Consider the following 42,949-nt stretch of genomic DNA (forward strand, 5'->3'; position numbering starts at 1 on the left):
CCCCGCGGGGGCTCACCCCGGTGATCATGAGGTTGGCGAGGGCTGTGGAGATCAAATCGCCCGCCAACCTCATGATCGACAGGGGCTGGCGGGCGGTTGTCCACAGGGGGGCGCGGTTATCCACAGGGGTGGTAGACGGGGCGACTGAGCCGCCAGTTTGGGTGTGTGGACCGCGCCGAACTGCTCCGCTCCGTTACCGCCGTCCAGGACGGCTTGACCACTCGGGCCCAGGCGCTGCGTGCCGGGTTCAGTCGGCACGACATCGATCACCTGGTGGCGGTCGGCCGGTGGCGGCCGCTCGCCCGCGCGGTCTATCTGACCGACGGTCGACCCGGCGAGCCGGCGGCACGCCGGTGCAGGATCCGTGCCGCCGTGCTCTCGCTGGGCCCGCAGGCGCACGCGGTCTTCGGCACGGCAGCCGAACTGCACGGCATCGCCGGTCTGCCCCGCCATGACGAGGTCCACGTGGCGTTGCCGGGCCGGGCGGCGAAGTTGACCCGTGTGTCAGACCCGGCCGTCGTGCTGCATCAGCTCGAGCACGCGTCGTCAGCGGTGCGGCTGGTGAACGGGATCGCCGCGACGACGCCTCAGTGGACGGTCGCCGAGATCATCCTGCGCGAGCAGCGGTACCCAGCGGTCGCGGTGCTCGACTCGGCACTTAATCGGGGGTTGCTCACGGCCGAGTGCCTGTCAATGATTCGGACCCTGATCAGAGGGCGGCGCGGTGCGGTGGCGGCGCGGGGCTATCTCACCGAAGCGGACGGGCGGGCCCAGTCGCCGCTGGAAACACGCACCAGGCTGCGGTGTGTCGACGGCCGGGTGCCGCCGGACGTCCTCCAGTTGGAGGTACGGGACGGGGACGGTTACCTGCTCGGCATCGGCGACCTCGGCTGGCGCGCCCCGAGGCTGATCGCGGAAGCGGACGGCCGCGACGCACACGGCACCCCGGCTGCCGCATTCGCCGACCGCCACCGACAGAACCGCCTGGTGAACGCCGGCTGGACGGTCCTCCGCTTCACCTGGGCCGACACCCTCCAGCCCGACTACATCCCGTGGACCGTCCGCCAGGCCCTAGCTGCGGCCCGTTCGCGTTGATCATGAGGTTGACGGGGTTCCAGATGATCGAATGCACCGCCAACCTCATGATCAACGGGGTGGGCGTGGGGGGAAGTAGGATCCTGGGTCGTGCGGGTTCTTCTGGTGGGTGGTGGGGGGCGGGAGCATGCGCTCGCGCTCGGACTGGCCGGCGATCCGGCCGTTACGCAACTGATCGCGGCTCCGGGCAATCCGGGGATCGCCGGCGTGGCCGAGTTGCGGGCGGTGACTCCGACCGATCCGGCCGCGGTGGCCGCGCTGGCCGTGGAGACCGCGGCCGACCTGGTGGTGATCGGGCCGGAGGCGCCGCTGGTCGCCGGTGTCGCCGACGCGGTACGCGCCAAGGGCATCGCCGTGTTCGGCCCCTCGGCCGAGGCCGCCCGACTTGAGGGCTCCAAGGCGTTCGCCAAGGATGTGATGACCGCTGCCGGCGTGCCCACCGCCCGGGCGTACGTCTGCACGGACGAGGAGAGCACCGCGCGGGCGCTCGACGAGTTCGGGGCGCCGTACGTGGTGAAGGACGACGGACTCGCCGCCGGTAAGGGCGTGGTGGTCACCGACGACCGGTCCGTCGCGCTGGCGCACGCCCGCGAGTGTGGCCGGGTCGTGGTCGAGGAGTTCCTCGACGGCCCGGAGGTCAGCCTGTTCGTGGTGACCGACGGCGAGGCGGCGCTGCCGCTGCTGCCCGCGCAGGATTTCAAGCGGATCGGGGACGGCGACACCGGCCCGAACACCGGCGGCATGGGCGCGTACGCGCCGCTGCCCTGGGCCCCGCCCGGCCTGGTCGACGAGGTCATGCGCGACGTGGTCCACCCCACCCTGGCCGAGTTGCGCCGCCGCGGCACCCCGTTCGGTGGCCTGCTCTACGTCGGGCTCGCGATGACCGCCGCCGGCCCCCGGGTGATCGAGTTCAACGCCCGCTTCGGTGATCCGGAGACCCAGGTGGTGCTCGCGTTGCTGGAGACGCCGCTGGGCGGGCTGCTGCAGGCGGCGGCCACCGGCACGCTGGCCGGGCATCCGCCGCTGCGTTGGCGGCCCGGCGCCGCGGTCACCGTGGTGCTGGCCGCGCAGGGCTATCCGGCCGCGCCCCGGACCGGCGACGTGATCACCGGCGCGGACCGGCCGGGCATCATCCACGCCGGCACCGCCCGCCGGGCCGGTGACGGCGCGTTGCTCTCCGCCGGTGGCCGGGTGCTCTGCGGTACGGCCACCGGCCCCGACCTGGCCGCCGCGCGGGCTGCCGCGTACGCGCTGGTGAACGGGGTCGAGCTGGCGGGCTCGCAGCACCGCACCGACATCGCCGCCGCCGCGGTCGACGGCCGGATCACGATTCCTGGCTGAACCCGGGCAACCTCCACCCGCCTCGCCGCCGTTTGACCGGTGAGATGAGGGGGTGGCGGGTTTGCCGGTCGACGTCGAGGGCTACCGCGACTACGTCGGTGCGCGGCTGGAGCCGCTGCGCCGCACGGCGTACCTGCTCTGCGGTGACTGGCACACGGCCGACGACCTGGTGTCGACGGCGCTGGTCAAGCTGCTCCGGCACTGGCCGCGGGTGTCCGTCATGCACGACCCGGACGCGTACGTCCGGCGGACCCTGCTGCGGGTCTGGCTGGACGAGCGGCGCAGGCCGTGGCGGCGGGAGGCCGCGTGGGCCGAGGTGCCGGAGCGCCCGGCGACGGGCGGCGGCACCGAGGGCACGGCGGACCGGCTGACCATCCTCGCCCTGCTGGCCGAGCTGCCACCGCGCCGGCGCGCGGTGCTCGTGTTGCGCTACTTCTGCGACCTGTCTGTCGAGGAGACCGCGCGCGAGCTCGGCTGCACCCCGGGCACCGTCAAGAGCCAGTCGGCGCGGGCGATCGAGACGCTGCGGGGTCGCCTCGTCGACCTGCCGCCGCCCACCGAGGAGGTACGGACCAATGGATGAGATCGCGCGGCACCTGCACGAGGTGACGGCTGTGGCGCCACCGAGCCGGATCGACCTGGACCGGTTGATCGCCGCTGACCGGCAACGTCGCCAGCACCGGACGTGGACGTTGGCTGGCGCCGGGGTGGCCGCCGTCGTCGCGGCCGTCGCGGTGAGCACGGCGCTGATCGCCGGCCCGGAGCCGGGCGAAGGTGGAATGGCCCTGCCGACGATCACTTCCGGGACGGGTTCGACCGGCGGCATGTGCCGGACGTTGGCGCCCACCGCCAGCGGACCGCTGCCTCCGTTGCCGACGTACGACACGGTGCGTGCCCGCCCGACGGAGCCTCCGCAGGACGGGGAGGTTCGACTGACCGGGGCGCTGCGCGCGGCGACGGACGCCGTCGTGCCCTCCGACGTGACGGTCGTCAGCCCGGTGCCGCAGTGCGACCGGCCGCAGTTCGCGTATCGGCCGCGTCAGCGGGAGTACCGGGCGGTCGCGCTACTCAGCCGGGACGCTCGGCGCGGCCATCTCACGGTTACCGTGCGCCCAACGCCGGCCGGGGCGCAGGCGGACTGTGCGGAGTTGCCCTACCGGGGCGAGTGCGAGGTGTGGGGGCTCGGTGACGACGGGGTGGCGATGTTCAGCAGCAGTACCGACCCGGGCGGGGGCCGGCACCGCTGGGCGCAGCTCCAACGGGTCGACGGAACGCTGGTCACGGTCATGGCGGACAACATCGTGGTCGCCGCCGACGGCACGCCGGAGCTGACCGCCCCGGAGCCGCTGCTGACCGCGCAGGAGCTGGTGGAGCTGGCGCGGGCGCCGGGCCTGACCCTCTACCCCTGAGTGTTCGGTCAGGCGTAGTAGCGGCGCAGTTCGCGGGTGAGCACCTTGCCGGTGGCGTTGCGCGGCAGGTACTTGACGAACACGACGTCGCGGGGCACCGAGAAGCGGGCCAGGTAGTGCCGGACGTATTCGCGGACCGCGTCGGGGTCGAGCGTCTCGTCGGGGTGCAGGGCGAGGAACGCGGCCAGCCGCTGGCCGTACTCGGGGTCGGGCACGCCGATCACGGCCGCCTCGCGCACCTGCGGGAGCCGGGCGAGCAGGTCCTCCACCTCGGACGGGAAGACGTTCTCGCCGCCGGAGACGATCATGTCGTCGGCGCGGCCGTCGACGAAGAGCAGCCCGTCGGCGTTGAGCCGTCCCAGGTCACCGGTGTCGAGCAGGCCGTCGTGGGTCTCCCGGGTCGCCCCCGAGGTGTAGCCCTCGAACAACATCTCGTTGCCGACGAAGATCCGGCCGACCCGGCCGCCGGGCACCGGCTCGCCGCTGTCGTCGAGGATCTCCAGCCGGGTGCCGTGCGGCGGCCGGCCGGCGGTGGTGGGTGCCTCCCGCAGGTCGGCCGGCCCGGCGATGGAGGCCCAGGACACCTCGGTCGAGCCGTACAGGTTGTAGAGCACGTCGCCGTAGGCGTCCATGAACGCGGGGGCGAGCCCGCCGGGCAGCGCCGAGCCGCTGACCGCGACCACCTTCAGCGCGGGACGCGGGTCCGGCGGCGGCACCTCCAGCAGCCGCTGGAGCATCACCGGTACGGCGAAGAGCGCGTCACACCCGTGCGCGGCGAGCGCAGCCAGCGTGGCGGTCGGGTCGAAGCGGCGGTGCAGCACGATGGTGGCGCGCAGCGCGAAGGACACCTGCAGGGCCGCGAAGCCCCAGGTGTGGAAGATCGGTGCGGCGATCATCACCGTGTCCCGGGTGTGCAGCGGGATCCGGTCGATGATGGACACCAGTGGGCCGAAGCCGTTCGGGGTGGGTCGGCGGGCGCCCTTGGGGGAGCCGGTGGTGCCGGAGGTCAGCACGATGATCCGGCCGTCGCGCTCCGGTGGGCGCAGCTCGCCCGGCAGCGCTCCGGCGATCAGCTCGGCATGGGCGCGCTCGTCGACCCGGTGCAGCTCGGCCGGGAGCCCGAGGACCAGCTCGGCGAACTCGTCGTCGTGCACCAGTACCCGCAGTCGTTGCTCCTCGGCGACGGTGGCCAGTTGCGCGGCGGACAGGCCGGTGTTGACCAGGACCGCGTCGTTGCCGAGCAGGGTGGCGGCCACGATCGTCTCGATCAGGCCGTGGTGGTTGCGGCAGAGCACGCCGATCCGGTCGCCGGGCTGTACGCCGAGCGCGGCGCGTAGTGCCCGGGCCAGCCGCTCGGACCGGTCGAGCAGTTCCTGGTAGGTCAGCTCGGTGCCGTGCTCGTCGAGCACCGCCGGGCGGCCGGGGTCCCGGGCGGCGGCTTGGCGCAGCTCACCGGCGAGGCTCCAGCCCCAGGTGCGCAGGGCGTTGAGCTGGGAGGCGACGCGGATGGGCCGGCCGGGGGTGAGCAGGCCGCGCCGGGTCAGCGTGGCGACGACGAACGGCAGGTCCATGCTCTCGGGCCTCCTTCAGGGGGTGCGCGGAAGGGCCCCCGTAGGGACCCTTCCGCGGGCTCTCTTGTCGATCATGCACCGGATCCGCCCTGCTGCCCAACCGGTGTGATCAGCGAATCTGCATGCCGGAGATCGCTCGGGAGATCACCAACCGCTGGATCTCGGAGGTGCCCTCGAAGATGGTGTAGATCTTCGCGTCGCGGTACCAGCGCTCCACCGGGTGGTCCCGCAGGAAGCCGGCTCCGCCGAGCAACTGCACCGCCTTCTCGGTCACCGACACCGCCACCTCGCCGGCCTTGAGCTTGGACATCGACCCCTCGCCGGCGGTGAACGGGCGGTTGTTACGGCCCATCCAGGACGCCCGCCAGACCAGCAGACGCGCCGCGTCGATCTCCATCCGCATGTCGGCCAGCGCGAACGCGACCGCCTGGTTCTCGATGATCGGTCGTCCGAACTGGACCCGGTCCTTGGCGTACTCCAGGGCGTACTCGTAGGCGGCCCGGGCCACGCCGAGCGCCTGCGCGCCGACGGTGGGTCGGGACAGCTCGAAGGTGCGCATCGCGGCCTGCCCGGTGACGCGCTGCCCGGAGCGGGCGCGGTCCAGGCGTTCCAGGAGGGCGTCCCGGCCGCCGAGCAGGCAGCGCCCGGGCACGCGTACCCCGTCGAGGAAGACGTCGGCGGTGTGCGACGCGCGCAGGCCCAGTTTGCGAAGCTTGCGGGTGGCGGCCAGGCCGGGGGTGCCCGGCGGTACGACGAACGCCGCCTGACCCCGGGAGCCGAGCGTGGGGTCGACCGAGGCGGTGACCACGTGCACTCCGGCGATCCCGCCGTTGGTGGCGTACGCCTTCTGCCCGGTCAGCACCCACTCGTCGGTGGCCTCGTCGTAGACCGCCCGGGTGCGCATCGCGCCGACGTCGGAGCCGGCCTCCGGCTCGCTGGTGCAGAACGCGGCCACGGCCGGCGAGTCGACGTCGCCGAAGCACTGCGGCACCCACTCGACCATCTGGTCGGGGGTGCCCGCGCCGTAGATGGCGGCGACGGCGAGCGAGGTGCCGAAGATGCTCAGACCGATGCCGGCGTCACCCCAGAAGAGTTCCTCGCTGGCGATCGGCAGGGAGAGCCCGGTCGGGTCGGCCCAGCAGGTGGCGAGGAACTCGAAGCCGTAGAGGCCGACCTTGGCGGCCTCCTGGATCACCGGCCACGGGGTGTCCTCGCGCTCGTCCCACTCGGCGGCGGCCGGGCGCACGACCTCGGCGGCGAAGCCGTGCACCCAGTCGCGCAGATCCCGCTGTTCCTCGTTCAGGTCGAGCGAGAACTCGGTCATCTCAGGCCTTGGGGATGTCGAACAGGTTGGCGATGTTGGCGGCGAGGCCGAGGTCGCCCTTCGCCTTCAGCTTGCCGGTCATGAACATCATCACCGGGTTGGCGCCACCGGAGACGATCTTCAAGAACTCCACCGGGCCCATGGTCAGGCTCAGCTTCGGGTCGTGCTGCGGGGTCTCGTTCACGTCGCACTTACCGTCGGCGATGACCACCTCGTAGGTGTCGTTGCCGCCGTCCGGGCGACCGGTGATGACCCAGTGGATGACCGCGTTGGTGGAGCCGGCCCGGTCCGCACGGAACAGCGACGGCATCCGGCCGAACACCTCGCCGAGGATCTTGCCGCGCAGATCACCGGACATCACCTGGGCGATCTTGTCGTCCGGGGTGGACTTGACCAGCTGGGCGAACTCCTTGGGGCCGACGTTCGCGAAGGTGGCCGGGTCGAAGTCAGTCATGGGGGAAAACACCTCTCGGGCCGTCCGACTTGGTTACTCCGGCGTAACCCTACGCACGAGTAGGTATGCTCGCAAGGTGTCCACCGCTCCCGCCTTCAAGCGCCTGCCGCGGGCCGTCCGTGAGCAGCAGATGCTCGACGCGGCCGTCAAGGTCTTCTCCCGGCGCGGCTTCCACGCCGCCAGCATGGACGAGATCGCGGAGGACGCCGGCATCTCCAAGCCGATGGTCTACGCGTACCTCGGCACGAAGGAGGAGGTGTTCGTCGCCTGCCTGCACCGGGAGGGCACCCGGATGATGCAGGCCATCGCCGGCGCGGCCGCCCCCGACCTGCCGGCCGACGAGCGGCTCTGGCGAGGGTTGCGGGCGTTCTTCGGCTTCGTCGGCGCGTACCGCGACGGCTGGGCCGTGCTCTACCGGCAGGCCCGGGGCGAGCAGCCGTTCGCCGGCGAGCTGGCCACCATGCGGGCCCGGCTGGTCGAGGTCGTCGCCGGGATGCTGGACCACGCGTTGCGCGCGGAGGGTCGCGAGGTGGCCGGCACCGACCTGGAGGTGGTCGCGTACGCCCTGGTCGGCGCGACCGAGTCGCTGGCCGACTGGCTCGCGGACCACCCGGAGGCCGACCCGGAGAAGACCGCCACGCGGATGATGAACGTGGCCTGGCTCGGCGCCGGCCAACTCCTGCACGGCGTCACCTGGCGCCCGGCCACCGACTGACGCCCCGCATCACCGCGCCGGTGTCGGGCTCGCCGGCTCGGCCGGAGTCGGTCGCCCGGATCGGCGACGGTTGCGGAGCCAACGGACCACCTCGACGACCACGGTCACCGTCAGCGCGAGGCCCAGGCCGAGCAACAGGCCGCGCAGCGGGTCCTGTTCGAAGGCCAGACCGCCGAGGTAGCCGACCAGCGCCGAGTAGAGCCCCCACGAGCCGGCGGCGAGCGCGTCGAAAGCCAGGAAGCGTCGACGGGGATAGTGGACGGCTCCCATGGTGAGGGTGACCGCGGTCCGGCCCCCCGGCACGTAGCGGGCCACGGTGAGGATCAGGCCGCCCCGGTCGGCGATTCCCCGGCGGGCCCGTTCGACGGCGGTCCGGCGCCGGCCGTGCGGCGGGAGCCGGTCGAGCAGCCGGGTGCCACCGCTCCGCCCGATGGCGTACGAGACGTGGTCGCCGACGAGAGCCCCGGCGGCGGCCACCAGGATCACCGCGGGCAGGTACGGCGCCCCGGAGGCCGCGAACACCCCGGCGGTGATCACCGCGGTCTCGCTCGGCACCACCGGGAAGAAGCCGTCGAGCACCGCGATCGCGAAGATCGCCAGGTACACCCACGGCGAGGACATGGTGTGGTGCAGCAGGTCGAGCAGATCCATGATCCCGATGCTGGTGCGAACGGCGGCCGTCGCCATCGGCCAGTGGTCAGCCGGGCGACACGACTTAAGTAGGTCCGGCCCGGACTGCTGGTAGGGGTCTTCCCCCACCGCACCCGGGTCTGTCCGGCGCGGACGGCACGATCCGGCGACGAGGACCTACGCTCGCTGCGTGGTGTCCCGAGCGGTCGTCCTGCGGTGGGTCGTCGACCGGTACGCCCCGCTGCTGCTCGCCGCAGTGGTCACCGCCGCCGTCTGGGCCAGCGCGACCGGGGCGATCGGCGTCCGCTCGCCGATGCCGGGGGCCGTCACACTGCTCGTGGCGCTGGCCTCGGGTTGGGCGGCCGGCGTGGTTCGGGCCCGCCGTTGGCCGCTGTTCCTCACGGCCGCGGTCAGTTGGTTGCTGCTCGCCGCCGCGGCACCCGGGGTGGTCGCCTCGTACCAGGCGGGTCTGCGGCTGCGTGGCCGCCGGCTCACCGATTATCTCGTCGGGGTCGCCCTGGTGCTGACCGGTGGCGTGCTGGTCGGGCTGGCAGTGGGCGGCGTACGTCGACTCACCACCGCCACCTTCGGCAATGTGCTGCTGCTGACCGCCTGCCTGGTCGGGCTTCCCCTGGTCGTCGGCCTCTGGGTGCGGGCCCGTCGGGACACGCTCGCTGCCCTGCGGGATCGGGCCGAGCGGCTGGAACGCGAGCAGGAGGCCCGCGCCGACCGGGTCCGTGCCGAGGAGCGGACCCGCATCGCCCGGGAGATGCACGACGTGGTGGCGCACCGGGTGTCGCTGATCGTGGTGCACGCCGGGGCGCTGGAGGTGACCGCCACCGACCCGGAGACCGTCGAGTCCGCCGCGCTGATCCGCGAGACGGGTCGGCAGGCACTCACCGACCTGCGCGAGGTGCTGGGCGTGCTGCGACAGGCCGCCCCGCCCGCAGTGCCGGAGCCGGCGCTCGACGCCCTGGACGAACTGATCGGGGAGTCTCGCGCCGCCGGACTGCGGGTGTCCCGGCGGGACGAGGGTGTGGCGACGGCGCTGCCGGCGACCGTGGAACGCACCGCGTACCGGGTGGTGCGGGAGGCGCTGACCAACGTGCGCAAGCACGCCGCCGACGCCGAGACGACGGTCTGCCTGCGCTACCTTCCCGGCGGGCTGGAGGTGGTGGTCCGCAACGGTCCGTCCGCGGGCGGTTTGGCCCTGCCCGGCGCCGGCCACGGGCTGCTCGGCCTGCGCGAGAGGGTGGAGCTGCTCGGCGGCCGACTGGAGGCGGTGCCCATGCACGGCGGGTTTTTGGTCCGTGCCCTGCTCCCGGTGGCGGGTGCGGCGTGATTCGCGTGGTGGTGGTCGACGACGAGCAGCTGGTCCGCGCCGGGCTGCGGCTCATCCTGGAGGCGGCACCGGACATCGTGGTGGTGGGCGAGGCGGCGGACGGCGCCGGCGCGTTGGAGCAGGCTCACCGGTTACACCCCGAGGTGGTGCTGCTCGACGTCCGGATGCCGGGCATCGACGGGCTCACCGCCGCGCCCGAGGTGGTCGCCGCCGGCCCAAAGGTGATCATGTTGACCACCTTCGACCTCGACGAGTACGTGCACCGGGCGCTGCGTGCCGGAGCGGTGGGCTTCCTCCTCAAGGACACCCCGCCCCGGGAACTGGCCGCGGCCGTCCGAACGGTGGCCGCCGGGAACGCGATGCTCGCACCGACGGTGACCCGGCGGCTGATCAGCTCGTTCGCCGAGCGTGGACCGGCCCGTCGGGACGCGGCCCGCCAGCGGCTCGCCCGGCTCACCGCGCGCGAGCTGGAGATCGTCCGGGAGGTGGGGCGCGGGCACGGCAACGCGGAGATCGCGCGGCGGCTGACGATGAGCGAGGCCACCGTGAAGGCGCACGTCAGCCGGGCGCTGGCGAAGCTTCAGGCGGGCAACCGGGTGCAACTGGCGATCCTGGTGTACGACGCCGACCTGCTGTGACCGGGCTGCGCGGCCCGTCGCGCGGCAGACGGTGCGGGGTGGCCGGTCAGTGGCGGGCGGCGGCACGGCGGCGTGCCCGGCTGCGCAGCCGACGGACGCCCTCGATGCCGAACGTGACGATCACCGAGAGCCCCACGCCGACGAGGACTCCCCGCACCGGGTCGCGTTCGAAGGCCAGCCCGCCGAAGTAGCCGAGCAGCCCGCAGTACAGCGCCCAGGTGACCGTCGCGATGCCGTCGTAGAGCAGGAACGATCGGCGCGGGTAGCGCACCGCGCCCATGGTGAGAGTGACCGCGGTCCGGCCCCCCGGCACGTACCGGGAGGTGGTCAGGATCAGCCCGCCGCGCCGGTCCACCGCACGCCGGGCCCAGTCGGAGCTGGCCCGCCGACGGCTGCCGACGGGCAGTTGGGCCAGCCGGTTCGCGCCCCCGCCCCGCCCGATGGCGTACGAGATGTGGTCGCCGATCAGCGCGCCGAGCGCGGCGCTGGCGATCACCGCGCCCAGGTTGGGGTGCGCTCCGTCGGCGGCGAGCACCCCCGCGGTGATCACCGCCGCCTCGCCCGGCACCGCGGGGAAGAACGCGTCGACCGCGGTGAGCCCGAAGATCACCAGGTACACCCACGGTGAGGTGACCGTCTCCCGGAGCAGGTCGAGCAGGGCGTCCATGCCCCAATGCTCGGCGGCCGGTCGACACGCGGTGGCGCTTCGCCGACATCCGCCGCCCGCCCCGCCGGGTCAGCGCACCGTGCCGGCGAGGTGCGGTCGACCGGTGCGCGGGTCGTGCAGGGCGAAGTCCCAGCCGTCGTCGGCGCGGGCGGCGGAGAAGCCGATCGTGCCGGGCAGCGCCACCGGCAGCTTGAACGCCACCTCGACGGTGCCGGCGTCCGGCAGCCGGTTGTCCAGCGCGGCCAGGCAGCGGGCCTTGGTCCACATGCCGTGCGCGATCGGCCGGGGAAAGCCGAAGAGCCGGGCACCCAGCCGGGAGGTGTGGATCGGGTTGTGGTCGCCGGAGGCGCGGGCGTAGTCGGTGCCGACGCGAGTGCCGACCCGCCAGTGGGCGGTGGCGGCCGGCGTCGCGGGCCGCTCACTCCGGTCGCGCCGGGTACCGCCGCCGTCACCCCGCTCCCGGCTGAGGTACGTGGCGACGCCGCGCCAGACCTCCGTCCCGCCGGCCGAGGCGACCAGCACCACGTCGAGCTGCCGGCCCCGCTCGTGCGGGCGCAGGTGCTCGGCGTACGCGGTGAAGTCGAGCAGCTCACCGGCGAGCACCGGGCGGTGCGTCGTGATCCGGTTGGCCACGTGCACGAGACCGGTCACCGGGAACGGGAACTCCGGCGCGGTCATCAGCCGCAGCGCCAGCGGGAAGCCCAGCACGTGCGGGTACGTCACCGGCAGCCGCTCGGCCAGCGGAAAGCCGCAGACCCGGTCGTAGTCGGCGAGGTGTGCCCGGTCGACCTGGACGCCGGCGACGGTCAACGCTACCGCCGGCACGGTCCGGTCGCGCCGACCGCCGGGCAGCGCGCCCCGCAGCGCCCGCCGGTACAGCGGGCCGGTGGCCGGCAGCCGGGGCAGCTCGACGACTGCCCGCATCGGCCGGGCGTTCGCGTCACCCATCACGCCCCCAGCAGGCTCTGGCCGCAGACCCGGACCACGTTGCCGCTGACCGCGCCGCTGGCCGGCCACGCGAGCCAGCCGATCGTCTCGGCCACGTCGACCGGCAGCCCGCCCTGGGCCACGCTGTTCATCCGCCGGCCCGCCTCGCGGACCACCAGCGGGATGCGCGCGGTCAGGCGGGTCTCGATGAAGCCGGGTGCCACCGCGTTGACGCTGATCCCGCGGTCGCGCAGGGCCGGGGCGAGCGAGCCGACCAGCCCGATCACGCCGGCCTTGCTCGTGGCGTAGTTGGTCTGCCCCCGGTTGCCGGCGATCCCGGCGATCGAGGAGACCGACACGATCCGACCGCCGGCCGGGATCAGCTCCCGCTCCAGCAGCACGTCGTTGATCCGCTCCTGGCTGGAGAGGTTGACGTCGATGACCTGGTCCCACCGGTCGGCGTCCATCCGGCCGAGCGTCTTGTCGCGGGTGATGCCGGCGTTGTGCACCACCGCGTCGACCCGGCCGTGTCGGCTGGCCAGGTGGTCGGCGAGCCGGGTCGGCGCGTCCGACGCGGTCAGGTCGAGCTGCACGGCGGTGCCGCCGATGTCGTTCGCCACGGCGGCCAACGCGTCCCCGGCGGCCGGGATGTCGAGCGCCACCACCTGCGCGCCGTCGCGGGCGAGCACCCGGGCCAGCGCCGCGCCGATGCCCCGTGCGGCGCCGGTGACCAGCACGACCTGCCCGTCCAGTGGGCGCTCCCAGTCGGTCGGGGCGGTCGCGTCCCCGGCGCCGACCAGGATCACCTGCCCCGAGACGTACGCGGACCGGCCGGAGAGAAGGAATCGGAGGGTCGATTCGAGGCTCGTGAACGTGCCGGCAGGATGGCTCGAACCGCCCGTGACGGTGACGGCGTTGCCGGTCACGTACACGAGTTGTGCGGTGACGCCCCGGCCGAACTCCTTGCCGATGCTGCGGACCAACCCCTCCAGGGCACGCTGGGCGGTGGCCTCCCGCGGCGTCGGGCACTCCTGTGGCGGGCTGCCCAGCACGATCACCCGACCGCTGGGCAGCACGGCCCGGGCCTGCGGGTGGAAGAAGTCGTAGAGCTGGCGCAGGCCGGTCGAGTCGGTGATCCCGGTGGCGTCGAAGAGCAGTGCGCCGTACCGCTGCGGGGTGTCGGTGGAGGCGGCCGCCGTCGGGTCGGCGAGCTCGACCCCCGCGGTGGTCAGGATCGCGGCGACCGGCTCGGCGAGCCGGCCGCCGGTGGCCGCGCCGAGCAGCGCGGGCCCTGGCAGCAGCGGGTCGCCGGGGTGGTGTCGGCGCAGTCGCGGCGGGTCGGGCAGCCCCAGGCGCTTGACCAGCGTGCGGCCGGCGGCCGATTGGACGAAGCTCGCGTACCTGTCGGTCATGGGCGTAGCCTACTGGCGAGTAGGGTTCGAGCAACACATGTCGAGGAGGCGGATCGTGCAGAGCATCCGGCGGGTCGCGGTCATCGGGGGCAACCGAATCCCCTTCGCCCGTTCCAACTCCCGCTACGCGGACGCGTCCAACGCGGACCTGCTCGGCGCGGCGCTGGACGGTCTGATCGCCCGGTACGGGCTGGCCGGGCAGCGGGTCGGCGAGGTGGTGGCCGGGGCGGTGCTCAAGCACTCCCGGGACTTCAACCTGACCCGCGAGGTCGTGCTCGGCTCCCGGCTCGACCCGCACACACCGGCGTACGACATCCAGCAGGCCTGCGGCACCGGCCTGGAGGCGGCGATCCTGGTCGCCAACAAGATCGCCCTCGGGCAGCTGGACGTGGGCATCGCCGGTGGCGTCGACACCACCTCCGACGCGCCGCTGGCGGTCAACGAGGAGATGCGCCGCACGCTGCTCAAGCTCAACTCCGCCCGCTCGCTCGGCGAGCGGCTCAAGGTCGCCGCCAAGCTGCGCCCGCTCCAGCCGTTCAAGCCGGAGATCCCGCGCAACGCCGAGCCGCGTACCGGCCTGTCCATGGGGGACCACGCCGCCCGCACCGCCCTGCGCTGGCAGATCGACCGGCGCGCCCAGGACGAGGTGGCGCTCCGCTCGCACCAGCGACTGGCCGCCGCGTACGACCGCGGTTTCTTCGACGACCTCATGACGCCGTACCTGGGCCTCACCCGCGACCAGAACCTGCGCGCGGACACCAGCCTGGAGAAGCTCGGCTCACTCAGGCCGGTGTTCGGCACCCGTGGCCCGGACGCCGAGCAGGCCACCATGACCGCCGGGAACAGCTCACCACTCACCGACGGCGCGTCCACGGTGCTGCTGGCCAGCGAGGAGTGGGCGCGCGCGCACAATCTTCCGGTGCTGGCCTGGTTCAGCTGGTCGGAGACGGCCGCGGTGGACTTCGTGCACGGCGACGAGGGGCTGTTGATGGCGCCCGCGTACGCGGTGCCCCGGATGCTGGCCCGGGCCGGGCTGACGCTCCAGGACTTCGACTACTACGAGATCCACGAGGCGTTCGCCTCGCAGGTGCTGGCCACCCTCGCCGCCTGGGAGTCACCGGAGTTCTGCAAGGACCGGCTCGGTCTGGACGCCCCGCTGGGCGCCATCGACCGCGACCGGATCAACGTGCACGGCTCCTCCCTGGCCGCCGGGCACCCGTTCGCCGCCACCGGCGGACGGATCGTGGCGACCCTGGCCAAGCTGCTGGCCGAGAAGGGCAGCGGACGCGGACTGATCTCGATCTGCGCCGCCGGGGGTCAGGGCGTGACGGCGATCCTGGAGCGCTGACTGACGACCGGCCCAGGTCAGTCCCCGGGTGACCCCGTCCGAGGGTGGCCACCGGATACGGGAGAATGGGCGCCGTGACGACGATCCCGAACGTGCTCGCCAATCGGTACGCCTCGCCCGAACTGGTCGCCCTCTGGTCACCGGAGGAGAAGGTCCGGATGGAGCGGCGGCTCTGGCTGGCCGTGCTCCGCGCGCAGCGCGATCTCGGCGTGCCCGTGCCGGACGGCGTGGTCGAGGCGTACGAGCGCGTGCTCGACCAGGTGGACCTCGCCTCCATCGCGGAGCGGGAGCGAGTCACGCGGCACGACGTGAAGGCACGGATCGAGGAGTTCAGCGCGCTCGCCGGGTTCGAGCACGTGCACAAGGGGATGACCTCCCGGGACCTCACCGAGAACGTCGAGCAGCTCCAGGTGCGCGCCTCGCTGGAGCTGATCCGGGACCGTGTGGTGGCCACCCTGGCCCGGTTGGCCTGGCTCGCTCACGAGCACTCCGAGCTGGTGATGACCGGCCGTTCACACAACGTGGCGGCGCAGGCCACCACGCTGGGCAAGCGCTTCGCGTCGGCGGCGGAGGAGCTGCTCATCGCGTACGAGCGACTGGAGGAGCTGATCGCCCGCTACCCGCTGCGCGGGATCAAGGGGCCGGTCGGCACGGCCGCCGACCAGCTCGACCTCTTCGACGGCGACGCCGACAAGGTGGCCGAGCTGGAGCGCCGGGTCGCCGAGCACCTCGGCTTCTCCCGCGTGCTGGACAGCGTCGGGCAGGTCTACCCACGATCGCTGGACTTCGACGTGCTGGCCGCGCTGGCGCAGACCGCCGCCGCGCCGTCGTCGCTGGCCACCACGATCCGGCTGATGGTCGGCCAGGAGCTGGTCACCGAGGGCTTCAAGCCGGGTCAGGTCGGCTCCAGCGCCATGCCGCACAAGATGAACACCCGTTCGTCCGAGCGGGTCAACGGCTTCGCGGTGATCATCCGGGGTTACCTGTCGATGGTCGGCGAGCTGGCCGGTGACCAGTGGAACGAGGGGGACGTGTCCTGCTCGGTGGTCCGCCGGGTCGCCCTGCCGGACGCTTTCTTCGCCGCCGACGGGCTGTTCCAGACCTTCCTCACCGTGCTCGACGAGTTCGGCGCGTACCCCGCGGTGATCAACCGGGAGCTGGAGCGGTTCCTACCCTTCCTGGCCACCACGAAGATCCTGGTGGCGGCGGTCCGGCGCGGCGTCGGCCGGGAGGTCGCACACGAGGTGATCAAGGAGCACGCGGTCGCGGTGGCGCTGGCCATGCGCGAGAAGGGCTCGCCGGAGAACGACCTGTTCGACCGGCTCGCGGCGGACAGCCGGCTCGGCCTGTCCCGCGCCGACATCGACACCCTCGTCGCCGACCGCACCGCCTTCGTCGGCGCCGCCCCGGCCCAGGTCGCCGCGGTCACCCGCCGCATCACCGCCGTGGTCGAAACCCACCCGCACGCAGCCACCTACTCCCCACCCGCCATCCTCTGACCCTCCCGCCTCTTGACCCTGCCCTCCTCTGTTGATCAAGAGGTTTGCGTCATTTTCGATCTCCCTGATGACGCAAACCTCTCGATCAACGGGGCTGGGGGCGAGGCGTGGGTCAGTCGCCGGTTGGGGTTTCGGCGGCGGTTCGCAGGTTGGGGGCGCTGGCTGGTTCGGCGATGCCGCCGGGCGACTCGGTGAAGCCGGCGTCGTGCGCCGTCTCCGCGGCGATCGCGGGCTGGTCGGCGGGCATGACGTCCGGCATGACGGGTGCGACGACCACTGCCGTTCCGTACGCGCAGATCTCCATCCACATCTCGCCGCAGTCCCGGCTGTCGAACCGCATGCCGATCACGGCGTTGGCGCCGAGCCGTAGGGCCTCCTCGCCGAGCCGGGCCACCGAGTCGGTGCGCCACCGGGTCAGGTTGTCCGGGGCCATCGGGTCGTACGCGCCACCGCGCAGGTTCTTGACCCCCTCGCGGTACGGGTTGCGCGTCCTGGCCATCGATGACACCACCTCACCGAGAATCTGGCGGATCTCGTAGCCGGGCAGTTGCTCCGTCGTCACGACCAGCACGATTCCGATGCTGTCAGGAGCGGCGTGACCCGATCGTGTGCACTAGTTCACCTGATCGGATGCTGCAAAACGACGCGGCGCGGACGGCTGGCGCAGGGCCTGCCATCCGCGCCGCGCGGGGCGCTAACCGTCAGACACCGGCCACCGAGGTGATCCAGGCCCGGTTGTACGCGACACTGCCGTAGTTCTGGATGCTCGACCCGTCGGCCGTCGAGGCCACGCCGACCTGCTGGCCGTTGTAGAACTGCGGGCCGCCCGAGTCGCCCCGCCAGGCGTTGCCGTTGATCCGGCTGCTGCGGATCGCCTGGCCGCCGTACGCGTCGCTGGCGTTGTTGCTGGTCACCCGGACGGTGGCGGTCTTCAACGTGGTGGAAGCCGAGCAGCCGCTGTAGCAGGTCATGCCCCAGCCGTAGATCGAGTTCGTGGAGTTGATCGGCGGGTTGCTGCTGGCCAGGCTCACCGCCGAGGTGCTGACGGTGCTGGAGAGGCGCATGAGGGCGAGGTCGTTGCGGGTGTAGGTGGCGCTGACGGTGCGGGTGACCCCGCCGGAGGAGCGATTCACGCTGCCGACCCGGACGGACATGGTGCCGCTGATGCAGTGCCGGGCGGTGAGCACCCACTGCGGGGCGATCACGCTGCCGGAACAGGTGAACGAGCCGTTGCTCATCACCGCGGCGGCCCACGGGGCGGACGAGACGGTGCCGCCGCCGATGATCGGTTGCGGGCCGGCAGGGGCGGCGGACGCGCCGGACGCGGCGCCGAGAGCGCCGGCCAGCGCGACGCCGAGCAGGGCGAGCAGGGGACGGATGCGCATCGGGTGGACTCCTTGGGCGGGGCGGACCCGGGGTCGCCGGGTGCGGGAGGACGACAACGGGGGGTCCCCGCCATCGCCAACATCGAACTCTGTCGATGTACAGTAGGGCCCACGGCGGCTGTTTTCAAGAATTTGATCGAGGTTAACCAATGTAACGATTCGGCGTCCCTCAGCGCCGTATATGCCCTGGTGGGGCCGCGTGTCCCGCGTGGTGACCCGTCCCGGCCGCCGGTTGTGTCGACCACCGCCTGAACTGCACCCGGCCGGTGCGTCCGCGACGGAATCTGCCAGGTACGCTGGCTGCGCTCGCCCGTTGTGGGTCGGCACCCAACTGCGTACACAGTCAGGAGTGCCCAGTGCCTCGCGTCGTCGTCGACGTCATGCTCAAGCCCGAGATCCTCGATCCGCAGGGCCAGGCCGTCGCAAACGCGCTGCCCCGGCTCGGCGTCAGCGACGTCGCCTCGGTTCGGATCGGCAGGCGGATCGAGATCGAGTTCACCGGTGACCCGGACCTGGACCGGGCCCGGGAGATCGCCGACAAACTGCTCGCCAACCCGGTCATCGAGGACTTCACCGTCCGCCTGGTCGAGGCCGACGAGACCGCGGACGCCCGCTCGTGACCGCCCGGGTCGGTGTGGTCACCTTCCCCGGCTCTCTCGACGACGGGGACGCGGCCCGAGCCGTCCGGATCGCCGGGGCCGAGCCGGTCCGGCTCTGGCACGGTGACCCGGAGCTGCACGGGGTCGACGCGGTCGTGCTGCCCGGCGGCTTCTCCTACGGCGACTACCTGCGCTGCGGCGCGATCGCCCGGTTCGCCCCCGTGATGGAGACGATCGTGGACGCCGCCCGGGGTGGCCTGCCGGTGCTCGGCATCTGCAACGGCTTCCAGATCCTCTGCGAGGCGCACCTGCTGCCCGGCGCGCTCACCCGCAACCAGCACCTGCACTTCCGCAACCGGGACCAGATCCTGCGCATCGAGTCGGCCGGCACCGCGTGGACCAACGCGTTCCAGCCCGGCCAGGAGGTGCTCATCCCGGTGAAGAACGGCGAGGGCTGCTACGTCGCCGACAGCGCGACGCTGGACCAGCTCGAAGCCGAGGGCCGGGTGGTCGCCCGCTACGTCGGAGGCAACCCGAACGGGTCGCAGCGCGACATCGCCGCGATCACCAACCCCGCCGGCAACGTGGTCGGCATCATGCCGCACCCCGAGCACGCGGTGGAGGCGCTCACCGGTCCCTCGCTGGACGGCCTCGGCTTCTTCACTTCGGCCCTCAAGCACCTGGTGGGGGCGCCGGCGTGAGCGCGAGGAGCGAGTCCGGCGGGCACCTGCGCAGCGAGGAGAGGTCATGACCACCCATCCGGACCCGGTACGGGACACACCGGAGGCGTACTCCGCCCCGGCGCAGCCGACCGAGCCGCGCCCGGCGCAGCCCGTCGCCTCGGCCGCTCCCGCGCAGTCGGCGGCCGTCGACTGGACCGACGGCGTGGACACCGTGCCGCGCGCCGGTGGCACCCCGGGAGAGCTCCAGCCGTACACCGAACTGGGTCTTCGCGACGACGAGTACGACCGCATCCGGCAGATCCTCGGCCGGCGGCCCACTCAGTCCGAGCTGGCCATGTACTCGATCATGTGGAGCGAGCACTGCTCCTACAAGTCGAGCAAGGTGCACCTGCGCCAGTTCGGTGAGAAGGCCCCGCAGAGTGACCGGCTGCTCGCCGGTATCGGCGAGAACGCCGGCGTGGTGCAGATCTCCGACGAGTTGGCGGTGACCTTCAAGGTCGAGTCGCACAACCACCCGAGCTTCGTCGAGCCGTACCAGGGTGCGGCGACCGGCGTCGGCGGCATCGTCCGGGACATCCTCGCCATGGGCGCCCGCCCGGTCGCGGTGATGGACCCGCTGCGTTTCGGCGCCGCGGACCACCCCGACACCGCGCGGGTCCTCACCGGCGTGGTCGCCGGCGTCGGCGGCTACGGCAACTGCCTCGGTCTGCCCAACATCGGTGGCGAGCTGGTCTTCGATCCGTCCTACCAGGGCAACCCGCTGCTCAACGCGCTCTGCCTGGGTGTGCTGCCGGTCGACCGTCTGCAGAACAAGGCCGCCGCCGGCCCCGGCAACGTGGTCGTGCTGATGGGCGCCAAGACCGGCCGGGACGGCATCGGCGGCGTCTCGGTGCTGGCCAGCGCCACCTTCGACGAGGGCAGCGAGCAGCGTCGCCCGGCCGTGCAGGTCGGCGACCCGTTCACCGAGAAGCTGCTGATCGAGGCCTGCCTGGAGCTGTACGACGGCCAGCTGGTCGTCGGCATCCAGGACCTCGGCGGCGCCGGGCTGACCTGCGCGCTCACCGAGACCGCCGCCGCGGCCGGCACCGGCATGCGCGTCTGGCTGGAGCGGGTGCCGCTGCGTGAGCCGTCGATGGACCCGCACGAGATCCTGGCCAGCGAGTCCCAGGAGCGCATGCTCCTGGTCGTCGAGCCGGACAAGCTCGACGCGGTGCTCAAGACCGCCGAGAAGTGGGGCGTGCTCGCCACCGCGATCGGCGAGGTCACCGCGCCGGAGCCGGACGGCAGCCCGGGCCGGTTGCTGATCACCTGGCAGGACCACCTGGTCGTCGACGTGCCCCCGGGCTCGCTGGTCGACGACGGCCCGGTCTACGCCCGGCCGATGCGTGAGCCGGCCGACCTGATCCTGCTCCAGGCCGACCGGGCCGAGACGCTTCCCCGCCCGGCCGACCCGGAGGCGCTGCGCGAGACCGTGCTGCGCATGATCGCGTCGCCGAACCTGGCCGACAAGACCTGGGTCACCGAGCAGTACGACCGCTACGTGCTGGGCAACACCGTGCTCGCCCAGCCGGAGGACGGCGGCGTCATCCGGATCGACGAGCGGACCGGGCTCGGCGTGGCGCTGTCCGTGGACGGCAACGGCCGGTACACGCGGCTCGACCCGTACAACGGCACCAAGCTGGCGCTGGCCGAGGCGTACCGGAACGTGGCGGTGACCGGCGCCAAGCCGATCGCCGTGACCAACTGCCTCAACTTCGGCTCCCCCGAGGACCCGGGCGTGATGTGGCAGTTCGCCGAGGCCGTGCGCGGCCTGGCGGACGGCTGCCTGGAACTGGGCATCCCGGTCACCGGCGGCAACGTCAGCTTCTACAACCAGACCGGCGCCGCAGCCATCCACCCGACCCCGGTGGTCGGCGTGCTGGGTGTGCTGGACAACGTCGCCGACCGGGTCCCGATGGGCTTCGTCCCGCGCGCCGGTGGCGACCACGACCAGCTCTACCTGCTCGGTGAGACCAACGTGGAACTCTCCGGCTCGGAGTGGGCCTGGGTGACGCACGAGCACCTCGGCGGTATCCCGCCGCAGGTCGACCTGGCACGGGAGAAGGCGCTGGGTGACCTGCTGGCCGAGGCCGCCCGGGTCGGTCACCTCACCTCGGCGCACGACCTCTCCGACGGTGGCCTCGCCCAGAGCCTGGTCGAGTCCTGCCTGCGTCGCGGCGTCGGCGCCCGGATCGCGGTGCCGGAGCACTTCGCCGGCGGCTCGATGCCGTTCGTCTACCTGTTCAGCGAGTCGGCCGCACGGGCGCTGGTGTCGGTGCCGCGTGGCCACGACAAGGCGTTCGCGGCGCTCTGCGCCGAGCGGGGCGTGCCGTTCGAGCTGATCGGCGTCACCGACCCGGCCGGCGGTGCGCTGGAGGTGCACGGCCAGTTCCGGATCGGGCTGGACGAGCTGCGTGCCGCGCACACCGAGACGTTGCCGCGTCTCTTCGGCGGCGCAGCCGCCGTCGAGGTGTCCGCACCGGCGGCTGGCGTGGCGGGGGCGGTCGAGGCCGTGCCGCTGCCGGTCGCGCAGGGCGAGCCGGTGGCTGCCGAGCAGATCGATGTGGCGGCGGTGGTCTCCGAGCCGATCGCGTCGGCCGGTCCGTCCCCGCAGGCCGGTGCCGTCGAGCCGGTCGATCCTGCGGACGCCGATGGGCCGTCCGAGGCTGACTCCGGTGTCACCGACCCGTCGCCTGACGAGCGCTGAGGCCTTGGCGGCGGCCGTCTACGGCCAACCCGGGTCGGGCGCCCGATTCGACTGGGGGCTGACCGGGGCGGCTGAACTCGGCCGGGTCTGCGCCGCGCTGGTGGTGGTGGACGTGCTCTCGTTCACCACCTCGGTGGAGGTGGCGGTCGGCCGCGGCATGCGGGTGCACCCGTTCCCGTGGGGTGAGCAGGCCGCCGAGTACGCGCTGCGGGTCGGGGCTGTGGCCGCGGTGGGCCGTCGGCGGGTGACGGCGGAGCATCCGTGGTCGCTCTCGCCCGCCGCGCTGAGCACCGCGCCGGTGGTGGCGGACCTGGTGCTGCCCTCGCCGAACGGCTCCGCGATCAGCGCCGCCGCCAGTGCCACCGGTCTGCCGGTGGTCGCGGCGTGCCTGCGCAACGCCCGGGCCGTCGGGCGCTGGCTGCGCCGCCAGGGGTACGGCACGACGGACGCCCCGATCGGCGTGATCGCGTCGGGGGAGCGGTGGCCGGACGGTTCGCTGCGCCCGTCGGTGGAGGACCAGCTCGGCGCGGCCAGCGTGCTCGACGCCCTCTCCGGTGTGCCCGGTGGGCTCTCCGTGGAGGCGGCCATGGCGCTCGCCGCGCTGGCCAGCACCCCCGACGTGCCCGCGGCGGTGCGGGGCAGCGTCTCCGGCCGGGAACTGACCGAGAGTGGCTTCGTCGAGGACGTCGACGTAGCCGTCCGGGTCGGCGTGTCGGAGGTCGTTCCGGTGCTCCGCCACGGCGTGTTCTCCGCAGCCTGACCGACGCGAGTTCCCCTCCGGCCCGCCGGTGGACTCTGCGGCCTGCCGGTGGGCTCTGCGGCAGCGAAACGGCCGCCCGGAGATCCGAGCGGCCGTTTGCTGTGCCGTAGGTGGTGCGTGCCGGGTCAGTCGTCCAGCCAGTCGAGGCGTCGACCGCCCCGCTCGGTCGGCGGCGGGCTGTCCGCCGGTCGCGCCCGGCCGGTCTGCTGGCCGTAGCCGCCCTGGTCGTAGCCCCGGTCGTCGTAGCCGCCGCCGCGCTGCGGCGGGGGTTCCTGACCGTAGCCGCCCTGGTCGTACCCACCGGTCTGCTGGCCGTAGCCGCCCTGGTCGTAGCCCCGGTCGTCGTAGCCGCCGCCGCGCTGCGCCGGGGGTTCCTGACCGTAGCCGCCCCGGTCGTCGTAGCCACCGGTCTGCTGGCCGTAGCCGCCCTGGTCGTAGCCACCGGTCTGCTGGCCGTAGCCGCCCTGGTCGTAGCCGCCAGCCTGCTGGCCGTAGCCACCGGTCGGCTCCGCCGCCGGACCACCGTACGGAGCCGGATCGGGCTGACCGTAGCCCTGGCCCTGCTCCGGCTGGTAGACGCCGGTGGCGTACGGGTCGGCCGGAGCCGGGTAACTCGTGCTGTCGCCGTTGTACCGGCCGGTCGGCTCGTCGAAGCGCTCGCCGTAGCCCGCGCCGCCCGCGGGAGCCGGCGGGTAGCCGGCCGCGCCGGCCGGGGCCGTGTAGTCGCGGCTGCCGTAGCCGCCGCCGGAGGACGGGGCGCTGCCGTAGCCGCCACCGGAAGCCGGTGCGCCGCCGTAGCCCGCGCCGGAACCGGGTGCGGCGCCGTAGGCGTCACCGGCTGGGCCGGCGCCGTAGCCACCCTCGGGGGTCGCCGCCGTGCCGTAGCCGCCGCCCGAGGCCGGGGCGTTGCCGTAGCCGCCGGCACCGTACCCGCCGGGCGCCGGCTCGTCGCCGTAGCCGGCGCCGCCCCAGTTCTGCTGGCCAGCGCCGCCGTACGGCTGCGCTGGCGCGCCGTACGGATCCGGTGGGACGTCGTCGACCACCGGACGGTGCATCATCGTCGGCGCCTCGCTCAGCGCCGCGCCGCCGACCATGGTCGGGTCGGGTGCGCCCAAGGGTCGGTTGACGACCCGGGTCTGGTCGTCGGCCCCGCGGAAACCGCCCCGCGCCGCCGGCACCGCGCCGGCACCCGCCGGGTCGTCATCCTCGTCGCCGTTCTCCTTGCGCCGCATCCAGAGCAGCACGATCGTGCCGACACCAGCGGCGACGAGCAGACCGCCGAGCAGGATGATCATGTACGAGCCGATGCCGCCGCCCTCGTCCTCGTTGGAGGCGTTCGCCGGGGGGCCCGCGGTGGCTTCCTCGGTGGGCTCCTCCTCGGCGCCCTCGTCGAGCGGCTCCTCGGTGGGGGTGGCCTCGGCGGTGGCGGACGGCGTGGCGCTCGGCGTCACCTCGACCTTGATCTCCAGGCTGATCCGCTGCCCGGTGATGGCCTGACCGGCGCTGGCGTTGAGGGACTTGGTGGCGAGCACGTTGTCGAAGCTGGCGCCCAGGTCGATCCGGCCCGGCGCGATCGGCTTCGCGGTGGTGCCGGTGAAGCGGAAGTTGCCGCTGCCGTCGCTGGTGGTGTCGTAGCGTCGGCCGGTGCTGTCCTGCAGCATGACCACCGCGTTCGGCACCGCCTTGCTGTTGGCCTTCGCGACCACCTTGCCGGAGACCGACCGCACGGTCTGCGCCTCCGGCGGCGGGGGTGGCGCGGCCTTGCCCTTGACGGTCAGCGAGACGGTGGCGGTGTCCGGGCCCGACTCGGCCTCGACGGCCACGGTGACGGTGGCGGTGGCGTCACCAGCGTTGTCGTTGGCCGCGATCCTGACCAGCACCGACCTGGTCGGGTTGCCCAAGCCTCCGTCCGGGAGATCCACATCGCCGCAACCGCTGGCGCAGCTGACGCCCGACGGCAGCCCGGAGAGGCTGATCTTCGCCTTCTCGTCGCCGTTGTCACCCGTCACGCGTACGGTGATCGTGGCATCGCTGCCGGCGTTCACGGTGACCGAGCCAGGTGACACGTCGACGCTTGCGGCCAGGGCTGGTGTGGCGGGGACGGCGAGCAGAGCGCTGGCAACCAGCGCTACGACCACACCGGCCCGCTGCTTCCAGGCACGTCGGTGTGTTGACACGTCCACCGCCTTCCGGACTGACTTCCCTCTGACCGGCGGGGCGCCGGGCCGGGGATCATCACGGTACGAATACGCCGTCGGCAACTATGCCTTGTCTGACTGGATCGGCGCGACCCAGGGCCAGCGTCAGGTGTTCTGCCTGCGGGTCGTATCGTCCCGTCGTGTCCTCTCCGTACAGTAAGTCCACCGCCGTTGCGGCGGCGTTGTCGGCGCTCGACGAGGGGCGTACGCCCGAAAGGCCGGTACTCCGGGAGGCGGTCCGGTCGTTGTTGGCCGGCCTCGCGGAGCGCGCCCCCGGCCGATCGGTGGAGGTGCGCGTCCCACCATACGGTGCGATCCAGTGCGTTCCCGGTCCTCGACACACCAGGGGAAACCCACCAAACGTGGTCGAGATGGCCCCGGACACCTGGCTCGCGCTGGCAACCGGGCGAATTGACTGGGCTGAGGCGGTCACCGAGGGTCGCGTCCAGGTGAGCGGGGTCCGGGCGGACCTCTCGGCATATCTGCCCCTCTAGCTGCCCCGATGTCCGGCCCTCAGTGACGCTCGGCAGGGAAACCGTGACTTTCTGTATTGACGACGATTCGCGTACACTGTCAGGCGACGACAGTGGTCCCGGCCAAGGAGTGTGGATCCACCCGTGATCCCCGCCCGGCCGGTCCAGACCAGCATGAGGGAGCGGTAGTGCCCCGAGGCGACGGCCGGCTGAGCCACGACCTTGATCCCCAACGACCCGGCCCCCAGGACGCCTGTGGCGTCTTCGGCGTCTGGGCCCCGGGGGAAGAGGTCGCCAACCTGACCTACTTCGGTCTCTACGCCCTGCAGCACCGCGGCCAGGAGGCGGCGGGCATGGCGGTGAGCGACGGCTCCGGCGTGGTGGTCTACAAGGACCTCGGCCTGGTGGCCCAGGTCTTCGACGAGCCCACCCTGGCCAGCCTGCGCGGCCACCTGGCGATCGGGCACGCCCGCTACTCCACGACCGGCGCCTCGAACTGGGAGAACGCCCAGCCGACGATCCGGTCGACGAGTGCCGGCACGACGATCGCGCTGGCCCACAACGGCAACCTGGTCAACACCACGGAGCTGGAGAAGGAGGTCGCCGAGCGCGGCCTCGTCGCGGACGGCTCGACCAACGACACCTCGCTGGTCACCATGCTGCTGGCCAGCCGCCCGGACCTGTCGGTCGAGGCGGCCGCACTGGAGGTGCTGCCGCAGCTGCGGGGCGCGTTCAGCTTCGTCTTCATGGACGAGTCGACGCTCTACGCGGCCCGTGACCCGCACGGCGTACGCCCGCTGGTCCTCGGTCGTCTGGAGCGCGGCTGGGTGGTGGCCAGCGAGACCGCCGCCCTGGACATCGTCGGCGCCAGCGTGGTGCGCGAGGTCGAGCCGGGCGAGCTGATCGCGATCGACGAGGACGGGCTGCGGTCGACCCGTTTCGCGTCGCCGGAGCCGAAGGGCTGCCTCTTCGAGTACGTCTACATCGCCCGCCCGGACGCCACGATCGCCGGGCGCAACGTGCACGCGGCGCGGGTGCAGATCGGTCGGCAGCTGGCCAAGGAGCACCCGGTCGAGGCCGACCTGGTGATCCCGGTGCCCGAGTCCGGCACCCCGGCCGCGATCGGCTACGCCGAGGCGTCCGGCATCACCTACGGCGCGGGCCTGATGAAGAACCCGTACGTGGGGCGCACCTTCATCCAGCCGTCGCAGACCCTGCGGCAGCTCGGCATCCGGCTGAAGCTCAACCCGCTGCGGGAGAACGTGCGGGGCAAGCGGCTGGTGGTGGTGGACGACTCGATCGTCCGCGGCAACACCCAGCGGGCCATCGTGCGGATGCTGCGGGAGGCGGGGGCGCTGGAGGTGCACGTCCGGATCTCCTCCCCGCCGGTGAGCTGGCCGTGCTTCTACGGCATCGACTTCGCCACCCGGGCGGAGCTGCTGGCCAACGGGTTGGACAACGACGGCATCCGGCGTTCCATCGGTGCCGACACGCTCGGTTACGTTTCGCTTACCGGCCTGATCGCGGCGACCGAGCAGCCGAAGACCCGGCTGTGTCGGGCGTGTTTCGATGGGGAGTACCCGATCGAGCTGCCGGCTGGCAACCTGATCGGCAAGCACGTGCTCGAAGGGGTGGGCCGACGGGTCGCCAACTCGGCACCGGAGGCCCCGCACACCAACGGCCCGCTCGTCGCCACTCCGGGTGGCGTGACCGCAAACCGCCCGTAGCACCAAACTGGCGCGGCCCGGCCACCGCCGGCGCGGCACCGAGAACCACAAAGGGGAGAACCGTGACGCACGTGTCCGAGCGCAGCGGCGCAGGAAGCAGCCCGACCGGCGCCGGCGGCGACCGCCAGCTCTGGACGGCCGGCGCCGGCCGTCAGGCGCGCAAACGCTCGGTCTCGTACGCCGACGCCGGGGTCTCCATCGACGCGGGTGACCGCGCGGTGGAGCTGCTCAAGTCGAAGGTGCGCCAGACCCGTCGCCCCGAGGTGCTGGGCGACCTCGGCGGCTTCGCGGGCCTGTTCCGGCTGGACACGACGAAGTACAAGAACCCGATCCTGGCCTCCTCCACGGACGGCGTGGGCACCAAGCTGGTGATCGCCCAGCAGATGGACATCCACGACACGGTCGGCATCGACCTGGTCGCGATGGTCGTCGACGACCTGGTGGCCTGCGGTGCCGAGCCGCTCTTCCTGCTCGACTACATCGCCACCGGTGAGGTCGTGCCGGACAAGGTCGCCGAGATCGGCGCGGGCATCGCCGACGGCTGCCGGTACGCCGGCTGCGCGCTGCTGGGCGGGGAGACCGCCGAGCACCCCGGCGTGCTCCGCCCGGACGAGTACGACATCTCGGCGACCGGCGTCGGCGTGGTAGAGGAGAGCGACATCCTCAGCCCGGACCGGGTCGAGGTGGGTGACGTGGTGATCGCCATGCGCTCCTCCGGTCTGCACTCCAACGGCTACTCCCTGGTCCGGCACGTGCTGCTCGGCGCGGCCCGGATGCGGCTGGACATCGTGATCGACGACTTCGGCCGGCAGCGGACCCTGGGTGAGGAGCTGCTCACCCCGACCAAGATCTACGCCAAGGACTGCCTCAAGCTGATCGCCGAGGCCGAGGTGCGGGCGCTGTCCCACGTCACCGGCGGCGGCATTCCCGGCAACCTGGTCCGGGTGCTTCCGGAGCACGTCGACGCGGTGGTCAACCGGTCCACCTGGAAGCCGCAGCCGGTCTTCGACCTGATCCAGTCGAAGGGCCGGATCGACGACTCGGAGATGGAGTCGACCTTCAACATGGGTGTCGGCATGTTCGCGATCGTCTCGGCCGAGGACGCCGACCGGGCGCTGGCCACGCTGACCGGCCGTGGGGTCGAGGCGTGGCAGGCCGGCGAGATCATCGAGGGCACCGGCAACGTGCAGATGGTTGGCCAGCACACCCGCGGATGATCACGCTCTGGTGATCGTACGGGCACCTGATCAGGGCTTCACCCGAGTGGCCAATGCCGCCTAGCCTGAAGGGCACCCTCAGGCTAGGCGGAGGAGGGCGATGGCTGCTCGGGGACGGTCGTTCAGCGGGATGCGTGGTCTGGCCACGGTCCCGTCCTACGTCGTGATGCAGCCCACCACCCTCTGCAACCTCGACTGCGCGTACTGCTACCTGCCGTTCCGGGCCGCCGACCGGCGTATGCCGGTGCCGGTGGCCGAGGCGGTGGCGGCGGCGGTCAACCCGTGGGCGGCAGCCGGCCGGTTCTCGGTGGTGTGGCACGGCGGCGAGCCGCTGGCGGCCGGCCGGGAGTGGCTCGCCGACCTGATCGCGCCGTTCGGGCCCGAGGTCGAGCACCACGTGCAGACCAACGCCACGCTGATCGACGACGACTGGTGCGCCTTCTTCGCCCGGCATGACGTGCGGGTGAGCGTGAGCGTGGACGGACCCCGCGAGCGCAACGGCGACCGGGTCAACCGGGGCGGTCAGCCCGCGTACGACCGGATCATGCGCGGGGTGGACGCGTTGCGCCGGCACGGCCTGCCGTTCTCCGCGCTGGCCGTGGTGTCCCGGCCCGAGCCGGGGCTCGCCGCCGAGCTGTACGACTACTTCCTCGGCCTGGGCTGCGACGTGTTGGGCATCAACGTCGAGGAGACCGAGGGCGTCAACACCCGCGACAATCGCCACGATCCGGCGGCGGTGACCACGTTCTGGGCCGAGCTGGTGGCGGCCTGGCGCCGGGAGCCCCGGATCCACCTGCGTGAGATCGAGTGGTCGCTGCGCTACGCCGCGGCGGTGCTCGACGACTCGGCGGACGCGGTGCTGCCACGCCGGCTGGACCCGATCCCGACCATCGGGCACGACGGCTCGGTGACCGTGCTCTCCCCGGAACTCGCCGGCTTCACCGACCCCCGCTACGGCGACTTCAGCAGCGGAAACGTGCTGACCACCCCGCTGACCGAGATCCTCACCGGCGCCGGGGAGACCCCGTGGGTGGGCGAGTTCCTGACCGGGGTCGAGGCGTGTCGGGCGTCCTGCCCGTACTTCGGCTTCTGCGGTGGTGGTCATGCCGCCAACCGGTACTTCGAGTTGGGGCGCTTCGACGGTACGGAGACCGAGCACTGCCGCAACAGCAAGATCCGCCTACTGGAGGGAGTGTTGGAGCATGCCAGAGACCATCAGTCACCGGCCACCTGAACGCGGAGTGGATGACGCTCCGGACGGAGTCGCCGAACGGGTGCGGGAGGTGGCCCCGGGGCTCGTCGCACTCCTGCAGGAGGCCGAGGACGCGCGGCGACTGCGGGCGGAGGTGCCGGGCGGGGGCGGCACCAGCGCGGTCTGCGCCTGGAACCACTTCGAGAACATCCCGACCTTCTACAACTGGAACAACCGACCCCGCTGAGGGCGACCGCGTTCAGGGGCCTGTCGAACGGCCGGAGTCGTCTCCGGCCGCGCCAGGCCCCTGAGCGTCGGCACTGGTCCCGCTCTCGATGGGCAGATGCATGAGCACGCGGGGGTCACCGCGTGCTCAGCTGCGTCGAGAGGTCAGCGGGTCGGACGGATCCAGGGATCCGGGTCGTCGTCCGCGTGATCCTCATCATCGTCGTCGACGAACTCTTTAGAGTCGTCGTCGAAGTGGTGCTCAGACTTACCAGCACCCGCCAGTTCACGCTGCAAGGCGGTGAGGTCGGTGTTCGGGGAGTGGTACTTCAACTCCCGGGCCACCTTCGTCTGCTTGGCCTTAGCACGGCCGCGCCCCATGGCTCGACCCCCTCGCACAGAATGCGGGGCAGCCCGAAGGCGGGCCCCGATGACGTCAGGCATCTCTCGTGGCTCTTACGGTACATGGGGATGCCATCGTTCGGCACCTCGGGTTACCGTCAGCCGGCTCTGCGAGTCGCGGCGATCCGGCCGTCACCCAGTGTACCTGGTAAGGAGCGGAGCGGAGAGCACCCGTGACACCGGACAAAACACCCTAAACGTGGACCGGGCCTCAGCCTACCGATCGCTGGCCGGCGGTGGGCCCGGAGGCGGATCCGGTCGTCGGTCCGCCTCCGGGGGACGCTCAGCGCAGGTGGATCGTGCGGAGGCGGCCGACCTCGGCCATCCGCCGCTCCGCCAGCCGGTCCGCGGCCACCGCCGGGGGCACACCTTCGGCGTCGGCCAGCTGCAGGATCTGACGGGTCGTGTCGTAGATCCGGGTGGCCCGAAGCTTCGCCCGGTCGAAGTTGAAGCCCTCGATCTCGTCCGCCACCTGGATCACGCCGCCGGCGTTGACCACGTAGTCCGGGGCGTACAGGATGCCCCGGTCGGCCAGCAGCTTCTCGATGCCCGGGTGGGCGAGCTGGTTGTTCGCCGCCCCGGCGACCACCTTGGCGCGCAGCGCCGGCACGGTGTCGTCGTTCAGTGCCCCGCCCAGCGCGCACGGGGCGTACACGTCGATGTCCGCGGCGACCAGCGCGGCGGCGTCGTCCACCAGGGTGATCTGCGGGTGGTTGGTGCGTGCCCACTCCTGCGCCTTCGGGCTGACGTCGGTGGCCACCACCTCGGCGCCGTCCTCCAGCAGGTGCCCCGTCAGGTACTTGCCGACCTTGCCCAGGCCGGCCACACCGACCCGGCGGCCGCGCAGGCTCGGGGTGCCCCACACGTGCTCGGCGGTGGCCCGCATGCCCTGGAAGACGCCCCAGGCGGTCAGGATCGAGGAGTCACCCGCACCGCCGTGCTCCACGCTGCGGCCGGTCACGTAGCGGGTCTCCCGGGCCACGACGTCCATGTCCGCCACGTAGGTGCCGACATCACAGGCGGTGTAGTAGCGGCCGGCCAGCGACTCCACGAAGCGGCCGTACGCGCGCAGCAGCGCCTCGCTCTTGATCTGCTCGGGGTCGCCCCAGATGACCGCCTTGCCGCCGCCCAGGTCGAGCCCGGCCAGAGCGTTCTTGTACGCCATCCCGCGGGACAGGTCGAGCACGTCGGCGAGCGCCGCGTCCTCGTCGGCGTACGGGTAGAAGCGGGTGCCGCCCAGCGCCGGCCCCAGCGCTGTGGAGTAGATCCCGATGATCGCCTTCAGGCCGCTCTGCTTGTCCTGGCAGAACACGATCTGTTCGTGACCGGTCGAGACCGGGTCGTCGGTGCTCGCGAATACGCCCATGGCTTGCTCCTGGAGTGGGGTGCGCCCTTGTGGGACGCGGACCTGGTGGACCCCGGCGGGGATGCTGCCGGTGTGGTCGAGCCTAGTATCGGCCGCCCTGGCGTCGCCCGACGCGCCGCCGCCGTCTCACGTTGCGGCGCGCGTGGTCCGGCCGCTGACCGCGTCCGGGCGCGGTTCGTGGGAGGATCGCGCCGTGCCGTCGCTCTTCGCTTCTTACCTGCGCGTGTACGAACCGCTGACCGCCTTCGACCGGGAACGGCAGAGCTACTGGCGCCGCTACGTCTCCGAGGGACGGGCGGTGGCCCCGGTGGAGGGTCCCGGCCGGCAGCGGACGGCGGTGATCGAGGCGCTGGGCGCGGGCTGGACGCGGTTGCCGGACCCGCCGGAGGAGGCGTACGTCCTGGAGACGGACGACAGCCTGCTGGTCTGCCCCTGGAACCTGCGGATCCGGGTCGCTGAGGCGGCGCTCAGCGCCCGGGACGGGGTGCCCTCGGTGCTCGCCGACGCCTTCGTGCCTCCGGTGCTGGCCGGGCAGGCCAGGGCGGTCGTGGACGACTGGCGCAGCGGCGCCCGGGTGCTGGAGCACGGGGTGCCCCGCGTGCACGAGCAGATCGCCACCTGGGGTGTGCCGCTGCGCTGGTTCGTGCTCTTCGACCCGGCCGAGCGGGACCTGGTCACCCAGCCGGGTCGCCGGGCGCTGCGCTACCGCACCGAGATCTCCAAGGCCCGCCGCCGCTCGTCGCGGGCGCTCTCGGTGCTGCGCAAATCGGTGGGCGAGGCCCCGATCACCGAGGCGGTGGAGGAGGCGGCCCGCTGGCTGGAGGAGTTCCACCCGCGCTCGGTGGTGGAGCTGGACTACGGCGGCCTTGTCGACCTGCTCTCCGATGAGACGCTGGCCGCGGACGACTCCCCTGAGCTGGTCGCGAGCGGCCTCGCCGGGCTGTCGCGTGGTGAGGCCGACGAGGCGTCCGCCGCGTACGACAAGCTGGTGGCACGGTGGCGTGCGGTGCAGCTGCTGGAGCGGTGCAACTGAGGCAAATCGCCCGCAGAGCGCTCCCAAGGCGAGGTGTGCTCGTAGTTGACGCATCACGAACCGTGATCATGAGTCCGAATAAGGTACTTTCTGCCGTGTAAAAGTCGTAAAAATCGGGCATGGTTCATCCGTCCGTCTAGGGACCTTCATCCGTTCGGCCCATGTCGGACATCGGGGACTAGCCGGACCATGGGAGACGCGTCGGCCGGCGGGACCCCGGCCGATGTCTATACATGTGGAGGAGTGACCGATGGCATCGCGAACGCACGAACCAGAGCCGCTACTCACGCCGGCCGAGGTGGCGTCGATGTTCCGTGTCGACCCGAAGACGGTGACCCGGTGGGCCAAGGCTGGCAAGCTCAGCGCCATCCGCACGCTGGGTGGTCACCGTCGATACCGCGAGTCGGAGGTCAGGGCGCTGTTGCAGGGCCAGATCCCGCAGCAGCGGCAGGGCGACTGAGCGCAGGTTTTCCGGTCAGGGGCGGTGGATCGCGATCCGCCGCCCCTTTCCATGCCGGTCGGCGTCAACCGGCCGCAGACCCCGTCCGGCCTCAGCCCTGCCCCTCGGCGAGCGTCACCCGGATGCCCACCGTGCCACCCTCGCCCCGGCGCAGCCGGCTGCCGAGCAGGCTCAGCCGACCGAGCAGCCGGTACTTGTGCTTGAGCAGGTCGCGTACCCGACCGGTGTCGCCGTTGCCGTAGATCGTCGCGTGCGCGGGCACCTCCGCCCCGTGCGGCCGGCCCCGCACGTCGCACGGCGCCACGGTCACGTCGCCGTTGCGGCGGATCCGCTTCACCTTGCCCGAGTCGGCCCGTGTCCAGACCGCCAACGCCTCGCCGTCGCGGACCGACCAGACGGGCGTCGGCACCGCCCGACCGTCCTTGCGGAAGGTCGTGAGCAGGATGTACTTCTCGGCCGACAGCCGGTCCAACGTGGTCACGCCGCCAGGATACGACCGCTGCGGGCTGCTGAGTGGCCGGATAGCGTGACGTCATGACGGGGGAGCCTCAAATTGGTGACGTGATCGGCGAACTGCTGCGGGACACGCTCGCCGTGGCCACCGGGGTGGGCCCTCGACCTCTGGTCGGTGGGCGGCTGCCCCGACCGGTCATCGAGATCATTGAACGGGACGACGGGTTGATCAATGGTGCGCCGGCCGCGCACTACCTGGACGGCCCAGCGGACTGGCAGCCGTACGACCACCGGGCGGTGGACCGGGTCCGGGGCGAGACGCTGGACATCGGCACCGGCGCCGGCCGGATCGCGCTGCTGCTCCAGGAGCGCGGCGTACCGGTCACCGGGCTGGACACCTCGGCGGGCGCGCTGGCGGTGAGCCGGCGCCGCGGCGTCCGACGTCTGGTGCACGGCACCGTGGACACGCACGTCGCCGACGGCCAGCGGTACGACACGTTCCTGCTCCTCGGCAACAACCTGGGGCTGTTCGAGGGGCGGGAGCGGGCACCGCGCTTCCTCGCCGCGCTGGCCGCACTGGCCCGGCCGGGAGCGCAGATCATCGCGCACGGCACCGACCCGTACGGCACCCGCGACCCGCTGCACACCGGCTACCACGAGCGCAACCGCCGCCGGGGCCGGCTCGGCGGCCAGCTCCGGCTCCGCCTGCGCTACCGCGAGCTGGGCACCGAGTGGTTCGATTATCTGGTCTGCTCGGCGGAGGAGTTCGACGCGCTGGTGCGGGGCAGTGGCTGGCGGCTGACCGATGTGGACGACCGGGACGCTCCCTACTACCTGGCCACCCTGCGCCTCGCCGGCTGACGCCACCAAGGGGCCCCTGTCATCGCCTGCCGCGTGACAAGGACCCCTGGCGCACGGCTCAGACCTGGACGGTCGGGGGCAGCGGCTCGGGCGGGAGGCCGCCGTCGCCGTCGACCACCTCGTCGGGGGTGCCGTCCTCGTCGATGTCGACCATGGTGATGTCCACCTTGCCATCACCGTTGGTGTCGAACTGGAACAGGTCGGCCTTGCCGTCGCCGTCGGTGTCCACCACCCACACGTCGGTCTTGCCGTCGTTGTTGGTGTCGGCGCGCAGCAGGTCGACCCGCTCGTCTCCCCGGGTCTCCACCGTCTCGCCGTCGGTGCTGCCCGGGTCGGTGACGCTCTCCGGTGCCTGGCTCATGTCGACTGGTCCTTCCCTCGGTTGACGGGCGGTCTGTACCCGATCCCGCGCTCCCCCACGCATGGGCCTGCTCCCCGTGCTGCATAGGGTCGCACCATGAGCGAGCGGACCAGGCGGATCACCCGGGCCGGCGTGGCGGGGACCCCGCGCGCCGCCGGGCGGGACAGGGAGGCGTGATGAGCGATCGTTTCGTGGTCGTCGGTGCGGGCACGATGGGGCTCGGCATCGCGTACGTGGCGGCCGGGGCGGGCTACGCCGTCGAGCTGGTCGAGGTGGACCCTGACCGGGGCGCAACCGCGCTGAACCGGCTCGCCGAGCTGTGGGAGCGGGCGGTGCAGCGCGGGAAGCTGAGCGCCGACGACGCCGCGGCGAACCGACAGCGGGTGACGCTGCGCCCGTCCCTGGCCGAGGTCGCCCCCAACCCGGAGGTGATCGTGGAGGCGGTGCCGGAGCGGCTCGACCTGAAGCGGGCGGTGCTGCGCGACGCCGCCGCGCTGCACCCGGCGCTGCTGGGCAGCAACACCTCCAGCATCGCGATCGGCGACCTCGCCGCCGGTCTGGACAAGCCCGAGCGCTTCGTCGGCCTGCACTTCTTCAACCCGGTCTGGGCGATGGCGCTGCTGGAGATCGTGGTCGGCCCGGCCACCGCCGGGGAGACCACCACCGCGGCCGTCGCGCTCGCCACCCGGCTGGGCAAGGACCCCGTCGTGGTACGCGACCTGCCCGGCTTCGCCACCTCGCGGCTCGGGGTCACCCTCGGCCTGGAGGCGATCCGGATGGTCGCCGACGGGGTGGCCAGCCCGGCCGACATCGACAAGGCGATGGTGCTGGGCTACCGGCACCCGATCGGGCCGCTGGAACTGACCGACCTCGTCGGCCTGGACGTGCGGCTGGACATCGCCCGCACCCTCCAGGCCGCGTACGGGGATCGGTTCGCGCCGCCGCCGTTGCTGGTGGAGATGGTGGCCGACGGGCGGCTGGGCAAGAAGTCCGGGCACGGCTTCTACCGGTGGGAAGGCGGTGCCAAGCAGTGAGCGGGGCAGGACTGCGGATCGAGGAGCGCCCGGACCGGCTGGTGGTCACCCTGGACCGGCCGGAGAAGCGCAACGCCATCGACGCCGACCTGATCGCCGAGCTGCACCAGGTCTGCGCCGAGTTGGAGGCGCGTCCCCGGCTGCTGCTGCTCACCGGGGGCGCGGCGGGCATCTTCGCCGGCGGCGCCGACATCGGTCAGCTCCGCGAGCGGGGTCGCACGGACGCACTGGCCGCGATCAACTCGGCCGCCTTCGCCCGGATCAGGGCGCTGCCGATGCCGAGCGTGGCAGCCGTGGACGGTCCGGCGCTGGGCGGTGGCGCGGAGCTGGCGTACGCCTGCGATCTGCGGGTGTGCACGGCGCGGGCGGTCTTCGGCCAGCCGGAGGTCCGGTTGGGCATCCTGGCCGGCGCCGGCGCGACCCATCGGCTGCCCGCGCTCATCGGTGAGGCCCGGGCGAAGGAGCTGCTGTTCACCGGCCGGCGGGTGGATGCCGCCGAGGCGCTGCGGATCGGTCTGGTGAACCGGGTGGTGGACGAGCCCGCTGAGCTGCTGGCGGTGGCGCACGGGCTGCTGGACGAGATGGCCCAGGGTTCGTCGCTGGCGCTGCGGCTGACCAAGCTGGCGGTCGACGCCCCGGCGGCCGCGCACCCGCAGCTCGACCTGGTCAGCCAGGCGGTGCTCTTCGAGGACGAGGAGAAGCACCGCCGGATGACCGAGTTCCTGGAGCGTCGCCGGCCCCGGTGATCTCCGAAACGAAACGGCCGCACCGGCGGGATGCCGGTGCGGCCGTCGAGGTCCGCGGTCGGTGCTCAGTGCCGGATCTGCACTCCGCTGTCGGCGAGCGCCCGGATCACCTGGGCGGATTCGCCGAAGCCGATGACCAGCACGGCGTCCGCGCCGAAGTCCTTGATCTCCTTCGCACCACCGGTGAAGTCGACCGGCGGAGCCTTGGCGTCGGCCGGCGGCTCGTAGGTGAGCAGCTTGATGCGGTCCTCGGCGATGCCGGCCTTCTGCAGCTCGTCACGGGCGGTGGCCTGGAGGCCCTCGCCGTAGGAGTCCTTGCGGGCGACGATGACGATCTTCTGCGACCCGTCGCGGAGGATCACGTCGGCCAGCGCCCGGCCCTGGAGGCTGTCCGGCGGGGCGGTCCGGAAGTAGAGGCCGTTGTCCTCCACATCGGTCAGGCCGGCGTCGGTGTTGCACGGCGAGAAGAGGATCTTTCCGGCCTTCACCACGTCCGGCAGCACCGCCCGGGAGATACCGGATGCGCCGGCGCCGATGATCAGGCTGACGCCGTCCGACACGTGCTTGGCCACGGTCGCCTTGGCCACCGTCGGGTTGGTGCCGTCGTCGCCGTCCACCCAGGTCACCGGCTTGCCCAGCGCGCCGCCAGCGGCGTTGACCTCTCTGATCGCCAGCGCCGCGCCGGCCGCCATCGGCGCGTAGGAGAGCGCCAGGTCACCGGTCTTCGGCAGCAGGCCGCCCAGAATCAGCGGCTCCTGGTCGGGCTTGTCTCCCGACGGCTGCTTCTTCGGCTTGGGCGGCGTCTTGGTGCTCGCCGCCGACTCGGTGCCCGCCCCGACGAACTCGGTCTTGCCGTCGTTGATCTGCTGCCCGTCGAAGGTCAGCGTCGCGTAGCTCGCGGTGGCCGGCTCGCCCTTGTCGGTGAAGCCCGCCCGGGTCAGCGACACGCTGCGGTACTCGATGTCCCGCCCGGCGCGGGCCAGCGTCAGGCAGGTAACCGGGTCCTCGCAGCGTTGACCGTTGTTGGTCACGCCGACGATCTGCTTCGCGATGGCCGCCGGGTCGGTGCTCCCGGCCAACTGGGCGGCGAGCACCCCGATCACGACCGCGTCGTACGTCTCGGCGGAGTAGAGGTAGTCCGTCAGCGCCGGATCGACGGACCGTAGCCGGCTCTTGAAATCCTCCGGTAGCGGGGTGAGCGGCGTCGTTCCCTTCATCCCATCGACGAGATTGGCACGTTCCTTCAACTCCGCAGGGTAGGAGTTGAGCATGTTGCCGTCCGTGCCATAGAGGCGCACCTGTTGGGCGCCTTTCTCCTCGGCCTTGTCATTCCCGCACGCGCTTGTGGCAAGCAGGATCGTCGCGCAGGCAGCCAGTGAGGCCACCCGCGAGCGGCGTGATACGAGCATGGTCGTCCTTCCTCCGGCGAAGGTCCGCTGCGCACATTAGCGTGCCCGGGCCAGCGGCGGGACCGTGGAGGTGGCGTAATGCGCAGGTCGCCCGCCTTGAACACGGAGAGTGACGGTCGGCGGGGGCCTTGACCGCCTCTCCTACTGTGCGCTGAGTGACGGACCTACCACAGCAGACGTTCGATGACGCGGCCGCCGTGCTCCACTCGGCGCTCGCCGGGGATGGCGACGCGGTGGTGGGGGCATTCGACGCGGTCGTCGAACGCGCCGGCCTGAGCGGCGCCTACGGGGTCGCCTGGTGCCTGGCCGCGACCATGCTCGGTGACGCCCCGCGCGGTAGCGGCTGCGCCCTGGACTTCCCGGAAATCGATCAGGCGGATTACGACACCCGCTGGGTGGCCCGCTTCGTCAGCGCGTACGCCAACCGGGACGTGCCGACCGGGGAGGCGCTGTTCGGCGCGGCGGAGGCCGACGGGCTGCTCCCGGACTGCCTGCTCACCCTCGCCGGGTCGACGATCGCCACCCTGCGCAGCAGGGCCGGCTGACAGCGCCGCCCGGCGCCCCCCGGGCAGTCGCTCAGAACGCGTGGTACGCGACCAGCGGCTCGTACTCGTAGCGCAGGTTGTCGAAGCGGACCCGGAAGTTGACCCCGTCGCGGACATTGGTCGCCACCACCACCCAGCCGGAGTTGGCCGGCAGGTAGGTCCAGTAGTTGCAGGCGCCCGTCTTGTCGACGAATATCACGCACGCCTCGGTGCCGTACGCGCTGGCGTTGCGTACGTTGATGTCGCGGCATCGGCTCGTGGTGCGGTACGTGCCGGCCTGACCGCCGTAACCGCCGGTCTGGAAGTAGGACCGGACGGCCCCGCCGTAGCAGGTGGCGAGCGGCGCGAAGAGGTTCACCTCGGGGCCGGCCGGCGCGGCCACGGCGGGCGTGCCGAGCGAGAGCAGTGCCGCGGCCGTGGCGGTGGCGAGCAGGCGGGCGCTCGTGGATGACATGCATGCCTCCGAACAGTGGGGTTGACCGTCCGTACAGGACTGTGGATCCGATCGTGACGATGATACGTATCGATCAATGCCGGCGCGGCCCCGTGCCGGACGGAGGATGTGATAGCTCTGGGGGATGTCCGAGGCCATGCTCAGCAAGGTGCGCAAGCTGCTCGCCCAGGCCGAGGACCCGGCCTGCACGACGGCGGAATCCGCCGCGTTCACCGCCAAGGCGACCGAGTTGATCGCCCGCTACGGCGTGGACCGGGCGCTGCTCGCCGCGCGGGACCCGGCCACCGACCCGGTCGGCGACCGCGTGGTGGACATCGTCGCCCCGTACGCCCGGGACAAGGTCGGCCTGCTCGCCGCGGTCGCCGAACCGTTGCGCTGCCGCTGCGTACGCCGCCGGCAGGGCAACGGGTTCGCGCTGCACCTGTTCGGCTTCGCCAGCGACCTGGAACGGGTCGATCTGCTCTTCACCTCGCTGCTCGTGCAGGCGGCGCACGGCCTGGCCGGCACGGCGGTGCCGGCGGGCGAGCATCCGGCCGCCTTCCGCCGGTCCTGGCTCGCCGGCTTCGCGCAGGTGATCGGGGGACGGCTCTGGGCGGCCGAGACGGCGGCGGCCAGCGGCTCGGGTACGCCGTCGGTGGCGCTCGTGCTGGCCGACCGCTCCGACCGGGTGCAGCGGCGACTAGCCGAGCAGTACCCACGGCTGCGCACCGCGCCGCCGCGCCGGTTGGCCGGCACCGGCTTCGGGTCCGGGGCGGAAGCTGGACAGCGCGCGGACCTGGGCGGCCGGGACCTCGGCGGCGGCACGGTCAGGGAGCGACGACTCGGCCGTTGACCGACCGCGGAGCGGGGCCGTCGGTCAGGCCGGGGTGGTGGGGTGGCGACGCGACACCGTGGCGAGGTAGCGGGTGAGCAGCTCGTGCCAGCCGGCGGTGAGCGCCTTGCGGTAACCCTCGGCCGCCTCGCCGTGCCGGTCGAAGTGCCGGTGCTCCAGCTCGACCCGGGTGCGCTCGGGGCCGTCGGGGAGAAACAGCACCTCCACCTCGCTGGCCCGGGCCGGGTCCGGCACCGGCACCCGGTCCGGACCGATCTGCCAGACGAAGACCAGCCGGCGCGGCGGGTCCCAGGTGAGCACCCGGCCCCAGTCGGCGCGAAAGCCGTAGGGGCCGATCTCGTAGAGCATGCCGCCGGCCCGCGGCTCCATGCCCAGCTCGGCCAGGGCCTCCGGACCGGACCAGGTGTATTCGGTGACCCACCACTCGGTCAGGTCGTCGGTGAAAACCGCGAACGCCTGCTCGGCGGCGCCCGGGACGAGGAGGGTGCACCGTAAGGAGAACCGTTCCAGGTCCTGCCGAATGTCGGCCGGATCAGCCATCTCCTGTCCCATAGGCCCGGACCATACCGGCTGATGCCCGGGTGTGCAGCTTCGCAAGGTGCCCGGTTCCGGACAGAGGGTCGCCGGACCGTCACGGACGGATGGCCGGCGAGAAAGCGGGTAACCGCGCCGGACGGCCCGGACTGGTCGGGCGGGAGTGCGGCGGAGCGGGAGAGCATGAGCGAGAGCGCGCAGCAGCGGAAGCCGGACGGGGACGTGGAGCGGCCGGACCCGGCCGACCGCGGTGGGGATCCGGATGTCCTGCTCGACATCCCGAAAGTCTCGGTCGACTCGATCCGGCTGGCCGTGGACGGGCTGGACGCGGACCTGTCTCTGCGGGCCCGGTTGGCCAACCTGCTCCAGCTCGACGCCGGCGTACGGGTGCACCTGCAAGGCGTCGAACTGGACATCAACGGGGTGCACGCCGAGGCACAGCTGCGGGTGCGGCTGGAGCAACTGGTGGCCATTCTCGGCCGGGCCCTGGAGACGATCGACAACAACCCGCAGATCATCGAAGCCATCTCCCGGACGGCCGGCGCCACGATCGACGACGTCAACCGCAGCACCCAGCAGTTGGCCACGGGGGCCGCCGAGGTCACCGGGTCGGCGCAGCGCACCGGCGACGTACGCGACCGGCAGGTCGGCGCGGGCGCCGACCGGAACCGACCGGGCCCGAGCCGTCCCGGCCCGGGCGAGCCGGGCCGCGCCGAGCCCGCCGGTCCGGGCGGACGCCGCCCGGAGGATCGCCCACCCGAGCGGCAGGGGACGCCGGGGCCGGGACCCGAGGGGAAGGGACCTGAGGGGAAGGCGCCCGAGCGGCCGGGTGCCGAGCAGCCGGGACCTGAGCGGCAGGCCCGTGACCAGAGCGGCGGATCGACGGCTCCCGGCCCCGGACCCTCAAGGGGTGGCGATGCCGGTGGGCAGGGCGGTGCCGGGCAGGGCGGTGCCGGTGGCGGACCGGGTGGGGCGCAGGCCGCTGCGCAGAGCGCGGCGCAACTCGCCGAGCAGGCGGGGGAGACCCTGCGCCAGGCCGGGCGCAGCGTGTGGGAGGCGATCCAGGGCGGCATGGCGCAGCACCGTCAGCAGGGGCGCCGGGACGACTGACGCCAGCCGGGGAACTTGCCTCCACCACGGTGACGTGAAGGCGCTGATAACGTCCACCTGTGTCGATGTTCCGTACGCCGCAGGTCATCCTCTTCAGTGCGGACGTTCCGCGCGCCGTCAGGTTCTACTCGGGTCTCGGGTTCACCGAGACGTTCCGGGTCCCGACCGAGGGCGAGCCGATTCACGTTGACCTCGTGCTCGACGGCTACAAGATCGGGATCGCCTCGGTCGCCTCCACCCGCGATGATCACGGCCTCGACCCGGTGCCCGAGGGCCAGCGGGCCGCCGTGATCCTGTGGACCGATGACACGGCTTCCGCGTACGCCCAGATCACCGGGAGCGGCGCTCCCGCGCTGGCGTCACCCCACGAATGGCTCGGTCGCCTGCTGATCGCCTGGACCGCCGACCCGGACGGCAACCCGATCCAGATCGTCCAGACGCTCTGACCCGTACGCGATCCGCCGGCCGGCTCTCCGACGGGTCCTACCCGTGGCCGGGGGGCCCGCTGTGGAGGCAGGTGCGGCCGGCGGGATGCGAGGCCGCAGCCAAGCGGGATACAGCAAGATCCCCACCTGCGTCTCCGCTGGTGGGGATCTCTGTAGCCCGGCGAAAGGCTATGTGGCCAGGGGCGGGGTCGAACCGCCGACCTTCCGATTTTCAGTCGGACGCTCGTACCAACTGAGCTACCTGGCCGTACCGCTCGGCTCATGCTACCCGCCAACCGGTCGAACCGTTGGCAGGGTCACACGCTCCGATACGCAGAACGCCGCGCTGGGCGCGGCGTTGGCGCTGCGGTCCTGACGGGACTTGAACCCGCGACCTCCGCCTTGACAGGGCGGCGAGCACTCCAACTGCTCCACAGGACCTAGCTTGTGTTGCTCCGGCTTGCGCCGGTCGTGCCCCCAACGGGATTCGAACCCGTGCTACCGCCTTGAAAGGGCGGCGTCCTGGGCCGCTAGACGATGAGGGCGGCCCCGCCATCATTGCACATTCGCAACATCAAGCGGACTTGCTCCCATCCGGCCCCGCCGGAGGCTTGGAAAGCATACGTGATGCGTGGTCGGTCGACAAAACCGGTATGGCCGGGGCCGCGAATCCAGGCATTACCGCAGGTCAGAGCCGGTCTAGCGGAGTCGGGTGATGCCGAAGCGACGCTTCAGGTCGGCGATCACGTGCGGGCAGGCGGCGAGCGTCGCGCCCCGGTTACCGCCGCCGTCGTGCAGGAGTACGACGGCGCCGGGACGGGCGGCGGAGTGGACCCGCTTGGCGATCGTGACGGCAGTCGGCTTGTCCCAGTCCTGTGGGTCGACGTTCCAGTGCAGCGGCCGCATGCCGAGATCCTTCGCCACCGCCAGCACCTCCGGCGTCCACCGGCCGCCCGGCTGCCGGTAGAAGGGCACCGACGCCTTCGGGGCGGCTGCCTGGATGGCCTTGTTCGTCCGGGCCAGGTCGGCCCGGATCTCGGCAACCGGCCGTCGAGCCAGCTCGAGGTCGTGCCGCCAGCTGTGGTTGCAGAGCTGATGTCCCTCCCGGACGATGCGCCGGACCAGCTCCGGGTGGCGCCGCACCTCCTGACCGACCAGGCAGAAGGTGGCGGTCACGCGGGCCGCCCGCAGCTGGTCGAGCACCTTGGGCGTCCACGCCGGGCTGGGCCCGTCGTCGAAGGTCAGGGCCACCGGGCGTACGCCGGTGCTGCGGCGTAGGCCGGCCGACCTGGCCGAGGCGGTCTCGCTCGCCGTCGCGGTCCGTGACTCGCTGGACCAGTCGCGGGG

The 42,949-nt window shown here is 72.4% G+C and carries 44 protein-coding genes, 3 tRNA genes and 1 pseudogene; 27 read left to right on the top strand and 21 right to left on the bottom strand.

The features are described 5' to 3' along the window. The first annotated feature begins 165 nt into the window (after positions 1–165). The 4 genes from EAD98_RS20770 (at position 166) to EAD98_RS20785 (ending at position 3,845) form a co-directional block, all read left to right on the top strand. Positions 166–1,095: an endonuclease domain-containing protein gene (locus EAD98_RS20770; RefSeq protein WP_233583908.1), complete on the top strand. Its 930-nt coding sequence runs from the start codon at positions 166–168 to the stop codon at positions 1,093–1,095. A 90-nt stretch (positions 1,096–1,185) separates the two neighbouring features. Continuing rightward, positions 1,186–2,436 (top strand): phosphoribosylamine--glycine ligase, encoded by a 1,251-nt coding sequence (gene purD, locus EAD98_RS20775; protein ID WP_121655715.1) that lies wholly within the window; start codon positions 1,186–1,188, stop codon positions 2,434–2,436. A gap of 61 nt (positions 2,437–2,497) precedes the next feature. Then, entirely contained in the window at positions 2,498–3,019 is a 522-nt protein-coding gene (locus tag EAD98_RS20780) for a SigE family RNA polymerase sigma factor (RefSeq protein WP_121655749.1), read from the top strand. Further along, positions 3,012–3,845 (top strand): hypothetical protein, encoded by an 834-nt coding sequence (locus tag EAD98_RS20785; protein WP_121655716.1) that lies wholly within the window; start codon positions 3,012–3,014, stop codon positions 3,843–3,845. The genes EAD98_RS20780 and EAD98_RS20785 overlap by 8 nt, the downstream gene beginning before the upstream one ends. A gap of 8 nt (positions 3,846–3,853) precedes the next feature. On the opposite strand, the gene EAD98_RS20790 is transcribed toward EAD98_RS20785, so the two are convergent. The 3 genes from EAD98_RS20790 to EAD98_RS20800 all read right to left on the bottom strand — a co-directional run bounded on the left by EAD98_RS20790 (position 3,854) and on the right by EAD98_RS20800 (position 7,194). Continuing rightward, on the bottom strand, positions 3,854–5,416 hold the full coding sequence (locus tag EAD98_RS20790; RefSeq protein ID WP_121655717.1) for an AMP-binding protein: 1,563 nt from the start codon (positions 5,414–5,416) through the stop codon (positions 3,854–3,856). A 109-nt stretch (positions 5,417–5,525) separates the two neighbouring features. After that, a complete protein-coding gene (locus EAD98_RS20795; RefSeq protein WP_121655718.1) occupies positions 5,526–6,740 on the bottom strand; it encodes an acyl-CoA dehydrogenase family protein in 1,215 nt (404 codons plus the stop codon). Between the two features lies 1 nt (position 6,741). Then, positions 6,742–7,194, bottom strand: a complete 453-nt coding sequence (locus EAD98_RS20800; protein WP_121655719.1) for an SCP2 sterol-binding domain-containing protein — start codon at positions 7,192–7,194, stop codon at positions 6,742–6,744. Between the two features lie 76 nt (positions 7,195–7,270). On the opposite strand from EAD98_RS20800, the gene EAD98_RS20805 reads away from it, so the two are divergent. Continuing rightward, a complete protein-coding gene (locus tag EAD98_RS20805) occupies positions 7,271–7,909 on the top strand; it encodes a TetR/AcrR family transcriptional regulator (protein WP_121655720.1) in 639 nt (212 codons plus the stop codon). A gap of 9 nt (positions 7,910–7,918) precedes the next feature. Here EAD98_RS20805 and EAD98_RS20810 read toward each other — a convergent pair whose 3' ends face one another. Beyond that, positions 7,919–8,563 (bottom strand): DedA family protein, encoded by a 645-nt coding sequence (locus EAD98_RS20810; RefSeq protein WP_121655750.1) that lies wholly within the window; start codon positions 8,561–8,563, stop codon positions 7,919–7,921. Positions 8,564–8,729: 166 nt separating this feature from the next. On the opposite strand from EAD98_RS20810, the gene EAD98_RS20815 reads away from it, so the two are divergent. Beyond that, positions 8,730–9,881 (top strand): sensor histidine kinase, encoded by a 1,152-nt coding sequence (locus EAD98_RS20815; protein ID WP_147457455.1) that lies wholly within the window; start codon positions 8,730–8,732, stop codon positions 9,879–9,881. Continuing rightward, positions 9,878–10,519, top strand: a complete 642-nt coding sequence (locus EAD98_RS20820) for a response regulator transcription factor (RefSeq protein ID WP_121655722.1) — start codon at positions 9,878–9,880, stop codon at positions 10,517–10,519. Before EAD98_RS20815 ends, EAD98_RS20820 begins: the two co-directional genes overlap by 4 nt. A 46-nt stretch (positions 10,520–10,565) precedes the next feature. On the opposite strand, the gene EAD98_RS20825 is transcribed toward EAD98_RS20820, so the two are convergent. The 3 genes from EAD98_RS20825 to EAD98_RS20835 all read right to left on the bottom strand — a co-directional run bounded on the left by EAD98_RS20825 (position 10,566) and on the right by EAD98_RS20835 (position 13,525). Continuing rightward, entirely contained in the window at positions 10,566–11,186 is a 621-nt protein-coding gene (locus EAD98_RS20825) for a DedA family protein (protein ID WP_121655723.1), read from the bottom strand. Positions 11,187–11,255: 69 nt separating this feature from the next. Beyond that, positions 11,256–12,134 carry a MaoC/PaaZ C-terminal domain-containing protein gene (locus tag EAD98_RS20830; protein WP_121655724.1) on the bottom strand — a complete coding sequence of 293 codons (879 nt, stop codon included), beginning with the start codon at positions 12,132–12,134 and terminating at the stop codon, positions 11,256–11,258. Then, positions 12,134–13,525, bottom strand: coding sequence for a 3-oxoacyl-ACP reductase (locus EAD98_RS20835; protein ID WP_121655725.1), 1,392 nt, complete (start codon positions 13,523–13,525; stop codon positions 12,134–12,136). The genes EAD98_RS20830 and EAD98_RS20835 overlap by 1 nt, the downstream gene beginning before the upstream one ends. Before the next feature lie 55 nt (positions 13,526–13,580). Between EAD98_RS20835 and EAD98_RS20840 the strand changes: the two genes are divergently transcribed. Further along, positions 13,581–14,873, top strand: a complete 1,293-nt coding sequence (locus EAD98_RS20840; RefSeq protein ID WP_121655726.1) for an acetyl-CoA C-acetyltransferase — start codon at positions 13,581–13,583, stop codon at positions 14,871–14,873. Positions 14,874–14,947: 74 nt separating this feature from the next. Next, the gene (gene purB, locus EAD98_RS20845) at positions 14,948–16,372 is read left to right on the top strand and encodes an adenylosuccinate lyase (RefSeq protein ID WP_121655751.1); all 1,425 of its coding nucleotides are present in this window, start codon (positions 14,948–14,950) and stop codon (positions 16,370–16,372) included. 112 nt (positions 16,373–16,484) lie between these two features. Here purB and EAD98_RS20850 read toward each other — a convergent pair. Both EAD98_RS20850 and EAD98_RS20855 read right to left on the bottom strand, forming a co-directional pair. Continuing rightward, positions 16,485–17,049, bottom strand: a pseudogene (locus EAD98_RS20850) (YbjQ family protein). A gap of 24 nt (positions 17,050–17,073) precedes the next feature. Further along, positions 17,074–17,757 (bottom strand): trypsin-like serine protease, encoded by a 684-nt coding sequence (locus tag EAD98_RS20855; protein WP_121655727.1) that lies wholly within the window; start codon positions 17,755–17,757, stop codon positions 17,074–17,076. Positions 17,758–18,113: 356 nt separating this feature from the next. Between EAD98_RS20855 and purS the strand changes: the two genes are divergently transcribed. The 4 genes from purS to EAD98_RS20875 are packed head-to-tail and all read left to right on the top strand — an operon-like array spanning position 18,114 to position 22,545. Next, positions 18,114–18,377: a phosphoribosylformylglycinamidine synthase subunit PurS gene (gene purS / locus EAD98_RS20860; protein ID WP_121655728.1), complete on the top strand. Its 264-nt coding sequence runs from the start codon at positions 18,114–18,116 to the stop codon at positions 18,375–18,377. Next, positions 18,374–19,057, top strand: coding sequence for a phosphoribosylformylglycinamidine synthase subunit PurQ (purQ, locus tag EAD98_RS20865; RefSeq protein ID WP_121655729.1), 684 nt, complete (start codon positions 18,374–18,376; stop codon positions 19,055–19,057). The genes purS and purQ overlap by 4 nt, the downstream gene beginning before the upstream one ends. A 46-nt stretch (positions 19,058–19,103) precedes the next feature. Next, positions 19,104–21,785: a phosphoribosylformylglycinamidine synthase subunit PurL gene (purL, locus tag EAD98_RS20870; RefSeq protein WP_121655730.1), complete on the top strand. Its 2,682-nt coding sequence runs from the start codon at positions 19,104–19,106 to the stop codon at positions 21,783–21,785. A 4-nt stretch (positions 21,786–21,789) separates the two neighbouring features. Then, positions 21,790–22,545, top strand: a complete 756-nt coding sequence (locus EAD98_RS20875) for a 2-phosphosulfolactate phosphatase (protein WP_121655753.1) — start codon at positions 21,790–21,792, stop codon at positions 22,543–22,545. A gap of 125 nt (positions 22,546–22,670) precedes the next feature. Here the strand turns inward: EAD98_RS20875 and EAD98_RS20880 are convergent, their stop codons facing one another. Next, on the bottom strand, positions 22,671–24,722 hold the full coding sequence (locus EAD98_RS20880) for a carboxypeptidase-like regulatory domain-containing protein (protein WP_121655754.1): 2,052 nt from the start codon (positions 24,720–24,722) through the stop codon (positions 22,671–22,673). Positions 24,723–24,883: 161 nt separating this feature from the next. Here EAD98_RS20880 and EAD98_RS20885 point away from each other — a divergent pair, with 161 nt between their 5' ends. The 5 genes from EAD98_RS20885 (at position 24,884) to amcA (ending at position 29,599) form a co-directional block, all read left to right on the top strand. Beyond that, positions 24,884–25,237, top strand: a complete 354-nt coding sequence (locus EAD98_RS20885) for a sterol carrier family protein (protein ID WP_233578836.1) — start codon at positions 24,884–24,886, stop codon at positions 25,235–25,237. A 167-nt stretch (positions 25,238–25,404) separates the two neighbouring features. Then, positions 25,405–26,943 (top strand): amidophosphoribosyltransferase, encoded by a 1,539-nt coding sequence (gene purF, locus EAD98_RS20890; protein ID WP_121655731.1) that lies wholly within the window; start codon positions 25,405–25,407, stop codon positions 26,941–26,943. A gap of 62 nt (positions 26,944–27,005) precedes the next feature. Further along, positions 27,006–28,160, top strand: coding sequence for a phosphoribosylformylglycinamidine cyclo-ligase (gene purM, locus EAD98_RS20895; RefSeq protein WP_121655732.1), 1,155 nt, complete (start codon positions 27,006–27,008; stop codon positions 28,158–28,160). Between the two features lie 130 nt (positions 28,161–28,290). Further along, a complete protein-coding gene (gene amcB / locus EAD98_RS20900) occupies positions 28,291–29,394 on the top strand; it encodes a cyclophane-forming radical SAM peptide maturase AmcB (RefSeq protein ID WP_305034188.1) in 1,104 nt (367 codons plus the stop codon). After that, the gene (amcA, locus tag EAD98_RS20905) at positions 29,363–29,599 is read left to right on the top strand and encodes a multiple cyclophane-containing RiPP AmcA (RefSeq protein ID WP_121655734.1); all 237 of its coding nucleotides are present in this window, start codon (positions 29,363–29,365) and stop codon (positions 29,597–29,599) included. Before amcB ends, amcA begins: the two co-directional genes overlap by 32 nt. 143 nt (positions 29,600–29,742) lie before the next feature. On the opposite strand, the gene EAD98_RS20910 is transcribed toward amcA, so the two are convergent. Together EAD98_RS20910 and EAD98_RS20915 are read right to left on the bottom strand one after the other, a co-directional pair. Then, positions 29,743–29,958, bottom strand: coding sequence for a DUF3073 domain-containing protein (locus EAD98_RS20910; protein ID WP_074315844.1), 216 nt, complete (start codon positions 29,956–29,958; stop codon positions 29,743–29,745). Positions 29,959–30,262: 304 nt separating this feature from the next. Continuing rightward, complete coding sequence (locus EAD98_RS20915) at positions 30,263–31,345, bottom strand: Glu/Leu/Phe/Val dehydrogenase (protein ID WP_121655735.1); 1,083 nt, start codon at positions 31,343–31,345, stop codon at positions 30,263–30,265. Positions 31,346–31,538: 193 nt separating this feature from the next. On the opposite strand from EAD98_RS20915, the gene EAD98_RS20920 reads away from it, so the two are divergent. Continuing rightward, positions 31,539–32,378 (top strand): hypothetical protein, encoded by an 840-nt coding sequence (locus tag EAD98_RS20920; RefSeq protein WP_121655756.1) that lies wholly within the window; start codon positions 31,539–31,541, stop codon positions 32,376–32,378. A gap of 250 nt (positions 32,379–32,628) precedes the next feature. Beyond that, the gene (locus EAD98_RS20925; RefSeq protein ID WP_007073996.1) at positions 32,629–32,838 is read left to right on the top strand and encodes a BldC family transcriptional regulator; all 210 of its coding nucleotides are present in this window, start codon (positions 32,629–32,631) and stop codon (positions 32,836–32,838) included. Positions 32,839–32,929: 91 nt separating this feature from the next. On the opposite strand, the gene EAD98_RS20930 is transcribed toward EAD98_RS20925, so the two are convergent. Then, positions 32,930–33,319, bottom strand: a complete 390-nt coding sequence (locus tag EAD98_RS20930) for a PPOX class F420-dependent oxidoreductase (RefSeq protein ID WP_121655736.1) — start codon at positions 33,317–33,319, stop codon at positions 32,930–32,932. Positions 33,320–33,372: 53 nt separating this feature from the next. Between EAD98_RS20930 and EAD98_RS20935 the strand changes: the two genes are divergently transcribed. After that, positions 33,373–34,152 carry a bifunctional 2-polyprenyl-6-hydroxyphenol methylase/3-demethylubiquinol 3-O-methyltransferase UbiG gene (locus tag EAD98_RS20935; protein ID WP_121655737.1) on the top strand — a complete coding sequence of 260 codons (780 nt, stop codon included), beginning with the start codon at positions 33,373–33,375 and terminating at the stop codon, positions 34,150–34,152. Between the two features lie 58 nt (positions 34,153–34,210). Here EAD98_RS20935 and EAD98_RS20940 read toward each other — a convergent pair whose 3' ends face one another. After that, complete coding sequence (locus EAD98_RS20940; RefSeq protein WP_121655738.1) at positions 34,211–34,513, bottom strand: hypothetical protein; 303 nt, start codon at positions 34,511–34,513, stop codon at positions 34,211–34,213. 176 nt (positions 34,514–34,689) lie between these two features. Between EAD98_RS20940 and EAD98_RS20945 the strand changes: the two genes are divergently transcribed. Then, positions 34,690–35,547, top strand: a complete 858-nt coding sequence (locus EAD98_RS20945) for a 3-hydroxyacyl-CoA dehydrogenase family protein (RefSeq protein WP_121655739.1) — start codon at positions 34,690–34,692, stop codon at positions 35,545–35,547. Continuing rightward, positions 35,523–36,293, top strand: coding sequence for an enoyl-CoA hydratase/isomerase family protein (locus EAD98_RS20950; RefSeq protein WP_121655740.1), 771 nt, complete (start codon positions 35,523–35,525; stop codon positions 36,291–36,293). The genes EAD98_RS20945 and EAD98_RS20950 overlap by 25 nt, the downstream gene beginning before the upstream one ends. A 65-nt stretch (positions 36,294–36,358) precedes the next feature. On the opposite strand, the gene EAD98_RS20955 is transcribed toward EAD98_RS20950, so the two are convergent. Continuing rightward, a complete protein-coding gene (locus tag EAD98_RS20955) occupies positions 36,359–37,702 on the bottom strand; it encodes an ABC transporter substrate-binding protein (protein WP_121655741.1) in 1,344 nt (447 codons plus the stop codon). Between the two features lie 155 nt (positions 37,703–37,857). Here EAD98_RS20955 and EAD98_RS20960 point away from each other — a divergent pair, with 155 nt between their 5' ends. Then, positions 37,858–38,247, top strand: coding sequence for a hypothetical protein (locus EAD98_RS20960; protein ID WP_121655742.1), 390 nt, complete (start codon positions 37,858–37,860; stop codon positions 38,245–38,247). A gap of 31 nt (positions 38,248–38,278) precedes the next feature. Here EAD98_RS20960 and EAD98_RS20965 read toward each other — a convergent pair whose 3' ends face one another. Beyond that, the gene (locus EAD98_RS20965) at positions 38,279–38,701 is read right to left on the bottom strand and encodes a hypothetical protein (RefSeq protein ID WP_121655743.1); all 423 of its coding nucleotides are present in this window, start codon (positions 38,699–38,701) and stop codon (positions 38,279–38,281) included. 124 nt (positions 38,702–38,825) lie between these two features. On the opposite strand from EAD98_RS20965, the gene EAD98_RS20970 reads away from it, so the two are divergent. After that, a complete protein-coding gene (locus EAD98_RS20970) occupies positions 38,826–39,533 on the top strand; it encodes a DUF2786 domain-containing protein (protein WP_121655744.1) in 708 nt (235 codons plus the stop codon). A gap of 24 nt (positions 39,534–39,557) precedes the next feature. Here EAD98_RS20970 and EAD98_RS20975 read toward each other — a convergent pair whose 3' ends face one another. After that, complete coding sequence (locus tag EAD98_RS20975; RefSeq protein WP_121655745.1) at positions 39,558–40,085, bottom strand: SRPBCC family protein; 528 nt, start codon at positions 40,083–40,085, stop codon at positions 39,558–39,560. A gap of 165 nt (positions 40,086–40,250) precedes the next feature. Between EAD98_RS20975 and EAD98_RS20980 the strand changes: the two genes are divergently transcribed. After that, positions 40,251–41,177, top strand: a complete 927-nt coding sequence (locus EAD98_RS20980; RefSeq protein ID WP_121655746.1) for a hypothetical protein — start codon at positions 40,251–40,253, stop codon at positions 41,175–41,177. A 65-nt stretch (positions 41,178–41,242) separates the two neighbouring features. Further along, complete coding sequence (locus EAD98_RS20985; protein ID WP_233578840.1) at positions 41,243–41,623, top strand: glyoxalase/bleomycin resistance/extradiol dioxygenase family protein; 381 nt, start codon at positions 41,243–41,245, stop codon at positions 41,621–41,623. Between the two features lie 173 nt (positions 41,624–41,796). Here the strand turns inward: EAD98_RS20985 and EAD98_RS20990 are convergent. The 4 genes from EAD98_RS20990 to EAD98_RS21005 all read right to left on the bottom strand — a co-directional run. Next, positions 41,797–41,870 (bottom strand) — tRNA-Phe (locus EAD98_RS20990). A gap of 99 nt (positions 41,871–41,969) precedes the next feature. Beyond that, positions 41,970–42,043 (bottom strand) — tRNA-Asp (locus EAD98_RS20995). 31 nt (positions 42,044–42,074) lie between these two features. Further along, a tRNA-Glu gene (locus tag EAD98_RS21000) sits at positions 42,075–42,147 on the bottom strand. Between the two features lie 154 nt (positions 42,148–42,301). Continuing rightward, positions 42,302–42,949, bottom strand: a 648-nt coding sequence (locus tag EAD98_RS21005; RefSeq protein WP_147457456.1) for a polysaccharide deacetylase family protein, incomplete at its 5' end; no start/stop codon positions are given.

Origin of the sequence: Micromonospora sp. CV4 (assembly GCF_003667455.1) — a bacterium.
Lineage (GTDB): Bacteria > Actinomycetota > Actinomycetes > Mycobacteriales > Micromonosporaceae > Micromonospora.

Excerpts from the sequence above, each read along its gene's own strand:
- EAD98_RS20785 (WP_121655716.1), top strand. The coding sequence starts at position 3,012 with ATGGATGAGATCGCGCGGCACCTGCACGAGGTGACGGCTGTGGCGCCA.
- EAD98_RS20790 (WP_121655717.1), bottom strand. The coding sequence starts at position 5,416 with ATGGACCTGCCGTTCGTCGTCGCCACGCTGACCCGGCGCGGCCTGCTC.
- EAD98_RS20795 (WP_121655718.1), bottom strand. The coding sequence starts at position 6,740 with ATGACCGAGTTCTCGCTCGACCTGAACGAGGAACAGCGGGATCTGCGC.
- EAD98_RS20800 (WP_121655719.1), bottom strand. The coding sequence starts at position 7,194 with ATGACTGACTTCGACCCGGCCACCTTCGCGAACGTCGGCCCCAAGGAG.
- EAD98_RS20825 (WP_121655723.1), bottom strand. The coding sequence starts at position 11,186 with ATGGACGCCCTGCTCGACCTGCTCCGGGAGACGGTCACCTCACCGTGG.
- EAD98_RS20830 (WP_121655724.1), bottom strand. The coding sequence starts at position 12,134 with ATGGGTGACGCGAACGCCCGGCCGATGCGGGCAGTCGTCGAGCTGCCC.
- EAD98_RS20835 (WP_121655725.1), bottom strand. The coding sequence starts at position 13,525 with ATGACCGACAGGTACGCGAGCTTCGTCCAATCGGCCGCCGGCCGCACG.
- EAD98_RS20855 (WP_121655727.1), bottom strand. The coding sequence starts at position 17,757 with ATGCGCATCCGTCCCCTGCTCGCCCTGCTCGGCGTCGCGCTGGCCGGC.
- purL (WP_121655730.1), top strand. The coding sequence starts at position 19,104 with ATGACCACCCATCCGGACCCGGTACGGGACACACCGGAGGCGTACTCC.
- amcB (WP_305034188.1), top strand. The coding sequence starts at position 28,291 with ATGCGTGGTCTGGCCACGGTCCCGTCCTACGTCGTGATGCAGCCCACC.
- amcA (WP_121655734.1), top strand. The coding sequence starts at position 29,363 with ATGCCAGAGACCATCAGTCACCGGCCACCTGAACGCGGAGTGGATGAC.
- EAD98_RS20910 (WP_074315844.1), bottom strand. The coding sequence starts at position 29,958 with ATGGGGCGCGGCCGTGCTAAGGCCAAGCAGACGAAGGTGGCCCGGGAG.
- EAD98_RS20915 (WP_121655735.1), bottom strand. The coding sequence starts at position 31,345 with ATGGGCGTATTCGCGAGCACCGACGACCCGGTCTCGACCGGTCACGAA.
- EAD98_RS20925 (WP_007073996.1), top strand. The coding sequence starts at position 32,629 with ATGGCATCGCGAACGCACGAACCAGAGCCGCTACTCACGCCGGCCGAG.
- EAD98_RS20935 (WP_121655737.1), top strand. The coding sequence starts at position 33,373 with ATGACGGGGGAGCCTCAAATTGGTGACGTGATCGGCGAACTGCTGCGG.
- EAD98_RS20940 (WP_121655738.1), bottom strand. The coding sequence starts at position 34,513 with ATGAGCCAGGCACCGGAGAGCGTCACCGACCCGGGCAGCACCGACGGC.
- EAD98_RS20945 (WP_121655739.1), top strand. The coding sequence starts at position 34,690 with ATGAGCGATCGTTTCGTGGTCGTCGGTGCGGGCACGATGGGGCTCGGC.
- EAD98_RS20955 (WP_121655741.1), bottom strand. The coding sequence starts at position 37,702 with ATGCTCGTATCACGCCGCTCGCGGGTGGCCTCACTGGCTGCCTGCGCG.
- EAD98_RS20965 (WP_121655743.1), bottom strand. The coding sequence starts at position 38,701 with ATGTCATCCACGAGCGCCCGCCTGCTCGCCACCGCCACGGCCGCGGCA.
- EAD98_RS20970 (WP_121655744.1), top strand. The coding sequence starts at position 38,826 with ATGTCCGAGGCCATGCTCAGCAAGGTGCGCAAGCTGCTCGCCCAGGCC.
- EAD98_RS20975 (WP_121655745.1), bottom strand. The coding sequence starts at position 40,085 with ATGGGACAGGAGATGGCTGATCCGGCCGACATTCGGCAGGACCTGGAA.
- EAD98_RS20980 (WP_121655746.1), top strand. The coding sequence starts at position 40,251 with ATGAGCGAGAGCGCGCAGCAGCGGAAGCCGGACGGGGACGTGGAGCGG.
- EAD98_RS20985 (WP_233578840.1), top strand. The coding sequence starts at position 41,243 with ATGTTCCGTACGCCGCAGGTCATCCTCTTCAGTGCGGACGTTCCGCGC.